This is a genomic window from Pseudoduganella sp. R-31 (assembly GCF_049913235.1).
In the GTDB taxonomy this organism is placed as follows: Bacteria; Pseudomonadota; Gammaproteobacteria; order Burkholderiales; family Burkholderiaceae_D; genus Rugamonas.
In genome coordinates, this window is sequence record NZ_CP183986.1 from 1637271 (window position 1) to 1693058 (window position 55788).

The 55788-nt window shown below is 63.3% G+C and carries 55 protein-coding genes and 1 other RNA gene (2 of these 56 running past the window's edge); 32 read left to right on the forward strand and 24 right to left on the reverse strand.

Annotated features, from left to right (window positions below; translation table 11 throughout):
* The 5 genes in view from ctaD to ACN9MY_RS07590 are tightly spaced (at most 44 nt apart) and all read left to right on the forward strand, a layout consistent with a single transcriptional unit that may run on beyond the window.
* Window positions 1-1261: the 3' portion of a cytochrome c oxidase subunit I gene (ctaD, locus tag ACN9MY_RS07570; RefSeq protein WP_426169200.1), read on the forward strand. The gene continues 338 nt to the left of window position 1, outside the view; the window shows 1261 of its 1599 coding nt (coding positions 339-1599); the start codon falls outside the window, past its left edge; the stop codon is at window positions 1259-1261.
* Between the two features lie 44 nt (window positions 1262-1305).
* A complete protein-coding gene (locus tag ACN9MY_RS07575) occupies window positions 1306-1422 on the forward strand; it encodes a cytochrome oxidase small assembly protein (protein ID WP_229209989.1) in 117 nt (38 codons plus the stop codon).
* Between the two features lies 1 nt (window position 1423).
* A complete protein-coding gene (locus tag ACN9MY_RS07580; RefSeq protein WP_426337077.1) occupies window positions 1424-1963 on the forward strand; it encodes a cytochrome c oxidase assembly protein in 540 nt (179 codons plus the stop codon).
* Between the two features lie 9 nt (window positions 1964-1972).
* On the forward strand, window positions 1973-2158 hold the full coding sequence (locus tag ACN9MY_RS07585) for a DUF2970 domain-containing protein (RefSeq protein WP_426169206.1): 186 nt from the start codon (window positions 1973-1975) through the stop codon (window positions 2156-2158).
* 28 nt (window positions 2159-2186) lie between these two features.
* Window positions 2187-3050 carry a cytochrome c oxidase subunit 3 gene (locus ACN9MY_RS07590; protein WP_426169209.1) on the forward strand — a complete coding sequence of 288 codons (864 nt, stop codon included), beginning with the start codon at window positions 2187-2189 and terminating at the stop codon, window positions 3048-3050.
* An 86-nt stretch (window positions 3051-3136) separates the two neighbouring features.
* Here the strand turns inward: ACN9MY_RS07590 and ACN9MY_RS07595 are convergent, their stop codons facing one another.
* A complete protein-coding gene (locus ACN9MY_RS07595) occupies window positions 3137-3337 on the reverse strand; it encodes a DUF2909 domain-containing protein (protein ID WP_155455435.1) in 201 nt (66 codons plus the stop codon).
* 33 nt (window positions 3338-3370) lie between these two features.
* Here ACN9MY_RS07595 and ACN9MY_RS07600 point away from each other — a divergent pair, with 33 nt between their 5' ends.
* From ACN9MY_RS07600 to ACN9MY_RS07625, 6 genes are read left to right on the forward strand one after another with little or no spacing between them, the layout of a single operon-like run.
* Entirely contained in the window at window positions 3371-4096 is a 726-nt protein-coding gene (locus ACN9MY_RS07600) for an SURF1 family protein (protein ID WP_426337078.1), read from the forward strand.
* A 37-nt stretch (window positions 4097-4133) separates the two neighbouring features.
* Window positions 4134-4685 (forward strand): SCO family protein, encoded by a 552-nt coding sequence (locus ACN9MY_RS07605; protein ID WP_426337628.1) that lies wholly within the window; start codon window positions 4134-4136, stop codon window positions 4683-4685.
* Between the two features lie 10 nt (window positions 4686-4695).
* Entirely contained in the window at window positions 4696-5835 is a 1140-nt protein-coding gene (locus ACN9MY_RS07610) for a COX15/CtaA family protein (protein ID WP_426337079.1), read from the forward strand.
* A 2-nt stretch (window positions 5836-5837) separates the two neighbouring features.
* Window positions 5838-6713 carry a heme o synthase gene (cyoE, locus tag ACN9MY_RS07615; protein ID WP_426169218.1) on the forward strand — a complete coding sequence of 292 codons (876 nt, stop codon included), beginning with the start codon at window positions 5838-5840 and terminating at the stop codon, window positions 6711-6713.
* Window positions 6714-6718: 5 nt separating this feature from the next.
* The gene (locus tag ACN9MY_RS07620; protein WP_426337080.1) at window positions 6719-7297 is read left to right on the forward strand and encodes an SCO family protein; all 579 of its coding nucleotides are present in this window, start codon (window positions 6719-6721) and stop codon (window positions 7295-7297) included.
* Window positions 7298-7316: 19 nt separating this feature from the next.
* Entirely contained in the window at window positions 7317-8360 is a 1044-nt protein-coding gene (locus tag ACN9MY_RS07625) for an AI-2E family transporter (RefSeq protein ID WP_426337081.1), read from the forward strand.
* A 3-nt stretch (window positions 8361-8363) separates the two neighbouring features.
* Here ACN9MY_RS07625 and ACN9MY_RS07630 read toward each other — a convergent pair whose 3' ends face one another.
* The 7 genes from ACN9MY_RS07630 to ACN9MY_RS07660 all read right to left on the reverse strand — a co-directional run bounded on the left by ACN9MY_RS07630 (window position 8364) and on the right by ACN9MY_RS07660 (window position 17074).
* Entirely contained in the window at window positions 8364-9149 is a 786-nt protein-coding gene (locus ACN9MY_RS07630; RefSeq protein WP_426337082.1) for a substrate-binding periplasmic protein, read from the reverse strand.
* A gap of 1 nt (window position 9150) precedes the next feature.
* Window positions 9151-10488, reverse strand: coding sequence for a hemolysin family protein (locus ACN9MY_RS07635; RefSeq protein WP_426169228.1), 1338 nt, complete (start codon window positions 10486-10488; stop codon window positions 9151-9153).
* Between the two features lie 88 nt (window positions 10489-10576).
* Window positions 10577-12034: an efflux transporter outer membrane subunit gene (locus ACN9MY_RS07640; RefSeq protein WP_426169231.1), complete on the reverse strand. Its 1458-nt coding sequence runs from the start codon at window positions 12032-12034 to the stop codon at window positions 10577-10579.
* A 12-nt stretch (window positions 12035-12046) separates the two neighbouring features.
* On the reverse strand, window positions 12047-13165 hold the full coding sequence (locus tag ACN9MY_RS07645) for an ABC transporter permease (protein WP_426337083.1): 1119 nt from the start codon (window positions 13163-13165) through the stop codon (window positions 12047-12049).
* Between the two features lie 2 nt (window positions 13166-13167).
* Entirely contained in the window at window positions 13168-14310 is a 1143-nt protein-coding gene (locus tag ACN9MY_RS07650; protein ID WP_426169235.1) for an ABC transporter permease, read from the reverse strand.
* Window positions 14307-16076, reverse strand: a complete 1770-nt coding sequence (locus ACN9MY_RS07655) for an ATP-binding cassette domain-containing protein (protein WP_426337084.1) — start codon at window positions 16074-16076, stop codon at window positions 14307-14309. Before ACN9MY_RS07655 ends, ACN9MY_RS07650 begins: the two co-directional genes overlap by 4 nt.
* Window positions 16077-16078: 2 nt before the next feature.
* Window positions 16079-17074: an HlyD family efflux transporter periplasmic adaptor subunit gene (locus tag ACN9MY_RS07660; RefSeq protein ID WP_426337085.1), complete on the reverse strand. Its 996-nt coding sequence runs from the start codon at window positions 17072-17074 to the stop codon at window positions 16079-16081.
* Between the two features lie 77 nt (window positions 17075-17151).
* On the opposite strand from ACN9MY_RS07660, the gene ACN9MY_RS07665 reads away from it, so the two are divergent.
* Window positions 17152-17829: a CerR family C-terminal domain-containing protein gene (locus tag ACN9MY_RS07665; protein ID WP_426169243.1), complete on the forward strand. Its 678-nt coding sequence runs from the start codon at window positions 17152-17154 to the stop codon at window positions 17827-17829.
* On the opposite strand, the gene nhaR is transcribed toward ACN9MY_RS07665, so the two are convergent.
* Window positions 17783-18673: a transcriptional activator NhaR gene (gene nhaR / locus ACN9MY_RS07670; protein ID WP_426169246.1), complete on the reverse strand. Its 891-nt coding sequence runs from the start codon at window positions 18671-18673 to the stop codon at window positions 17783-17785. The two genes, ACN9MY_RS07665 and nhaR, sit on opposite strands and share 47 nt — an antisense overlap.
* A gap of 100 nt (window positions 18674-18773) precedes the next feature.
* Here nhaR and ACN9MY_RS07675 point away from each other — a divergent pair, with 100 nt between their 5' ends.
* Window positions 18774-19814: a DUF475 domain-containing protein gene (locus ACN9MY_RS07675; RefSeq protein ID WP_426337086.1), complete on the forward strand. Its 1041-nt coding sequence runs from the start codon at window positions 18774-18776 to the stop codon at window positions 19812-19814.
* A 4-nt stretch (window positions 19815-19818) separates the two neighbouring features.
* Window positions 19819-20517 (forward strand): TIGR00266 family protein, encoded by a 699-nt coding sequence (locus ACN9MY_RS07680; protein WP_426169250.1) that lies wholly within the window; start codon window positions 19819-19821, stop codon window positions 20515-20517.
* 75 nt (window positions 20518-20592) lie between these two features.
* On the opposite strand, the gene ACN9MY_RS07685 is transcribed toward ACN9MY_RS07680, so the two are convergent.
* Genes ACN9MY_RS07685 through ACN9MY_RS07700 form a run of 4 tightly spaced genes read right to left on the reverse strand, consistent with a single transcriptional unit; the run spans window position 20593 to window position 25049 of the window.
* Window positions 20593-22923, reverse strand: a complete 2331-nt coding sequence (locus ACN9MY_RS07685) for a CPBP family intramembrane glutamic endopeptidase (protein WP_426337087.1) — start codon at window positions 22921-22923, stop codon at window positions 20593-20595.
* Window positions 22920-23654 carry an ABC transporter ATP-binding protein gene (locus ACN9MY_RS07690; RefSeq protein ID WP_426337088.1) on the reverse strand — a complete coding sequence of 245 codons (735 nt, stop codon included), beginning with the start codon at window positions 23652-23654 and terminating at the stop codon, window positions 22920-22922. Before ACN9MY_RS07690 ends, ACN9MY_RS07685 begins: the two co-directional genes overlap by 4 nt.
* Window positions 23651-24322, reverse strand: coding sequence for a signal peptidase I (gene lepB, locus ACN9MY_RS07695; protein ID WP_426169258.1), 672 nt, complete (start codon window positions 24320-24322; stop codon window positions 23651-23653). Before lepB ends, ACN9MY_RS07690 begins: the two co-directional genes overlap by 4 nt.
* Before the next feature lie 49 nt (window positions 24323-24371).
* A complete protein-coding gene (locus ACN9MY_RS07700) occupies window positions 24372-25049 on the reverse strand; it encodes an ArsR/SmtB family transcription factor (protein ID WP_426337089.1) in 678 nt (225 codons plus the stop codon).
* A gap of 76 nt (window positions 25050-25125) precedes the next feature.
* Here ACN9MY_RS07700 and ACN9MY_RS07705 point away from each other — a divergent pair, with 76 nt between their 5' ends.
* Together ACN9MY_RS07705 and ACN9MY_RS07710 are read left to right on the forward strand one after the other, a co-directional pair.
* Complete coding sequence (locus ACN9MY_RS07705) at window positions 25126-26106, forward strand: cytochrome P450 (protein WP_426337090.1); 981 nt, start codon at window positions 25126-25128, stop codon at window positions 26104-26106.
* Window positions 26103-26447 carry an antibiotic biosynthesis monooxygenase family protein gene (locus ACN9MY_RS07710; protein ID WP_426169265.1) on the forward strand — a complete coding sequence of 115 codons (345 nt, stop codon included), beginning with the start codon at window positions 26103-26105 and terminating at the stop codon, window positions 26445-26447. The genes ACN9MY_RS07705 and ACN9MY_RS07710 overlap by 4 nt, the downstream gene beginning before the upstream one ends.
* Here ACN9MY_RS07710 and ggt read toward each other — a convergent pair whose 3' ends face one another.
* The 8 genes from ggt to ACN9MY_RS07750 form a co-directional block, all read right to left on the reverse strand.
* Window positions 26448-28214: a gamma-glutamyltransferase gene (gene ggt / locus ACN9MY_RS07715; protein WP_426337091.1), complete on the reverse strand. Its 1767-nt coding sequence runs from the start codon at window positions 28212-28214 to the stop codon at window positions 26448-26450.
* Between the two features lie 6 nt (window positions 28215-28220).
* Window positions 28221-28667 carry a hypothetical protein gene (locus tag ACN9MY_RS07720; RefSeq protein WP_426169269.1) on the reverse strand — a complete coding sequence of 149 codons (447 nt, stop codon included), beginning with the start codon at window positions 28665-28667 and terminating at the stop codon, window positions 28221-28223.
* A gap of 138 nt (window positions 28668-28805) precedes the next feature.
* Complete coding sequence (locus ACN9MY_RS07725; protein ID WP_426337092.1) at window positions 28806-29381, reverse strand: PEP-CTERM sorting domain-containing protein; 576 nt, start codon at window positions 29379-29381, stop codon at window positions 28806-28808.
* A gap of 192 nt (window positions 29382-29573) precedes the next feature.
* The gene (rpoH, locus tag ACN9MY_RS07730; RefSeq protein ID WP_426337093.1) at window positions 29574-30464 is read right to left on the reverse strand and encodes an RNA polymerase sigma factor RpoH; all 891 of its coding nucleotides are present in this window, start codon (window positions 30462-30464) and stop codon (window positions 29574-29576) included.
* Between the two features lie 245 nt (window positions 30465-30709).
* On the reverse strand, window positions 30710-31624 hold the full coding sequence (gene ftsX / locus ACN9MY_RS07735; RefSeq protein ID WP_426169275.1) for a permease-like cell division protein FtsX: 915 nt from the start codon (window positions 31622-31624) through the stop codon (window positions 30710-30712).
* Window positions 31621-32280: a cell division ATP-binding protein FtsE gene (locus ACN9MY_RS07740; RefSeq protein ID WP_426169278.1), complete on the reverse strand. Its 660-nt coding sequence runs from the start codon at window positions 32278-32280 to the stop codon at window positions 31621-31623. Before ACN9MY_RS07740 ends, ftsX begins: the two co-directional genes overlap by 4 nt.
* 9 nt (window positions 32281-32289) lie before the next feature.
* The gene (ftsY, locus tag ACN9MY_RS07745; protein ID WP_426169280.1) at window positions 32290-33333 is read right to left on the reverse strand and encodes a signal recognition particle-docking protein FtsY; all 1044 of its coding nucleotides are present in this window, start codon (window positions 33331-33333) and stop codon (window positions 32290-32292) included.
* Between the two features lie 50 nt (window positions 33334-33383).
* Window positions 33384-34334 carry a MerR family transcriptional regulator gene (locus tag ACN9MY_RS07750; RefSeq protein WP_426337094.1) on the reverse strand — a complete coding sequence of 317 codons (951 nt, stop codon included), beginning with the start codon at window positions 34332-34334 and terminating at the stop codon, window positions 33384-33386.
* Between the two features lie 356 nt (window positions 34335-34690).
* On the opposite strand from ACN9MY_RS07750, the gene ACN9MY_RS07755 reads away from it, so the two are divergent.
* On the forward strand, window positions 34691-35764 hold the full coding sequence (locus ACN9MY_RS07755; RefSeq protein WP_426169284.1) for a porin: 1074 nt from the start codon (window positions 34691-34693) through the stop codon (window positions 35762-35764).
* A 62-nt stretch (window positions 35765-35826) separates the two neighbouring features.
* A complete protein-coding gene (locus ACN9MY_RS07760; RefSeq protein WP_426169287.1) occupies window positions 35827-36294 on the forward strand; it encodes a hypothetical protein in 468 nt (155 codons plus the stop codon).
* A gap of 6 nt (window positions 36295-36300) precedes the next feature.
* Here ACN9MY_RS07760 and ACN9MY_RS07765 read toward each other — a convergent pair whose 3' ends face one another.
* The 3 genes from ACN9MY_RS07765 to ACN9MY_RS07775 all read right to left on the reverse strand — a co-directional run bounded on the left by ACN9MY_RS07765 (window position 36301) and on the right by ACN9MY_RS07775 (window position 38893).
* Window positions 36301-36681, reverse strand: a complete 381-nt coding sequence (locus ACN9MY_RS07765) for a hypothetical protein (RefSeq protein ID WP_426337095.1) — start codon at window positions 36679-36681, stop codon at window positions 36301-36303.
* 83 nt (window positions 36682-36764) lie between these two features.
* A complete protein-coding gene (locus tag ACN9MY_RS07770) occupies window positions 36765-37076 on the reverse strand; it encodes a hypothetical protein (RefSeq protein WP_426337096.1) in 312 nt (103 codons plus the stop codon).
* A 119-nt stretch (window positions 37077-37195) separates the two neighbouring features.
* Window positions 37196-38893 carry a thiamine pyrophosphate-binding protein gene (locus ACN9MY_RS07775; RefSeq protein ID WP_426169294.1) on the reverse strand — a complete coding sequence of 566 codons (1698 nt, stop codon included), beginning with the start codon at window positions 38891-38893 and terminating at the stop codon, window positions 37196-37198.
* Between the two features lie 313 nt (window positions 38894-39206).
* Here ACN9MY_RS07775 and rnpB point away from each other — a divergent pair.
* The 14 genes from rnpB to murG form a co-directional block, all read left to right on the forward strand.
* Window positions 39207-39538, forward strand: an RNA gene (gene rnpB, locus ACN9MY_RS07780) — RNase P RNA component class A.
* Window positions 39539-39550: 12 nt separating this feature from the next.
* A complete protein-coding gene (glpK, locus tag ACN9MY_RS07785; RefSeq protein WP_426337097.1) occupies window positions 39551-41035 on the forward strand; it encodes a glycerol kinase GlpK in 1485 nt (494 codons plus the stop codon).
* Entirely contained in the window at window positions 41032-41805 is a 774-nt protein-coding gene (locus ACN9MY_RS07790) for a PAS domain-containing protein (protein WP_426337098.1), read from the forward strand. Before glpK ends, ACN9MY_RS07790 begins: the two co-directional genes overlap by 4 nt.
* A 98-nt stretch (window positions 41806-41903) precedes the next feature.
* Complete coding sequence (locus ACN9MY_RS07795) at window positions 41904-44126, forward strand: collagenase (protein WP_426337099.1); 2223 nt, start codon at window positions 41904-41906, stop codon at window positions 44124-44126.
* Window positions 44127-44604: 478 nt separating this feature from the next.
* Window positions 44605-45033 carry a division/cell wall cluster transcriptional repressor MraZ gene (gene mraZ, locus ACN9MY_RS07800; protein WP_057261932.1) on the forward strand — a complete coding sequence of 143 codons (429 nt, stop codon included), beginning with the start codon at window positions 44605-44607 and terminating at the stop codon, window positions 45031-45033.
* 13 nt (window positions 45034-45046) lie between these two features.
* Window positions 45047-46012 (forward strand): 16S rRNA (cytosine(1402)-N(4))-methyltransferase RsmH, encoded by a 966-nt coding sequence (gene rsmH / locus ACN9MY_RS07805; protein ID WP_426337100.1) that lies wholly within the window; start codon window positions 45047-45049, stop codon window positions 46010-46012.
* Window positions 46009-46281 carry a cell division protein FtsL gene (gene ftsL / locus ACN9MY_RS07810; protein WP_130315381.1) on the forward strand — a complete coding sequence of 91 codons (273 nt, stop codon included), beginning with the start codon at window positions 46009-46011 and terminating at the stop codon, window positions 46279-46281. The genes rsmH and ftsL overlap by 4 nt, the downstream gene beginning before the upstream one ends.
* The gene (locus ACN9MY_RS07815; protein WP_426172138.1) at window positions 46281-48068 is read left to right on the forward strand and encodes a peptidoglycan D,D-transpeptidase FtsI family protein; all 1788 of its coding nucleotides are present in this window, start codon (window positions 46281-46283) and stop codon (window positions 48066-48068) included. The genes ftsL and ACN9MY_RS07815 overlap by 1 nt, the downstream gene beginning before the upstream one ends.
* Window positions 48069-49625, forward strand: coding sequence for a UDP-N-acetylmuramoyl-L-alanyl-D-glutamate--2,6-diaminopimelate ligase (locus ACN9MY_RS07820; protein WP_426169307.1), 1557 nt, complete (start codon window positions 48069-48071; stop codon window positions 49623-49625).
* A complete protein-coding gene (locus ACN9MY_RS07825) occupies window positions 49625-51079 on the forward strand; it encodes a UDP-N-acetylmuramoyl-tripeptide--D-alanyl-D-alanine ligase (RefSeq protein ID WP_426337101.1) in 1455 nt (484 codons plus the stop codon). Before ACN9MY_RS07820 ends, ACN9MY_RS07825 begins: the two co-directional genes overlap by 1 nt.
* Window positions 51080-51081: 2 nt before the next feature.
* Entirely contained in the window at window positions 51082-52251 is a 1170-nt protein-coding gene (gene mraY, locus ACN9MY_RS07830) for a phospho-N-acetylmuramoyl-pentapeptide-transferase (RefSeq protein WP_426169312.1), read from the forward strand.
* On the forward strand, window positions 52251-53753 hold the full coding sequence (gene murD / locus ACN9MY_RS07835) for a UDP-N-acetylmuramoyl-L-alanine--D-glutamate ligase (protein WP_426337102.1): 1503 nt from the start codon (window positions 52251-52253) through the stop codon (window positions 53751-53753). The genes mraY and murD overlap by 1 nt, the downstream gene beginning before the upstream one ends.
* A complete protein-coding gene (gene ftsW, locus ACN9MY_RS07840; protein ID WP_426169316.1) occupies window positions 53753-54964 on the forward strand; it encodes a putative lipid II flippase FtsW in 1212 nt (403 codons plus the stop codon). The genes murD and ftsW overlap by 1 nt, the downstream gene beginning before the upstream one ends.
* On the forward strand, window positions 54961-55788 hold the 5' portion of the coding sequence (murG, locus tag ACN9MY_RS07845; RefSeq protein ID WP_426337103.1) for an undecaprenyldiphospho-muramoylpentapeptide beta-N-acetylglucosaminyltransferase. Its footprint extends 243 nt past the window's final position; the window shows 828 of its 1071 coding nt (coding positions 1-828); it begins with the start codon at window positions 54961-54963; its stop codon lies beyond the right edge, outside the window. The genes ftsW and murG overlap by 4 nt, the downstream gene beginning before the upstream one ends.

Below are 55788 nucleotides of genomic sequence, written 5' to 3' on the forward strand. Positions count from 1 at the left end.
GGCGTTCGCCCGCATGAACAACTTCTCGTTCTGGTTGCTGCCTCCTGCGGCGATCCTGCTGGCCGGCTCGTTCTTCGTGCCTGGCGGCGCGACCGCTGCCGGCTGGACCCTGTACGCTCCGCTGTCGACCCAGATGGGCATCGGCATGGACATGGGTATCTTCGCCATGCACATCATGGGCGCGTCGTCGATCATGGGTTCCATCAACATCATCGTCACCATCCTGAACATGCGCGCTCCTGGCATGACCCTGATGAAGATGCCGATGTTCTGCTGGACCTGGCTGATCACCGCCTACCTGCTGATCGCCGTGATGCCGGTCCTGGCAGGCGCCATCACCATGACCCTGACCGACCGTCACTTCGGCACCTCCTTCTTCAACGCCGCCGGCGGCGGTGACCCGGTCATGTACCAGCACATCTTCTGGTTCTTCGGTCACCCAGAGGTGTACATCATGATCCTGCCGGCCTTCGGCATCGTGTCGCAGATCATCCCGGCCTTCGCCCGCAAGCAGCTGTTCGGCTACGCTTCGATGGTGTACGCCACCGCGTCCATCGCGATCCTGTCGTTCATCGTCTGGGCCCACCACATGTTCACCACCGGCATGCCGGTGACCTCGCAGCTGTTCTTCATGTACGCCACCATGCTGATCTCCGTGCCGACCGGCGTGAAGGTCTTCAACTGGATCGCGACCATGTGGAAAGGCTCGATGACCTTTGAAACCCCGATGCTGTTCTCGGTCGGCTTCATCTTCGTGTTCACCATGGGCGGCTTCACCGGCCTGATGCTGGCAGTGACCCCGGTCGACATCCAGCTGCAGGATACCTACTACGTGGTGGCGCACTTCCACTACGTGCTGGTGGCAGGTTCGCTGTTTGCGCTGTTCGCAGGCTTCTACTACTGGGTACCGAAGTGGACCGGCCACATGTACAACGAGACGATGGGCAAGGCCCACTTCTGGCTGTCGCTGATCACCTTCAACGTGACCTTCTTCCCGATGCACTTCCTGGGCCTGGCCGGCATGCCACGCCGCTACGCCGACTATCAGGCGCAGTTCACCGACTTCAACTCGATCGCTTCGATCGGTGCTTTCGGTTTCGGCCTGAGCCAGGTGTTCTTCCTGTTCTTCGTGGTGCTGCCGACCATCCGTGGCGGCAAGCAGGCGGAAGCCAAGCCATGGGATGGCGCTGAAGGCCTGGAGTGGACCGTGCCGTCGCCGGCGCCGTTCCACACCTTCGAAGTACCGCCGACTGTCAAGTAATCGCTTTTCGGGGACGGGCCAGCCCGTCCCCTATAGGAAGTACCATGTCTGACCCGAAGAAGCCGAATAGCAACCTGCGCCTGGCCCTGATTCTGTTGTCGGTCGCCGTAGTGTTCTTTGTTTCCGTCATCGGCAAGCAATGGATGCTGGGGCACCACTGAAATGAGCGGCGGCGAGAACAAGAAGCTGCTTGGCAAGTTGCTGGTCATTGCCGTCATGATGTTCGGCTTTGGCTATGCGCTGATCCCGGTGTACAAGCACCTGTGCGAGGTGCTGGGACTGAACCTGATCGATGGCAAGCCGCAGGAAGTTGCCAGGAACAGCCAGGTCGACATGAGCCGTGAAATCACGGTGGAGCTGGTCAGCAATGTGCAGGGCACCTTGCGTTTCCGCGCCACCCAGAACAGCGTGACCGTGCACCCTGGCGAAATGACGACGGTGGTATACGAGGTAGTCAACAGCGTGGACCGCACGGTGAAGGCGCAAGCCGTCCCGAGCTACACGCCGATGGAAGTGACGCCGCACTTCAAGAAGGTGGAATGCTTCTGCTTCAAGGAGCAGACGCTGAAACCGAAGGAGGCGCGGCAGATGCCGGTGGTGTTCTTCATCGATCCGGCGGTGCCGAAGAGCGTGAAGACCGTCACCCTGTCGTACACCTTTATCGAGGCGGGCGGCCTGGGCAACCAGACCGCAGCCAATTAAGGAAGGCAGATGGGATCGTTTTTGTATTCGATGAAAGCAGTGATCTGGTCGTTCTTCGGCCTGCGCCGCAAAAGCGATTTTGACCAGGACCAGGAGAAGATCAAGCCGGTCCACGTCATCGTCGCCGGATTGCTGGGCGCGGCCCTGTTCATCGGCTTGCTGGTTTCGATCGTAAAACTCGTGGTTTCAAAGTAAATTATTGCAGGATTTTAGGGAGAACAAGATGAGCTCTAATAACGCCGCGGCACCGTACTACTTCGTGCCTGGTCCTTCCAAGTGGCCGATGCTGGCAGGTATTTCCCTGCTGGTGACCATGATTGGCGCATCCGCATGGGTCAACGACGCACCATGGGGCATGATCGTCAATAACATCGGCATCGTCATGACCCTGGCCGTGCTGTACTTCTGGTTCGGCGACGCCATCTCAGAGTCCGAGAAGGGCCTGTACTCCAAGCGCATCGACGTGTCCTACCGCTGGTCGATGGGCTGGTTCATCTTCTCCGAAGTGATGTTCTTCGGCGCCTTCTTCGGCGCGCTGTACTACGCACGCCAGATCACCATGCCTTGGCTGGCCGACCTGGACCACAAGCTGATCTGGCCTGACTTCTCGGCCAACTGGAATGGCGGCGTGGGTCCGGCAGGCACCGTGGACAACTACACCCCGATGGGCCCGTTCCCGATCCCGACCATCAACACCGCGCTGCTGCTGGCTTCGGGCATGACCCTGACCATTTCGCACCACGCGCTGCAGGCTGCCAACCGCTCCAAGGCGATCTTCTGGCTGGCTGCCACCGTGCTGCTGGGCGCAACCTTCATGGGCTTCCAGGCTTATGAATACATGCACGCTTACAGCGAACTGAACCTGAAGCTGACCTCGGGCATCTACGGCTCGACCTTCTTCATGCTGACCGGCTTCCACGGCTTCCACGTGACCATGGGCGCGATCATGCTGTCCGTCGTGCTGTACCGCCTGATCCGCGGCGACATGAGCGCTGAACACCACTTCGCCTTCGAAGGCGCGGCCTGGTACTGGCACTTTGTTGACGTTGTCTGGCTGGGCCTGTACGTCGTCGTGTACTGGATGTAAGACGCGGTTATAATCTAACCGCAAAAAAGCCGCATCGGCCAGAACGCGCCCCAGGTCGCGCTCTGTGCAGATGCGGCTTTTTGCATTTAGCGGATACCGGTCGGTTTAATATAGCCGAGCTTTGCCAGCACCAGGATGGTGATGAACAGCGCGATCGAGAAACCGACGCGCAGCGCAAAAGCGCGCACCATTTTCGGGTTGGCCGATTTGCTGCGCATCATGCTGATGAAGGCTGAAGCCAGGCTGCCAATGATCAGCACGAAGGCGACGGCGACAAAGTATTTCATGGTAATAGAGCGGTTTCTGAGGAACCTTATTGTATGGCATTCCGCTTTCGGTTGATCCCTTTCCTGGCCACGGTGGTCCTGGTGGCGATCGGCGTTTCCGCCGGGCGCTGGCAGGATGGCCGCGCCGCCCAGAAGCTTGCGCTCGAAGCGCGCCTGGCGGCCGGCAATGCCGCCGCGCCTTTGGACCTGGGCGCCGCTCCGGTGGCTGCCGCCGACGTGGAATTCCGCCGCGTGCGGCTGCAAGGCGAGTGGGTGAGCGGCTGGCCGGTCTACCTCGACAACCGCCCGCACGCAGGGCGTCCCGGCTTCTACCTGTTGATGCCGTTGCGGCTGGCCGGCAGCGATATGCACGTGCTGGTGGCGCGCGGCTGGCTGCCGCGCGATATGGCCGACCGCAGCAAGCTGCCTTCGTATGCAACGCCGGCGGGCCCGGTGGTGGTCGAAGGCATCGCCCGGCTGGCGCCAGGGCATGTGATGCAACTGGGCGAAGCGCCCAGACTTGCGCCGGGAGCGATCGTGCAGAATGCCGATGCGGCGGCGCTGGCCGCAGCGACGGGCTGGAGATTCCAGCCGCTGGTGGTCGAGCAATCGTCGCCGGATGGCGCGACCGGCACCGCCGAAGCGCTGCAGCGCGACTGGCCCGCACCGGCGATGGGCGCGGACAAGCATAAAGGTTACGCCTTCCAGTGGTACGCACTGGCGGCAATGGCAGGTCTTTTCTTTGTATTCACCGGATTGAGAAAAAGTGGAAAACGCTAAACAAGACGAGAACCAGCGCCGCCGTGGCCGCTGGAGCATGTTCGCGGTGCTGCTGGTGTGCGCCGCACCGATCCTTGCTTCCTATGTCACCTATTACTTCATCAAGCCCGAAGGGCGCACCAACTACGGCGACCTGCTCGACCCGCGCCAGCACCCGATCCCGGCCATGGCCAGCACCACGGTCGATGGCAAGCCGCAAACGTTGGAAGACTTCAAGGGCAAGTGGCTGATGGTCAAGGTGGGCGGCTCTGCCTGCGACCAGAAATGCCAGGACATGCTGTTCATGATGCGCCAGCTGCGGACCATGCAGGGCAAGGAAGCGGACCGCATCGAGCGCGTGTGGCTGATCACCGATAGCGAGCCGCTGGAAACCTTCATGCTGCGCGTGAACGACGGCACCCGCTTCCTGCGTGCGCCGGCCGACGCGGTGGCCAAGTGGCTGCCGCTGGAAAAGGGCGGCAAGGTGGAAGAGCACATCTACCTGATCGACCCGATGGGCCACCTGATGATGCGCTTCCCGAAGAACGCCGATCCGGCCAAGGTGAAGAAGGACCTGGCCAAGGTACTCAAGGCTTCGGCCATCGGCTAAGGCGGGCGCAATGGACCACAATTCCTTTGCCCATATGGCGATTACGGCGCTGGTCGTCGCCTCGCTGCCGCTGTCCATCGTCTGGATTTCGAAGGACACCAATAAATACCGCAAGCTGGTCTGGATCGCGGTCTTCCTGACCTTCGACCTGATCGTGTTCGGCGCCTTCACGCGCCTGACCGATTCGGGCCTGGGCTGCCCGGACTGGCCGGGCTGCTACGGCGAAGCCAATCCTTTCATCGCGCATGAACAGATCCGTGCCGCCGAAGCGCTGATGCCGACCGGCCCGGTCACCATGATGAAGGCCTGGATCGAGATGATCCATCGCTACCTGGCCATGGGCATCGGCGTCCTGATCGTGGCCATGATGGGCGTGGCGTGGTGGCGCTCGACGGGCAGGGGCCGCGCCGGCGCCGGTGCCGGCATGGCGCGCCGCATTCCGCCGGGCTACCCGACTTTCCTGTTCTTCTTCATCCTGCTGCAAGGCGCGTTCGGCGCCTGGACCGTGACGCAGAAGCTGCAGCCGATCTTCGTGACCGGCCACCTGGTGCTGGGCATGTCGCTGCTGGCCCTGCTGGCCTGGTTCGGCGGCCGCGAGGACCAGCTGCATGCGCCGCTGCCGCGCGCGGCTGGTTCGCAGGCGGCGCGCCTGGGCCGCATCCGCCTGCTGGCTGCGCTATCCGGCGTGGTGCTGCTGGCGCAGCTGGCGCTGGGCGCCTGGGTCAGTTCCAACTACGCCACGCTGGCCTGCACCGAATTCCCGACTTGCGCCGGGGCCTGGGTGCCGCCGATGGACTTCGAGCACGGATTCCACCTGTGGCGTGAGCTGGGCAAGACTGCCGCCGGCCACTACCTGCCATTCGAGGCGCTGACCGCGATCCACTGGGTGCATCGCAACTTCGCCGCCGTGGTGGTGCTGGTGCTCGGCGTGACCGCCTGGCAGGCATGGCGCGTCGAGGGCCTGGGCAAGCATGCGCGCTGGATGGCGGCGGTGCTGGTCCTGCAGGCATTTACCGGGGTCGCGACCATCTATTTCAACTTCCCGCTGGCCATTGCCGTGATCCATAACGCCGGTGCGGCAGCCCTGGTGCTGTTGCTGACCATGATAAACTACAGGGCTAAGTACCTGGCTGCCCCCGCCTACCAATAACAATGAAATCCTCGACCTCCCGCATGGGCCAGTACTGGGCCCTGACCAAGCCGCGCGTGACGCAGCTGGCGGTGTTTTGCGCCGTCATCGGCATGTTCCTGGCCTCCGAAGGCATGCCTGACTGGCGCGTGGTGATTGCGGCGACTGCCGGCATCTGGCTGCTGTCCGGTGCTGCGTTCGCCGTCAACTGCCTGGCCGAGCGCGAAATCGATGCCCGCATGGCGCGCACCGCACGCCGTCCGATGGCGATGGGCGAGATTACCGTCATGCAGACCGTGGTGTTTGCCGCCGTCATCGGCGGCGCCGGCATGTGGATCCTGCACCAGTTGGTCAACCCGCTGACCATGTGGCTGACCTTTGTCACCTTTGTCGGCTACGCCGTGATCTACACCATGATCCTGAAGCCGGCCACGCCGCAGAACATCGTGATCGGCGGCCTGTCCGGCGCGATGCCTCCGGCCCTCGGCTGGGCCGCCATTGCCAACGACGTGCCAATGCAAGCCTGGCTGCTGGTGCTGATCATCTTCGTCTGGACCCCGCCGCACTTCTGGGCGCTGGCGATGTACCGCAAGGCCGACTACGAGCGTTCCGGCCTGCCGATGCTGCCGGTCACCCACGGCATGGGCTTCACTGCTTTCCACGTCTGGCTGTATTCGATCATCCTGGCCGCCACCACGCTGCTGCCGTTTGCCGTGAAAATGAGCGGCCTGATTTACCTGTTCAGCGCAATTGCACTGAACGCGGTATTCTTGTACTACGGCTGGCGCATCTACAAACACTACAGCGATATCGTGGCGCGCAAGGCATTCACCTGGTCCATCATCTACCTGTCGTTGCTGTTCGCGGCACTGCTGGTCGACCACTACTTCAAGTTCTGAGTCCTATGAAAAAACTGTTTGCGGCGCTGTTCATGCTGCTGGCGCTGGCTGCCTGCGGCGAGAAGCAGCTCAAATTCGAAAACACCGACTTGACCGGCCTCGACTACGGCAAGGGCTTTTCGCTGAACGACCACACCGGCAAGCCGGTGACGCTGGACTCCTACAAGGGCAAGGTGGTGGTGCTGTTCTTCGGCTTTACCCATTGCCCGGACGTGTGCCCGACCACCATGGCTGAAATGTCGGCCGTGATGAAGGAGCTGGGCCCGGACGCCGACAAGGTGCAGGTGCTGTTCGCCACCCTCGACCCTGAACGCGACACCAAGGAACTGCTGTCGCAATACGTACCGGGCTTCGACTCGCGCTTCGTGGGCCTGTACGGCACGCCGGAGCAGGTCGCCGCCACGGCCAAGGAGTTCAAGGTGTTCTACCAGAAGGTGCCTGGCAAGACGCCGGACAGCTACACCATCGACCACACGGCCGGCAGCTATGTTTTCGACAAGAGCGGCAAGCTGCGCCTGTTCCTGCGCCATGGCGGCGGGCCGGCGCCTATCGTGCACGACCTGAAGCTTCTCGCCGCCAACTGATTCCTGCTAAGCTAAGGGCATGGAACAACGATTTCAGCCCTATAGCCGCCTGGCAGCCATTGTCTTCCTCGTCATTGGCTGCCTTTACGTCCTTCGCCCCTTCCTGGCCGGCATCCTGTTTGCCGCCGCCATTGCGATTTCTTCCTGGCCTCTTTACCAACGCCTGCTGGCCCGCCTGAAGGGCCGGCGCACGCTTGCGGCTGCAGTAATGACGGTGTCGCTGGTATTGATCATCGTCCTGCCGCTGTCGCTGGTGACATGGAATATCGCCGACAGCGTCACCCACTTCTACCGCGGTGCGCGCGATGCGCTCGATGCTGGCGGCTTCGAGCCGCCAGCGTGGCTGCGCCAGCTGCCCCTGGTGGGCGAGTCGGTCGATTCCTACCTGCGCCAGATCCTGAGCAGCAAGGAGGAGCTGCTGGCCGTGGCCAAGAAGTACGTGGAACCGGCCCGCAACATCCTGCTCAATAGCGGCATTGTGCTGGGCGCCGGCGTGGCGCAGGTCAGCCTGGCCGCCTTTGTCTCGTTCTTCCTGTACCGCGACGGCCATAACATCGTGGCCGCGCTGGAAGTGGGCATGGACAAGATCATGGGCGAACATGCGGTCGAAGTCGCGGAGACTGTCGGCCGTACCGTCACCGGCGTGATGTACGGCATGCTTGGCACCGCGCTGGCGCAGGCAGCCGTAGCGGCGGTGGGTTTCCTGATTGCGAGGGTGCCCGCGGTGGCCCTGCTGTCGGTAGCCACCTTCGTCTTCTCGCTGGTGCCGGTGGGCCCGCCGCTGATCTGGGGCGGTGCGGCGATCTGGCTGTTCTCGCAGGGAATGACTGGCTGGGGCATCTTCATGCTGATTTACGGCACGGTCGTCATCAGCGGCGTGGACAACGTGGTCAAGCCGATCCTGATCTCGCGCGGTTCCAGCCTGCCGTTCGCGCTGGTGCTGCTTGGCGTGATGGGGGGCGTGCTCGCCTTCGGCTTCGTCGGCTTGTTCATCGGCCCGACCCTGCTGGCCGTGGCGCTTGGCCTGCTCAGGAACTGGACCAAGATCAAGCCAGTCGTTTGAGCGCTAGCGCACCAGCATGGCCAGCGCCCGTTCGGGGCTGGTATGCCGTTCCATGATCGTCTTGACGGTGCCGTCTTCGCGCATGGCGCGCAGCGCCTGTTCGATCCTGCTGGCCGAGGTATCGGCAACCAGGCGGGAAATGACCAGCGAACCCTGTACGTTCTCGCGCGGCACCAGGTCCAGTACGCGGAACTGTCCGCGCAACTGGGGATCGCGATGCAAGGCGTCGACATTGCTGCTCAGCTGGAGGATCGCGTGCACGCGGCCATACTGGAAGAGCCGCAGCAGCGTGGTGTAGTCGGGCGTGTCATACACGCGGCCCTGCTTGCGCAGGCGGTCCAGCCAGGCGTCATAGGTGGCGCCGTGCCGAAATCCCTTGATCACGGCGATCTTCAGTTCCGGCTGCGCGGCGAATTGGTCGAGCGTGGCGGCATGCCGCGCCACCTCGTTGCGCAGCAGGAGCATATTGCGCGATTGCAGATAGGGCGTGAAGCGCGCAAAGCCTTCGCGTTCGGGCGTGGAAATGCCGGACATGGTCATGTCCAGCGTGCCGTCTTTCAGCATGGTCCAGATGCGAATGCGCGAATCGCGCGTCATGCGCAGTTCGCAGCCGGTACGGCGCGCCAGTTCGTCGACGATGTCCTTGTCGATGCCGGCCCACTGCTCGCCGCTGCGGTAGTACAGGGCGCCGTGTTCGTACGTGGCGACCGTGTAGGGACCACAGGATGCCGCCGCGGCGCTGCCGGCAAGGCAGGCCGCGACGGCCAGCAGCATACTGCGCACAAGCATATCAATCCTGTTCGTCGGAATCGGGCGGCAAGTTGCGCGGGATTACCTTTACCAACAGTATACGCGGGCCGTTCATCTTTTTCACGACCAGGTCGAAGGCATCGAATTCGACGCGCTGGCCCTGTTTCGGAATGTCGCCGAGCTTCAGCATGATCAGGCCACCGACCGATTCCACTTCATCCAGGCCCATTTCTTCGTTCTCGATGTCGACGCCGAGGATGCGCTCCAGGGAGAAGATGGGCAGGCTTGCCTTGCCGATCAGGGAGCCGTCCGGCTGCGACAGCCAGTCGTTTTCGTTGAGGCGGAACTCGTCGTGGATCTCGCCGACCATGGCGCCCAGCAGGTTATCCAGCGTGAGGAAGCCCACCGGGCGCTTGCCCTTTTCGCCGATCAGGGCGAAGTGCGGCGCGCCATCCTTGAAGCGGCGGAACAGTTCCAGCGCCGGGGTACGGGCGGAGATGGTCTCCGCCGGACGCAGGAAGCCTGCCAGGTTTTTCAGTTCCTTGCGCGACTGCAGGGCGAAGAACAGGTCTTTCAGGTGCACCACGCCCAGCACCGCGTCGCCTTCTTCGTCGAAGTAAGGGTAGCGGCTGAAACGGTTGCGCACAACGGTGTCGAGGTTCTCGTCGATCGAACGGTCGGCGTGCAGCGCAATCACCTCATTGATCGGGCGCATCAGGTCGGCCACGCTCAGTTGCGAGAAGTCCAGCGAGTTGGCCAGGATGTTGCGTTCGTCCTTGTTGAAGGATTCGCCGGGCTGGCTGGTGCGCAGGATCAGCTTCAGTTCGTCGGTCGAGTAGTGCGACTCGTGGCCGCCGGCATTGCCAAGCCCGGCCAGGCGCAGCACCGCGTTGGCGCTCTGGTTGAGCAGCCAGATGGCCGGGTACATGGTCCAGTAGAAGGCGTACAGCGGAATGGCGCTCCACAGCGCGACCGCTTCGGGAATGCGGATCGCCAGCGATTTCGGCGCCAGCTCGCCCACCACGATGTGCAGGAAGGAGATGGTGACGAAGGCGAACACGAAGGAAATGCCGTGCACGATTTCCGGCGAGGTGATGCCGATGAAAGTGAGCAGGGGTTCCAGCAGGCGGGCAAAGGCTGGCTCGCCGATCCATCCCAGGCCGAGCGAGGCAAGGGTGATGCCCAATTGGCAGGCGGACAGGTAGGCATCGAGCTGGCCGTGGACCTTGGCAAGGATGCGGCCACGCAGGCCCTGGGTCTTTTCGATGGCACGCACGCGGGTGCGGCGCAGGGTGACGATGCTGAATTCGGCGGCGACGTAAAAGCCGTTCAGTGCTACGAGGAAGAGTGCGAAAATGACTAGTAAAAGGTTGTCCATATGCGCCCTAAGGCGGAGAGTCGAAAACCTCTATCTTATCCGACCCGGGGCATAGCTCGCGCAATTGTGATAATTTCTTGACGGAAAGCTAAGGCTGCGGAGCCAGGCCGCTGGCCTTGCAAATGGCCAGCAGGCGCATGGCCAGCTCGCTGTCGTTGGCGGCGCGCTCGCGCTGGATGGCCAGCAGGGCGCGCTGCGCTTGCAGTACCGGCTGCTCGTCGCTCATGCCGCGCCGCGCGCGCGTTGCCGCCAGTTCCAGCGCGGAGCGGGCGCTGGCTTCCCGGACGGCGAGAGCTTGCCGGCGCTGGCGCGCGGCGGCGTAGGCGGACAGGGCGTCATCCATTTCATGCCAGGCTTTCAGGACGGTTTTCTGGAAACTGATGGCGGCTTCCTGCTCTTCCAGCTTGCGCAGCTCGACGGTCGCGCGGCGCCGCCCATTCTCGAAGACCGGCAGTTGCAGGCTCGGTCCGAGCGACCATTGGCGGCTGCCCCAGTCGCCGAACTTGCCGGCATCGACTGATTCGAAGCCGAGTGAGAGGCCAAGCGTGATGCGCGGATAAAGGTCGGCGACTGCCACGCCGATCCTCGCCGTTGCCGCCTGCAGGCGGGCCTCTGCCGCCTGGATGTCCGGGCGATGCCGCATGACCTCTCCCGGCACGCCAAGTGCAAGGTCAGGGCCGTCTGGCGCCGGCGCGCCCTGCTGCGCTGCAAACTGCTCCTGAAGCGCGCCGGGCGGCTTGGCAAGCAACATGGTCAGCCTGTTGGCGCCTGCCGCTTCCTGCTCGAGCAGGGCCGGCGCGTGGCTTTCCAGTTCGGCGAGCGCCAGGCGCTGTTGCTCGACTTCGAGATCGGTGGCGAGCCCGCCGCGCTGGCGGGCCGCTGCCAGCGCAGCCAGGTCGCGCGCTGCGGCCAGGTCGGCCTGGAGCAATTCCTGCTGGCGCTGGGCTGCGCGCAGCTCGTAGTAATTGCGGGCCACTTCCAGCTGCACCGCCAGTTGCACGTCGCGCAGGATCGAGCTGGCTTCCGCCATCCCGGCATCCGCCGCCTGCACGCTGCGCCGCACGCGCCCCCACAAGTCCAGCTCCCAGGCGGCATCGAAGCCGGCCTGGTACAGCGCGAAGGGATCGCTGAGTTTTTCGATCAGCACCTCGCGATTGGCAGGGGCGATCGCGTCGACCATGCGCGTACCTGCGCCGGATTCCGACTGGCGCTGCCGGGCGGCGCCGGCATGGGCGGTAAGCTGCGGCCCCTGGGCGCCGGCGGCGACGTTGCGTGCCATCCTGCTTTGGGCGAAGCGCAACGCGGCCGACTGCACGTCGAAGCTTGCGGCCAGTGCTTGCTGCTGCAGGCTGCGCAATACGGGATCGTCGAAGCGGGCAAACGATTGCGCCGTGCCGGCTGCCAGGCCTGTCTCGCGCAGGGCAGGAGCCCCGCCGTGCCAGTCTCCATAGGCAGCAGGCGCTTGCACGGCCGGTTCGTGGTAGTCCGGCCCAACCGTACAAGCAGCCAGCGCCAGGCAAAGCAGGGAGACGGTAATCTGTTTCATGATGGTTCCAGTTCAGGCAAGGCGATGGCGGAACAGCCATGCCGCCAAGGGCAGCGTTATGAGGGCAATCAGCACGAGCGGCACCATATTCGGCCACAAGGTGCCGAGCCCGACGCCTTCGAGATAAATCCGCTGCACCATGTCGATGGCAAAGCGCAGGGGATTTGCCATCGTCGCGACTTGCAGCACTTGCGGCATGTTGCGTACCGGCGTGGTGAGGCCTGACAGCAGCATCATCGGCATCACCAGGACAAAGGTGTACAGCATTGCTTGCTGCATGTTCAGTGATACGGCAGATATCGACAGGCCGATGCCGACGCTGGCAACCGTGAACAGCGTCAGTCCTGCGTAGATCGAAAGCAGCGAGCCCGCCATCGGCACACCGAACCAAAGCCGCGTGACCAGCAGGATCAGGGTCGACTGCACCAGCCCGATCATGATGGGAGGCAGGGCCTTGCCGATCATGATGTCGATCGGCGTCAGCGGTGTCACCAGCAACTGGTCGAAGGTGCCTTGCTCGCGCTCGCGCGCTACGGAAAGGGCGGTCAGCAGCAGGGTTTGCAGCATGCTCAGGGCCGCGATCATGCCCGGCATCAGATACCAGCGGGTTTCCAGGTTCGGATTGAACCAGGCGCGCGCCTCGATGCGCAATGCCGGCGGGGCGCCGCCATGCCGCTCCCGCCACTGGCGATTGAAGTCAGCGACTACGGCGCCGACATAGGCTGCGGCCGAACCGGCCGTATTGGAATTGCGGCCGTCCAGTACGATTTGCAGCGGTGCTGCATCGCCAGCATACAGGCGGCGTTCAAAGTCGACGGGGATGCTGATGGCAAGCAGGGCCTTCTCGCTGTCGATAGCGTCGCGCAGCGCTTCCTGCGTTTCGACAGTCAGCGCGCGGCGAAAGGTACCGCTGGCATCTAGCCTGGCCAGCAGATCGGCAGAGGCGGCGCTGTGGCTGGCGTCATTCAGCGCATACGGCACGTACGTCAGGTCATAGGTCGCGGCGTAGCCGAACAGCAGGCTTTGCACGATGGCGGGCACCAGCAGGATGAAGCGGCTCTTGGGATCTTTGAGCACGGCCAGGAATTCCTTGCGGACGATGACGGCAATGCGGCGGAAAAATGCGATCATGGCTAGTCCAATTGCTTTCGGGTGACCGCACGGGCGATGCCCAGCAACAGCACGGCGTAGGCGGCGAGGATGGCGCAGTTGCGCAGTATCAGCGGCCAGACATTCCCGGCCAGGAACAGGGTCTTTACCAGTTCCATGAAATAGGTCGCGGGCAGGATGCGGCCGACCACCTGCACCGCAATCGGCACGTTGCGCAGGTCGAACAGGAAGCCGGACAGCATCAGCGAAGGCATGAAGCTGCTGACCAGGGCGAGCTGGCTGGCGAGGAACTGGTTCCTGGTCGCGGAAGATATCAGCAACCCCATGCCCACCGCGACGACCAGGTACAGCATGGAGGCGAAAATGATGACCAGCAGCGATCCCTGCATCGGCACCTTGAACAGGAAGCGTGCGGCGGCCAGGCACAGGAAAAGCCCCATCATCCCGACGCAGAAGTAGGGGATGACCTTGGCCAGCAGGATTTCGACTGGCCGCACCGGCGTGACGAACAGCGCTTCCAGCGTGCCGCGTTCCCATTCGCGCGCCATCACCAGGGCGGTGAGGAAGGCTCCCACCAGCGTCATGATCAGCACAATCAGGCCGGGTACCAGGTACCAGGTGCTGGTGTTGGCGCTGTTGTACCAGATGCGCTGCTCGATGCGTACCGCGCCGTTGGCTGGAAGGGCGTCGGGGCGGGCGGCGCTGCCCAGGCGTTCTGCGCGGCGGGCACTCCATTGCTGCAATGCTCCGCTTGCGTAGTTCAGGATGATGCTGGCGCGGTTGGCTTCCGCGCCGTGCACGATGATTTGCACGGCTGCGCTGCCTGCTGCCGCATCGCGCGTGAAGGTGGCGGGAATTCGAACGATGGCGTCCACGCGGCGGTCGCGCATCAAGGCCTCGGCATCATGCATAGACGTGACGGGCAGCGGCGCGAAGGATGGCGACAGGCTGAAGCCGGCGGCAGCTTCCTGCGCGGTTGGCGAACTGTCTTCCATGACGATGGCGACCGGAGCATTTTTTACGTCCAGCGACAGCCCGTAGCCGAAAATCAGGATCAGCACGATTGGCAGGGCGATGCCGATTGCCAGGTTCGAAGCGTCGCGCAGGAGCTGGCGGAATTCCTTGCGCACCAATGCCGCGAGGCGGGAGCGGAAGCCGCTGTTCATCGTGCGCCTCCGTTACGGTTCTTTTCGACGATCTTGATGAAGGCGTCTTCCATATTGCTTGCATCGCCCGCCTGCGTCCTGACCTCGCGCGGCGTGCCGATGGCGAGCACCTTGCCTGCATCCTGGATCAAGATGCGGTCGCAGTACTCGGCTTCTTCCATGAAGTGGGTGGTCACCACGACGGTGACGCCTTGTTCGGAGAGAGTGGTGATCCGGCGCCAGAATTCGCGCCGGGCGAGTGGGTCGGCGCCGCTGGTTGGCTCGTCCAGGAACAGTACTTCAGGCTCGTGCAGCAGGCCGGTGGCCATGGCGAGACGCTGCTTGAAGCCGCCCGGCAGCTGGCCGCTGGGCATGTGTTCCTGTCCCCGCAGCTGGAATTCTTCCAGCACCTGGCTGGTGCGCTTTTCCAGGCGCTGGCCGTACAGGCCGTAGGCGCCGCCAAAGAAATCGAGGTTTTCCCGAACGGTCAGGTTGCCGTACAGGGCAAATCTTTGCGATACGTACCCGACCTTGGCGCGTGCTTGTGCGCGGGCGTGGCGCAGGTTGACGCCTGCCACCTGCAGGAAGCCGGAGCTGGCAGGAAGCAGTCCACACAACATGCGGAAGGTGGTGGTCTTGCCGGCGCCGTTAGGGCCCAGCAAACCAAAGATCTCGCCGCGCGCGACGCTGAAGCTGGTGCTCGCCACGGCGGTGAAGTCGCCAAACTTCCGCACCAGGTCGCGCACCTCGATCATCGAATCCGCGCCGCCCTCCGGGCCGGCGGCTGGCGCGGGCTTGCTTGCTGCAGGGGGCGTGAGGGCGGGCGAGGCCGGCGAGTCGGGCGGTGGCGGGGCCGCGCGCAGCAGCATCATGAATCCATCTTCCAGCCGTGCGGGAACGGGGTTGACTGGCAAGCCGTCAAGCAGTTGCGCGACCGCGCCATCCGAAGCCTCCGCCCGCCGGATGAACCTCACGTGCCCACCCTCCGGCACGGCATCGACCACGACATCGCACGCATCGAGCAAACGCGCCTGCAACGCCCGCGCCGAATCGCCAGTACGCGGCACGGCCGTAAAACTCAAGCCCTCGGCACGCGAACGCAGGTCCGCCGGCGCACCGGCCGCGAGCAATCGACCCTCATGCATGACAAACACCTGTTGGCAACGCTCCGCCTCGTCCATGTAGGAAGTGCTGACGAAGACGGAAAGCCGTTCTTGCTCCACCAGCTGCCGCACGATTTCCCACAGTTCGCGCCGCGACAAGGGATCGACGCCGACAGTCGGCTCATCGAGCAGCAGCAACTCCGGCGAGCGCACCAGCGTGCAAGCCAGGCCAAGTTTCTGCTTCATCCCACCGGACAGCTTGCCCGCCGGCCGCGAGGTGAAGCGCGCCAGGTCGGTCATGTGCAGCAGCTGCTCGAATCGCTCGCGCCGCACGTCAGCCGGCACGCCATGCAGGTCCGCATACAGGTCCATGTTCTCCTGCACGCTCAAGTCTTCGTACAAGCCGAAGCGCTGCGGCATGTAACTGATACGGTCCTGCACTGCCTGCGGATGCGCCGCAACATCGACGCCCAGTACCGACAGGCTGCCAGCGCTGGGCGCCAGCAGGCCCGCCACCATGCGCAGCAAGGTAGTCTTCCCGGCGCCATCCGGCCCGACCAGCGCAGTCAAGGCGCCAGGCGCCACCTCCAGCGTCACGTCGCGCACCGCCTCGACAGGCGCTGCTGCGCCTTTGACGTTGAAGTGGCGGGACAGGCTGCGTCCGCTGAGGACTGCCGAATCCATGATCAGTGCCCGGTTGCGATCCGCACGGTTGCAGGCATCCCCATGCGCAGCACATCGGCCTTGTCGTCGGCCAGCACGCGCACCTCATAGACCAGCGCCGTGCGCAGCTCCTCCGTCTGCACGCTCTTCGGCGTGAACTCGGCGACCGAGGAAATGTAGCCAACCTTGCCGGCCAGTGGCTTGCCTGGCTGGCTGTCGATGGCAATGCTGGCGGCTACGCCGGGCCTGATACGGCCCAGGTCAGCCTCGCGTACATAGGTTCGGACCCATTTGGGGTCGGCAATTGCCAGTGTATAGACAGGACGCTGCGGCGAAGCCATGTCGCCAGCCTCCATCAGCCGGGCGCGCACGACCGCGTCGACAGGCGCCTTCAATGATGCCTCGCCAAGCTGGTATTGCAACAGCGCGACCGCTGCATTGGCGGCATCGAGTTGCGCCTGCGCTTGCGCGATATCTTCGCGGCGCGGGCCGTGCTGGGCCAGCTCCTGCGCCTGGCGCGCCTGTTCCAGCGCCGCTTGCGCCGATTTGGCGCGGGCGCGCGCGGCGTCGACGTCCTGCTGGCTGACGGCGCGGCCATTGCTGTCCCGTTGCACGGCCAATACACGCTCGAGCTGCTGGCGCGCGAGATCGGTATCCGCTTGTGCGGCGCTGGTGCGGGCACGCGCCTGCGCCAGCTCTTCGGAGCGTGTGCCGGCCTTGAGGCGAGCCAGCGCCTGCTGCTGGGCCGCCGCCTGGGCTTCGGCCTCCGCCAGGCGCAAACGCAGGCCGCGCGTATCGAGCTCCGCCAGGACCTGGCCCGGCCGCACCTTCTGGCCTTCTTCCGCCAGCACGCGGGCAATCCGTTCGCTGGAGGGGAAGGCGAGTGCCACCTGGCGCAGGTCGACATTCCCGTACAGGACCAGCTCCTTGTCATTTGGCGCAGGACGGCTCCAGTACCAGGCGCCCGCCGCGATGGTCGCTGCGGCGACAATGGTAAATCCAACAAGCTTTTTGTTCATGGCAGAACCTCCTGCGGAAAATTCTACATCAAATTCAAATTTGGATTTGAAATTGTTTTGGACGTAAAATGCGAGCCATGCAAAAAAAGACAGCAATCCGTGCCAGCCGCCAAGACGGCGACGCCACCCGCCAGGCCCTGTTGGACGTGGCAGGGCAGGTGTTCGCGGAACGCGGCTTTGCCGACGCCACCAGCAAGGAAATCTGCGCCCGCGCCGGCACCAATATCGCCGCCGTCAATTATCACTTCGGCAGCCGCGGCGCGCTATACGAAGCGGTGCTGGTGGAAGCGCACCATCATTTGCTCAAGCTTGAGGACATGCAGGAAATCGCGTCGCGCGACATGGCGCCGCGCGACAAGCTGCGCCTGATCTTGCGCAGCATCGTGCTGCGCGCCACCGGACCGGAAGCACATTGGGGCGCGCGCGTCGTGATCCGCGAACTGATGTCGCCCACCGAGCACGCCCCGGCGCTGGTGCATCAGGCCATCGCGCCCAAGGCCATGGTCATGTTGGCGCTGGTGTGTGACATCCTCGGCCTGCCGCCCGCCACGCCGGGCCTGCAGCGCGCGCTGTTCCTCCTGATGTCGCCCTGCCTGGCGCTGCTGGTGGCCCCGCGCGACATGCGTACGAAACTATTCCCCGCGCTGGGCGACGATGCCGAAGGCCTGGTCGACGACATGATGACCTACGCCAGCGCCGGCCTTGACGCTATCGCTGCGAAATATTCAGCATCGCCTCGACCACGGGGTGGCTGATGCGGCGTTCGTTGGAGATGGCGTAGAACTGCTCGCGCAGTTCGGAGGCCGGCCCCACCGGAACGGCGCCAAACTGCTCCAGCATGTCGCCCGCCAGCGCCGCCGGTGCAAAGAACAGGCCCATGCCGCTGCGGCCGAAAGTATTCAGCATGGCGCTATCCTCGAATTCCCCCACCACGTCGGGCCGCACGTCCTGTTCCAGCAGCCAGGCGTCGATCCGGCCGCGCAGCGCGGTATTCCGGGTCGGCAGCAGGATCGGGGCGCCGTTCAGGCTCTCCGGGAAGTCCCTGCCGTACTTGCGCGCCAGCGCGCGCACGCCGAACAACTGCATTTCGCTTTCACCGAGCAGGTGGCTGAATACCTTGAGCGATGCGCTGGCGCGCACCGGGCGGTCGGTCAGCACCACATCCAGCTTATGCAGCGCCAGTTCGGCCAGCAGGGCGTCAAATTCGCCCTCGGTGCAGACCAGGCGCACCGGCGTGTCCGGCGGCAGCGCCGCCTGCAGGTAGTGGGCCGCGATCAGCTTGGGCATGGAGTCGGAAATGCCGACCGTCAGCCGGATCTTGCCGGCATCCACTTCTTCCAGCGCCTCTTGCATCCGGTCGCCGAGCTGGAAAATCTGCTCGGCGTAGGTCAGCGCCACCCGGCCCGCTTCGGTCGGCACCAGGCGCCGGCCCTGCTGGGTCAGCAGCGACTTGCCGATCGATTGTTCCAGCGCCGCGATTTGCGTGCTGACCGTCTGGATGGCCAGGCCGAGCCGGTCGGCAGCCCGGGTCACGCTGCCTTCGGCGGCAACCATGCGGAAAAAGTAGAGGTGGCGGAAGTTCAGCCCAGTGGTCTTCATGCTTCTGTTTTTACGAAGTAATACTTCGATTATCTTCTATTTTTTAAAAGTCGTCCCGGGCTTAGACTTGCCAGACTTATCAACGAGAAAGGGTCAACCGATGAAGCACTTCAGGATCTCATTCCTGGTCTCCTTCATCTGTCTTGCTGTGGCAGGGTGGTGGGGGTACCAACAAACCGGCGTCAGTGGCGCCCTGGCGGCCTTGTGGATCGCCTTTATCCTGAGCGTGATGGAAGTCTCGCTCTCCTTCGACAACGCGGTTGTCAATGCCTCCGTCCTGAAAAACTGGGACGAATTCTGGCAAAAGCTGTTCCTTGGCGTCGGCATCATCATCGCGGTATTCGGCATGCGCCTGGTATTCCCGCTGGTGATCGTGGCGGTGGCGGCAGACCTCAGCATTCCCGATGTATGGAACCTGGCGCTGAACGACCCGAAAGCCTTCTCGACCCATCTGACCAACCACCATGCCGAGGTGGCGGCTTTCGGCGGTATCTTCCTGCTGATGGTGTTCCTGAATTTCATCTTCGATCATGAAAAACAGATGCACTGGCTGGGCAATGTGGAACGCAAGCTCGGGGCGCTGGGCAAGGTGTCTTCGATCGCCACCATGATCTCGATGGGCGTTCTGCTGGGCAGCCTCGGCATCGTCGAGGAATCGCAGAAATTCATCGTGCTGGTGGCCGGCATGTGGGGCCTGCTGACCTACATTGGCGTGGATGCGCTGTCGTCGTGGATGGAGAAGAGCGAAGAAGGCGGCGTGAATGCCGGTGAACTGGTCAAGCGCGGTGGCGTGGGCGGCTTCCTGTACCTGGAAGTGCTGGATGCCTCGTTCTCCTTCGACGGCGTGATCGGCGCGTTTGCGATCACCAGCGACGTCGTGATCATCATGCTGGGCCTGGCCATTGGCGCGATGTTCGTACGCTCGATGACGGTCTACCTGGTGCACAAGGGCACGCTCGAAGAGTATGTCTACCTGGAGCACGGCGCGCACTACGCGATCGGCATCCTGGCAGTGATCATGTTGGCGAGCATGAAGTTCCATATTCCGGAAGTGATTACCGGCCTGATTGGGGTGGCGTTCATCGTGGCATCGCTGTGGTCCTCGATCCGCCATAAGAGACTTGAAATGAAGGGAGCCTGAAACCATGACGATTTTTAAAGTGACCGGGGATATCGATCCCTTCCTGCAGGTGTCGATGAAGCAGGGCGAGCGCATCTTCTGCGAATCGAACGCGATGGTGATGATGGATTCCACGCTCGAGCTGAAAGGCAAGATGCGCGGTGGCCTGGGCGGCGCCCTGATGCGCTCCCTGGCGAACGGCGAGTCCTTCTTCCAGCAGAACATCGAAGCCACCGGCGGCGACGGCAACTGCCTGCTCTCGCCCAACCTGCCGGGCGCCATGCGCGTGCTGGACGTCGGCGAGCGCCAGTACCTGATCAGCGACGGCGCCTTTGTAGCAGCCAGCAGCGGCATCGACCTGCGGGTGCGTACCCAGAACGTGGGCAATGCGCTATTCGGCCAGAGCGGCGGCTTCTTCGTCACTGAATCGACCGGTTCCGGCCAACTGGTGGTGTCGGGCTTCGGTGCGCTGCATGAAGTCGACGTGGAGCCGGGCAAGGAAGTCGTGATCGACAATGCCCACGTCGTGGCCTGGGATAGCGCCCTGCGCTACGAGATGGCCGTGGCGACGCGCTCCGGCGGCGGCTTGTTCGGCAACCTGGTCAACTCGGTGACCAGCGGCGAAGGCATGGTGCTGCGCTTCTCCGGCCGCGGCAAGGTGCTGATCTGCTCGCGCAACCGCGAAGCTTTCGTGGCCTGGATGATGTCGCACCAGTCCCGCTAATACGGTTTACCTCCGTTAAACGCCCCCCATGGCGTTCTTCCTTGCGGTGGTCCTGGAAACAGGCCACCGCTTTTTTTACTGGAGGACGAGCATGCCGGCGTTATACAGGGCATGCGCCAGCATGGGCGCCAGCAGCGATTTGCTGCGTTCCGCGGCAATTGCCGTGCACAGGCCCAGCACGAAGACCGGCGCCATGGCCAACGGCGGATGGATCACCGCGAACAGCGCCGCGCTGGCCGCCATTGCCTGCCAGGCTGGCAGCGAGCGGCGCAGGCCGCCGAAAACCTGGCCACGGAAGATGAATTCTTCAAAGACCGGTGCGGCCAGCACGGCAAGGGGCGCCATCCACACCAGGGCGACCGGTTGTGGCGCGCCTGGCATGGCGCCGGCATGGCGCAGGATGGCCAGCCACAGGAAGCCAGCGGCCAGCGCGGGCAGTGCCATCAAAAACCCCCAGCCCACTGCGCTGGGCCATGCGGCGCGCCACGGTCCATGCCACAGGCGCGGCACGCCGCTGGTTCCGCTGCGCCAATACACCAGGCGCGCCAGCCCGTAGACCAGGGCGCCGGAAACGGCGAAGGACAGCGTCACCGTCGGCAGCGAAACCGGCTTGCCGGCAAGGTATAGCGCGCCTGCGACCAGCAGTTGCAGCAGGAAGAACAGGATGGCGGCAATGATGCCGTCCGATGCGGAAACCCGCGGCGGCGGCGAGGCGGCAGGGTCCAGCAGGTAAGGCAGCGAGTCGCGGGCCCGCTGCCACAGCGACATTGCAAGGGACGCCAGCAGCACGATCGCCGCGAGGCGCACATGCCATTCGCGCGTATTCAGCGAGTAGGTGTATAGCGACGACAGGATCAGGTAGGCGTAGGCAAAGGTGGGGCGCACGCGGGCGTGCATGTCCTGCGCCAGCGGATCGCAAGCCCAGACGCCCAGAGCCACGGCGATCGTCGCGAAAATGGGAATGCCGGCCGTGACCAGCACGAGTTGCGAGAGCAGTTGTCCATCGGCCGGCACGCCGAACCATAGGCCCATCGCGAAAACGGCCAATGGGTAGATCAATGCCAGCACCGACCATAGCTGCGCTTTCTCGGCCAGCATGCTGCCAATGCTCTTTGGATAGGTGTAGAGCAGCCACAGGGCGTGGCCCTCGGTGTTGATGGTCTGGAAGGCCGACAGCATCAGCACGTAGGCGCCGAGGCCGAAGGCAACGGAGGACAGCAGGGCCGGGTCGCTGATGAACTGGTGCATGTTCTTCACCTGGCCGTTCAGCACCAGCTGGCTGCCGAAGATGATCAGGGGGATCAGCAGGCTTTGCACCAGGAAGTTGCGGTCGCGGCCGAGCAACCGCAGCTCGCGCCGCTGCAGCGGCGTGCCGGGCGCCCAGCCGGCGAAAGCTGGGCGCACGACGCTCCCGCGGCCGCTTTCGCGCGAACCGGTGGCAACCACGCCCTCGGCAAGCAGGGTTTGCAGCAGGCGCAGGCCAAGCCAAAGCACGAACGCGGTTTGCGCTGCCAGCAGGGCAGCGTAACCCATGGCATGCGCCGCATCGCGCGCATTCAGCGCCTGCAGCGCAAGAGCCGGCGGCGTCCACAAGGTCCAGGCTGGAAATTGAGCGGCCCAGCCGAGGGTCAGCGTGGCGGTCGGCATGGCAAGCGACATGGCAAGGTACATCAGCGGCATGCTGGCCACGGAGGCGATGGCCTGCAGGTTGCGCAGCTGGGACGGCGCCAGGCGCAGGCGCAGGCCGGTATCGGCCACCGTGCGCATCGTCGCGGCACAGGCCAGCAGGGGCAGGGTGCATGCGGCCCCCAGCAATGGCGTGCTCCAGCGGTAGCCGGAATGCCAGGCCACCGCCATGCACATCGGCCATAACGCCAGGATGCCTGAAGGATTGGCCAGCGTGCGCTCGGCGATGCGCGCCAACAGCAAGGTGCGCCGTTCCAGCGGCAGCGTGACCAGCCACTCCAGGTCCCAGTCCGGCTGCGCCAGTTCCTTGCTTCCCAGTGGCAGCAGGAAGGCGATGCCGAACAGCAGGCTGGCCTGCATGGCTGCCGCCTGCATCAGTACCGGATGGAAGGGCGCCGACTGCAATTCCTTGCCCGCCTTGCGCATGGCGGCGCGCGGGGCGGCGTCCGATTCGGCGGCGGCGCACTGGCTGCCGGTCGGCAGCCTGCACTGCATGTTCAGCAGCGACGTGCTGGCGGTGTTGATGAAGGCGAACAGCATGAAAGCCGACAGCACGAAGGTGATCAGCCAGCGTGCATTCCTTTTACCGCGCGTGGCTGCGCGGCTGGGGCCGGGCCGGCCCTTGCGCAAGCGCAGGGCGTTGCCGATGTTCAGTAACCGCAACAGCCGCAGGCGTGCAAGCAGCCAGAATGCACGCGGCGCGCTGGGCAGGTCCATCATGCGGCCAGGCTGTCTTCGTCGGTGAATTTGAGGAACAGCTCCTCCAGGGTGCTGTTGGCGCTGCTGGCGCCGCGCAGTTCTTCCAGCGAACCGGTGGCCACCAGGGCGCCGCGGTTGATGATGCCGACCCGGTTGCACATGCGCTGCGCCATGTCGAGCAGGTGGGTGGAGACGAAGATGGTCTTGCCGGCGGCCGCACTGGCGATCAGGCGGTCCTGCACTTCGCGCGCGGCACGCGGATCAAGGCCGTTGATCGGTTCGTCCAGGATCAGCACTGCGGGGTCGTGCACCAGCGCGCAGGTCAGGCCCAGCTTCTTCTTCATGCCCATCGAGTAGTTGACGGCGAATTCCTCGCTCACGTCCTGCAGGCCGAATTCCTGCAGCAGCTGGACGGCGCGTTCGACGGCAGCCTTGCGCGGCATGCCGTGCATCTCCGCCACGAATTGCAGGATTTCCCGCCCGCGCAGGAAATCGTAGAAGATGGGGTTGTCGGGCAGGTAGCCAACGTGGCGTTTGACTTCGGCGGCGTCGGCCTGGCAATCGAGACCGTCGACCAGCACGCGGCCGGCGCTTGGCACCAGGATGCCCATCATCATGCGGATGGTGGTGGTCTTGCCCGCGCCATTCGGTCCAAGGAAGCCAAACACTTCGCCGCGCTGCACCGCCAGCGTCAGCGGCTGCACGGCGGGAAAGTCGCCGTAAAGCTTGGCCAGTCCCTGGAATTCGATCATGGCCGCAAGCTCATGCCGATACGTTCCGTGCGTGGCGCCCAGTTGCCCAGGATGTCGGCGGAAACCAGCACGCGTTCGGCGCGGCCGATCAGCAGCTTGCGCGGCACGAAGCCGATAAAGCGCGAATCGCGGCTGTTGTTGCGGTTATCGCCCAGCATCAGATAGCTGTCGGCCGGCACGGTGACCGGACCGAAATCGCGCTTGGCGTCGACTTGCGGCAGCACCTGGATGCTGTAGCTGGCGCTGGCATTGTGTTCCTGCAGCTGCAAAGCCTGCAGGTCGCCGACCTTGTCGATATGTTCGGTGGCATTGCCCAGCACTGCGTATTCAGAGGTCTTGCCATTGATGATCAGGTGCTCGCCGCGGATTTCGACGCGGTCGCCGGGCAGCGCTGCAATGCGCTTGATCAGGCGGGTGCGGTCCTCCGGCGAGAAGAAGGTGACCACGTCTCCGCGCTGCGGCTCGCCAAGGTGGCTGACGGAGATGTCGGTCAGCGGTACTTTCAGGTCGTAGGCGATGCGGTTGACGAAAACCACGTCGCCTTCCAGCAGGTTGGGATGCATGGAGGCGGACGGAATCGGATTCCAGTCGGCGATGGCGGTGCGGAATACACCCAGCGTCAGTAGGAAGACGATGAAGCCTTTGTTTTCACGAATGAGTTTTTTCACGTCCGGAGTCTCCGACAAGTTCAGGAAACTGCATCATCTTATCAAAATCTTAAACGCTGCTTAGACCGAAGGCTGCCAGCATCTGGCGCTGTCCCCTGGGCGGTACTTGCAGCGCGCGGCTGTCGAGATCCTGCTCGACCCAGCCGCGTTTCAGGGCCAGTTGCAGCAGGGCTGCGCCGAGCGCTCCGCCAAGATGTGGTTTGCGTTCGCTCCAGTCCAGGCAAGGGCAGGCAAAGCGGCGGCGCAATTTGCGCAGGGCAGCCAGGTCCAGGCCCAGTTGCGCGAATTGCTGCTCGCCTGCCGTGCTCAGGTCGTAGCCATCGCTTGCCTCCGCCAGCCAGCCCTGCGCGGCGAAATGGTCATGCAGCCTGACCGCTACCGTACCCGCCATGTGATCGTAGCAGGTGCGTGCATGGCGCAGGCGGTCGGGCGTATTGGGCTTGAATTCATCGCGTGGCAGGCCTGCAACGACCAGCAAGGCTTCCAGTGCGCTGGCCACTTCCGGGCTGGCGAGCTGGTAGTAGCGGTGTTTGCCTTGCGCGAGCTGCACCAGCAGTTGCTCGTCCTTCAAGCGTGCAAGGTGGGCGCTGGCGGTGGACGGGCTGACTTCCGCCACCACGGACAGTTCGGTTGCGGTGCGTGCATGTCCGTCCAGCAGGGAGCACAGCATGCGGGCGCGGGCCGGTTCGGCGATGGCGCCGGCGATGTTGGCAAGTTTGGAATCCATATTTCGGCCGTGGGCGAATTGTCGTTGTGCTTTTTTCAGCATACTGCAATTTCTTGAACGTTGCCGGAGGAATGAAATGCAGAACCTGGAATGGGATGCGGGGCGCGGCTTGTGGGTCGCGGCCGGCGCCGCGCTGGTGGAAGAGGTGCTCAGCCACACCATGCTGCGCGTGCGGCCGCCGGCCGAACCTGTGCCGGCCGCGATAGCCGGCGGCAGCGCCGGCGAGGTGTTCGGCGCACTGGTGCGCATGAACGATGGCGAACGCCACGCCGCGCCCAAGTTGGCGCTGCAGCGCGCGCTGGCCCTGGCCGCGAGCGGGGAGCTGGCGCGGCAGCGCGCGCAGTCGGTGGCGGAGCGCCTGCTGGCCGAGGGCCGCCCGATCGGCGACTGGGCATTCGAAGCGCCTGTCAGCACAGTCGCCAGCCTGCTTGGCTTCGCCGCCGCCCAGTTGCCTGCGGTGGCGCGCTGGATGGGCGACTTCGTGGCCTGCCTGTCGCCATTGAGTAGTGCGGAGCAGGTCGAACAGGCGCACGCGGCGAGCCTGCGCCTGCTGGCCGCCATGCGCGAGTTGCTGCAAGCGGCGCCGGAAGGATCGCTGGCCGCAACCGTCGCACAGGAAGCCGCCGCTGCCGGCTGGCGGGATGACCACGCCATCATCGCCAACCTGGTTGGCCTGCTTTCGCAAACCTATGAAGCGACGGCAGGGCTGCTGGGCAACAGCATGGTTGCGCTCCAGCAGGGCGCGCCAGGCGACGACGCCGACGCGCTGCTGGCGCAAGTGATGCAAAGCGATCCGCCCATTGTCAACACGCGGCGTTTCGCCGCGGAGCGCTGCCAGGTCGGCGGCGTGACAGTCGAGGCGGGGCAGGCGATACTGGTCTTGCTCGGCGACGCAGGGCGCGGCTTTGGCCATGGCCGCCACGCCTGCCCCGGCCAGCAACTGGCGCAGCAAATCGCTGCCGGCTGTATCGAAGCGCTGCGCAGCAAGCCGCTGCCGCAGCTAAGCTGGACTTACCGCGCATCGCTCAACGCGCGCATACCGGAATTCCACCAATGATTGCAGTGATTTTTGAAGTCACCCCGGCCGAAGGCCGCAAGGACGCTTACCTGGACATCGCAGCGCGGCTGAAGCCAACGCTGGAGCAGATCGACGGCTTCATCAGCGTCGAGCGCTTCCAAAGCCTGGCCAACCCGGGGAAGATGCTGTCGCTCTCCTTCTTCCGCGATGAGGAAGCGGTGCAGGAATGGCGCCGCGTGGAAGCGCATCGCGCTGCCCAGCAGGCGGGGCGCGAAAGGCTGTTTGCCGATTACCGCCTGCGCATCGCCCACGTGGTGCGCGACTACGGCCTCAATGAGCGCGCGGAAGCGCCGGCCGACAGCCGCGAACGGCACGGTTGATCAGTGCCCGCGTTTCTGCACCAGCGCACTGCCGGCACCGTGGCGCTTGCCTTCGCTGACTGCGGTCACCGTGCCATCGGGATTGAAGACGATGGCGTTGGCGGCGCCGATCTCCTCGGCCGAGGCATCCCAGCGCTGGCCGAAACGCTCCAGCGCCCGGGCTTGCGCGCTGCCGGCAAATCCCGGCTCGACGGACGTGGCCTGGCCGTTGCGCTCGGAGATGCGCGGCGCGTTCAGTGCGGCGGGCATGTCCATGCCCAGGTCGATATGGTTGAACATGGTCTGCAGCACCGTGGTCACGATGGTGGCGCCGCCCGGGCTGCCGATGGTGAACGCCGGCTTGCCGTTGCGGAAGGCGATGGTGGGCGACATGCTGCTGCGCGGGCGCTTGCCGGCTTCCGGCACGTTCGGATGCGGGCCGGTGAAATCGAAGTCCGTCATCTCGTTGTTCAGGATGAAGCCATAGCCCGGCACCGTGATGCCGCTGCCGCCCCATGATTCGATGGTGAAGGTGTAGGCGACGATATTGCCGTCCTTGTCCGACACGGCCAGGTGGGTGGTGTGCGCGCTTTCCGACAGCAGCCTGGCCTTGGCCGCAGCGGCCGGCCGCAGCGGCACGCTTGGGTCCTGCTGGAACAGGTAGGGATCGCCAGGCTGCGCGTGGTATCGGGCCTGGGCAGGGTCGATCAGCTCACGGCGGCGTGCCGCATATTCCTTGCTGACCAGGCCCGCCACCGGCGTGTCCACATATTCGGGATCGGCCAGGTAGGCATTGCGGTCGGCGAAGGCCAGGCGCGCCGCTTCCATGTACAGGTGTTCGGCTTTTTCGCGCGGCATGGATTTCAGGTCGAAGCCTTCCAGGATATTGAGCGCTTCGGCAATCGTCACGCCGCCGCTGCTTGGCAGGGGCATGCCGACCAACTCATAGCCGCGGTAAGTGCTGCGCACCGGCTGGCGCCAGCGCGCTTCGTAATTGGCCAGGTCGGCCAGCGACATCCGGCCCGCGCGCACCGAAACGCCGGCGGCGACCGGCGGACGGTTGACCGTGTCGACAATCGCCTGCGCCAGCTTGCCCGAATAGAAGGCTTTCACGCCGCCGGCGGACAGCAGGCGGTAGGTCTTGGCCAGGTCGGGATTGCGCAGCAGGGTGCCGGCCGGCAGTGCCTTGCCGTCCCGCATATAGCGCGCCGCGGTGTCAGGGAACAGCGCGAACTTCTTCTCATTTTCCGTGACCAGCGCCACGAAATTGGCGTTCAGCCGGAAGCCATCCTGGGCCACCTTGATGGCCGGGGCCAGCACCTGTTTGAACGACATGGTGCCGTAGCGGTCCAGCGCATCATGCCAGCCGCGCACCGTGCCCGGCACGCCAACGGCCATGCCGCTGGCGACCGCGGTCTCGAAATCCATCGCCTTGCCATCCGGCGCGAAAGCGTTGGACTGGAACGATGCCGGCGCCACCTCGCGATGGTCGAGCGTGATGACGCGGTTTTCCCTGGCCAGGTAAATCACCATGAAGCCGCCGCCGCCCACGCCACAGCTGAACGGGTCGGTCACGCCCAGCGTGGCCGCCGCCGCCACTGCCGCATCGACCGCGTTGCCGCCTTTGTCGAGGATCGCCAGCGCGGCCTGCGAGGCCGGCTCGCTGATGGTCGCCACGGCGCCGCCGGTGCCGCTGGCAACCGGGGTCTTGGCCCAGGCCGGGGCGCTGAACGCCAGCGCAAGGATGATGGTGGACGTCAGTCGTCGGGGCAGGGCATGTGGCGTCATGGGCAGCTATGTTGGCTGGGAAATATTTACCCGCAAGCTTACCCGATAATCCGGCGCCGGTGCCTTCAGCGACGGCGGTTCTGCCGGCTCCATCCCCAGCAGCGTGAAGGTCAGCCCATTAAGCGTCACGGTCTTGCTGGCCCCCGGCATGGCGTCCGCCAGCACGAAGCTGGAGCTGCCTTGCTGGTCGCTCAGCACGAAGCTGTAGCTGATGTATCCAGCCCAGACGCAGACTGCGCCTTTTTTACAGCGGCTGTCATTGACACGCTCGAGCTTGAGCGTGACTGCAGGGGCCAGCTTGACGATTTCCCCTTGTGCCAGGACGTAGCTGGCGCTGGTGCGTGGTGCCGGGCGGCTGGCTGCATCCTCGGCAGTGCTGCGGGTCGAGCCGCAGGCGGCGGCAATGGCGAGGACCAGGCCCGCCATGCCCAGACAGATCAGTCTAGCTTGCATGATGTTCTCCTCTGGCCTGGGAACAGCTTAGCAAATTACAAACTATCGTGTTGCACTGTTGAGTCCACTCAACAGTATGGTCGTGCCGAAAAAAAAGCGCCCCGGAGGGCGCCAGTTTTTATAGTTGGTTTTCACAACTTATTGTGTGCGGCGGCGGCGGGCTACCCCCAAGCCCATCAGGCCGACGCCAAGCAGTGCCAAGGAAGCGGGTTCCGGAACCTCTTGCGGGGGAAGGCCCGGGTCGGTCGGCGCATTGGCGCTGTTGGCCATGACTTTGAATTCGACATTGGTATTGTTGTCGTGCACGTTCAGCGAATTGAGCTTGAAGGTGTGGACGACGCCCGCCGTCAGGGAAACTTCGTCCCAGTAAGCGGAATAGCTGCTGGGCTTGGGGAGGGTCTTGGCCACCCCAACGTTGTCGAGGAAGAGGTCGAAGTCGAAATCCTGGACGCTGCCGCCATTTGGCGGCGTAATGCCAAAGTCGAAGGTGGTGTCGACGCTCACCGTCACGTACAGGACCTCCAGGTCTTTTACGTGAATCCAGTCGGCAAAGGTCCAAACCGATTCACCGTCAGGATTCCAGCCAGCACTGATTACCGAATCAACCGTCAATGCCAGTGGATTGCCGTAGGTTTGTCCGTCTTTGGTCGGGCCTGCAACGGCCAAGCTGGCTGTCAGGGCGCAAATTGCGGTCAATGCAAGCTTCTTGAACATGGGTAACTCCTCAGTGAGTGTGCTTGAGAGTTACTAAGCAATCGCTATGCCAGGAATTCAAACTCAGCCATATCAAGGGCTTAGCGATAGTTGCGATGTGGAATGTAAAAATTCCCGACATTAAGAAGCTTGCCCAAAAGTAAAAAAGCACCGACCCTTGCGGAATCGGTGCTTTTGCCGGAGGGTGCAGGCTTACATGTAGGCGGCCAGCGCACCCTTCATTTTCTTCAGCGCAGCCGCTTCGATCTGGCGGATGCGCTCGGCCGACACGCCGAACTCTTCCGCCAGCGTATGCAGCGTGGCGCCCGAACCATCGTCGTTGGCCAGCCAGCGTGCCTCGACGATGCGGCGCGAACGGGCGTCGAGCTTGGACAGGGCGGTTTCCAGGCCTTCGGACTGCAGGCGCACCACCTGTTCCGCTTCCAGCACCTTGGTCGGCTCCATATTGTCGGAGGACAGGTAGGCGATGGGCGAAAACTTGTCGTCTTCGTCGTCGGACGGCGCTTCCAGCGCGATGTCACGGCCGCTCAGGCGGGTTTCCATCTCGATCACGTCCTCGCGCTTCACGTCCAGGGTCCTGGCCAGTTCGTCGATTTGCGCCGGCGACATGGCGTCGAGCCCCTGCTTGTGGCTGCGCAGGTTGAAGAACAGCTTGCGCTGGGCCTTGGTGGTGGCCACTTTGACAAGGCGCCAGTTCTTCAAGATGTATTCGTGGATTTCAGCCTTGATCCAGTGCATGGCATAGGACACCAGGCGCACGCCCTGGTCGGGGTCGAAGCGCTTGACTGCCTTCATCAGGCCGATATTGCCTTCCTGGATCAGGTCGCCGTGCGGCAGGCCATAGCCCAGGTAGCCGCGCGCGATCGACACCACCAGGCGCAGGTGAGAAGTCACCAGCGTTTCCGCGGCCTTGATATCGTTCTTTTCCTTCAGGCTCTTGCCCAGCGCCACTTCTTCCTCATGGGTCAGCATGGGCAGGCGATTGACAGCCGAGATATAAGCGTCCAGGTTGCCCAGGCTCCCGCTGAAGCCAAGGGTCAGCGCGTTGCTGCCGGCAGGTGCCAGTGCGTTTGTTGCGGTCATCTTGTCTATCCTCGCTTGAAGGGAATGCTTTTCAGAGTTACCAGCATGCACGACAGAACTTAAATGATTCTTAACCTCTATCATGCCGTTCTGAACATATATTAGCACTCTCCCTTGGTGAGTGCCAATTGCTGGGATTTTATGGCTCTGATAGCAAAAACACTATCGGCAAAGCGCTATTCCTTGCGTTGGATCAAAGTCAGGATAAGGCGGGCAGGGGCGCGGCTCCGTGCGGGTACGCACTTTCAATTTAGCCTGGAAAGATGACGCTGGACGCAAAGCAGGGCGCCGATCAGGCCGAGGCCGGCGGACAGGGCCAGCAGGCCGGCCGTGCCCAGGGGATCGAGCGGAGCCAGCTGGAATTCGGAGGCGTACAGTCTTGCAAACTCTGCAATGGCCCGGTTGAGGGGCTGCAGGGCCAGCGCCACGCCGCCCAGGGCCACGCCGCCGGCACACAGGCCGAGCAGGGCGCCGGTGTAATAGAAGGGGCGGTGGATGAAACTGTCGCTGGCGCCGATCAGCTTGGACACCAGGATTTCTTCGCGCTGGGTCATCACTTGCAGGCGTATGGTATTGAACACTACCGCCACCACCACTGTGGCCAGCGTGGCGGCCAGCAGGAGCAGGGCCAGGCGCAGCACGCCCAGCAGGGCAGCCAGCCGTTTTACCCAGGCCGAATCGACTTGCACCGATTCCACGCCCGGCAGGGCGCGCATCTGGTCGGCGATGCTGTCGATCTTGCTGCCTTCGGCCGCGTCCTGGAAGGCGTTCAGCTTCACCACGTAGCTGTCCGGCAGCGGATTCTCGCCCAGGGTGGCGACCACGTCGGACAAGCCGCTCTTGGCATTGAGCTGTTCCAGCGCTTTTTCGCGCGAAGTGAAGATGATCTTGGCCGTCGGTGCAATGTTGCGCAGCGAGGAGGCCAGCCCGGTGGCCTGTTCGCGCGGCGTGTCGGCCTTGATGAAGACGCTGAGTTCAGGCTCGACCGCCATCTGCTCCGACATCGGCCGTACATTGTCGAGCAAGGTCACGCCCATGAAGGGCAGGGCCAGCGCAATCGCGACCACCAGGATATTGAACAGGAAAGAACCTGGCGCCCGGCGCACGTGCACCAGTGCAGAGCCGAGGGCGAACAGGTGGTGGCGCAGCCAGGTGCTCATGCGGCTTCCCTCATCAGTTCGCCACGTTCGAGATGGATCACGCGTGCCGCGGCGTCCAGGATCTGTTCATCGTGCGAGGAAATCAGGCAAGTCACGCCGACCGAGTGGAAGGCATGCAGCGCATCGATCACCCGGTTGGCGCTGGCGCGGTCCAGGTTGGCGGTCGGCTCGTCGGCCAGGATGATTTGCGGGCGGTTGACGATGGCGCGTGCGATCGACACGCGCTGCTGCTCGCCGCCGGACAGGGCCAGCGGCTGGCCGTCGGCGCGGTCCAGCAAGCCTACCTTGTCGAGGGCGGCCCGGGCACGCTGCTCGGCGGCGGCGCGCGGCGAACCGGTCACCAGCAGCGGCATCATGACATTGGCCAGCACCGAACGGTCGTTCAGCAGGCGTTGCTCCTGGAAGATCAGGCCCAGGTTGCGGCGCAGGAAGGGAATGCCGGCGCGCTTCAGGGCGCCGATGTCCTGGCCGTTCACCAGCACCTTGCCCGAGGTCGGGCGCTCCATGGCGGCAATCATCTTCAGCAGGGTCGACTTGCCGGCGCCGGAAGGGCCGGCAAGGTAGACCAGCTCGCCCTTGGCAATGGTGAAGGAAATGTCGCGCAGCGCGACACCGTCGGGAGAATACTGTTTGCTGACGTGCTGGAATTCGATCATGTAGGCCGCTTATGCGAGCAGTGCTTCAACAAATTCAGCCGCATTGAACGGCTGCAGGTCTTCAATCTTTTCGCCGATGCCGATGAAGTACACCGGAACCGGGCGTACGCGGGCGATGGCGGCCAGGATGCCGCCTTTCGCAGTGCCGTCGAGCTTGGTAATGATCAAGCCCGACAATTGCAGCGCATCGTCGAAAGCCTTCACCTGGGCCAGGGCATTCTGGCCGGTATTGCCGTCGATGACCAGCAGGGTTTCGTGCGGCGCCCCTTCCATGCCTTTGCCGATCACTCGCTTGACCTTCTTCAGCTCTTCCATCAGGTGGAGCTGGGTCGGCAGGCGGCCGGCCGTGTCGATCATCACGACGTTGGTGCCGCGCGCCTTGCCGGACTGCACCGCGTCGAAGGACACGGCCGCCGGGTCGCCCGATTCCTGGGAAATCACGGTCACATTGTTGCGTTGGCCCCACACCATCAGCTGTTCGCGCGCTGCGGCACGGAAAGTGTCGCCGGCAGCCAACAGTACCGATTGGCCGTGGGCTTGCATATGCTTGGCCAGCTTGCCGATGGTGGTGGTCTTGCCGGCGCCGTTGACGCCGGAAATCATCATCACCAGCGGCTGGTGGCGGCCCAGTTCGAATGGCTTTTGCAGCGGCTGGAGCAGGCTGGTCATCAGCTGCTTGAGCGCCTCCTTGACCTGGGCGGCGTCCAGCAGCTTCTCTTCCTTGACTTTGCGCTTGAGCGCGTCAAGCAGGTATTGGGTGGCTTCGACGCCGGCATCGGACATCAGCAGCGCCGCTTCCAGCTCGTCATACAGGTCTTCGTCGATCTTGGCGCCGACGAACAGGATGGACAGGTTGGCGGAGGTCTTCGACAAGCCAGCCTTCAGGCGGCTCATCCAGCCTTGCCTGGGCTCCGGCTTGGCGGCAGTGTCGACTTCGAACGCCAGCGGCGCCGCAGTCTCGGCGCTGGCTGGCGCGGCAGGAGCAGGGGCCGCAGGCGTGGCGGCCGGCGCGGCTTCCGGCGCGACCGGTTTCTTCTTGAAAAAACTGAACATGGACAGGTTGGCAGAGGGTCCTTCAATCGAACCGCGTATTCTACCAGAGGCTAGCTGAGGGCCTGCCGTTGGCGCTGCCGCCATTCCGCGACCGCCGGGCCGATATCGCCCAGTCCACATACCGTCACATGGCTTGGCGGGCGTTTGCGCAAGGCCGGGTTGGTGCCGCCGGCCCAGATCTCCGCCTGTTCCGGCATGCGGGCCCGCAATTCGCGCAGGCTGTCGTTGACGTGCCGCGGGTTCATGGTGGCGGAAAAGGACAGGGCCACGATGTCGGCTTGCATGGCGCGCGCGCCTTCAACGATGTCCGGCAGCGGGGTCTGAACGCCTAGCGGAATGCAATGCGCTCCCTCGGCGGCGAACATGGCCTCGGCCATCAGCAAGCCCAGGCCGTGGCGCTCCTGGGGCAGGGTGGTCAGCAGGACGCGCGGGCGCGGCGCTCCGCTGCTGTGGTTGACTTGCGGCACCGAGAAGACGGCGCTGCGCAGCACGATCTGCACCGATTCTGCATATAAATGCTCTTCAAATACTGCAAACTGCCCGCAAGCCCAGGCTTCGCCCACCAAGGTGGACAGCGGCGCAACCAGGTTGACGACAAAATTCTTCAAGCCCATGACGAGCATCGCCTGCGTCAGTTTGCGGCGGAATGCTTCCATTTGATGGGTTTTGCAGAGCTCCAGGTAGGATTGCAGCTCGGGATGGGGCAAGCTGGTCTCATCGCGCAGGCTGGAGGCGCTTTTTTGTGCCAGGGCCTGCAATTCATCGGCCGAATAGCCGATGACCTTGCCCGGACGATAGCCAAGATCAATCAATCTCTTGATCAATCTCAATTTAATTACCTGTTCGCTTGGATAGACTCGCTCCCCGAACGTATCGCGTTCAGGGCGGGGGAAATCGTAACGGCGTTCCCAGACGCGCAAAGTTTCCTTTGCCAGACCGGTGTCCCGTTCCACGTCACTGATCGTGGATGGAATTGTTACAGAAACCGCACTCGTTTTCATTCGCCGACAGCGCCCCCAGATTGATACGCGACCTGCATTCTAACGCCGAAGTCTGGCACAAAGTTGCATGCGGTGCAGGCTAGTTTCACTATGAAACTGGGGTTCAAACCGCTTGTCCATGACACAACCATGATGCTCTCAGTTTAGCCTCGAAAAGCATCGGAATTGTGAAATATGTCCTGAACAAAAATGTTGAAGCTTGCATAAATTTTGTTCGGTTGCTGTGGCAAAAGGCGCCATCTTGCAATACGTATTACTACGTGAATAGCAGGAAATATTGAGATCATATAAAATGGCGGGCGATCAGCGCCGAAGAGCCCTGGTGATTGATAACAAAGAAAAGGAAGAAGCACATCATGAAGAAGACCCTGATTTCCCTCGCAATCCTCGCAGTATCGGGCAGCGCCTACGCCCAGTCGAACGTAACCATCTTCGGTATCATGGATGCCGGCATCGTGTCCGAACACGGTGGCAAGAACGGTAACGTGACCAAAGTGTCCTCCGGCGTCGCCAATGCATCGCGCATCGGCTTCAAAGGCACCGAAGACCTGGGTGGCGGCCTGTCCGCAGTGTTCCTGCTGGAAGGCGGCATCAAAGGCGACACCGGTGAATCCGACGTGTCCGGTTCCGTATTCCAGCGCCAGGCATACGTAGGCCTGGTGTCGAAATCGGCTGGTACCCTGACCCTGGGCCGCCAGTACACCCCTTGGTACAACGCCTTCGTACAAGTTGGCGATCCGTTCCAGGCTGGCCTGTCCGGTTCGGCCAAGAACATCTTCCCAGCAAACGGCATCAACGTACGTAACAGCAACTCGGTGTACTACAAGTCCCCAGACATGATGGGCATCACCGCTGAAGTGTTCTACGCTGCCGGCGAACAGAAGGAATCCTCGACCGGCCGTCAACTGGGCGCGTCGATCGGCTACAAGAACGGCGACTTCGAAGGCCGCCTGGCTTACAACAACCGCAACAACGACACCGTTGCCAACAACGTCGTGACCGGTCGTGACATTGGCCACAACACCCTGCTGGCGGTGAACTACGACTTCAAAGTTGTGAAAGCCTTCGCCATGTTCAACGCCAACAAGGGCCTGAACAGCGTTGCATACCCGAACGGCACTGCTTACACCGCAGCTGCAGTGGCTCCTTCGACCGACAGCCGCAACTACCTGCTGGGCGCGACCGTTCCTGTGTCGGCAGCCGGCTCCCTGGTGGCTTCCGTGGCCCGCGCGGATGACCGTGAAGTTGCCAACCGCGATGCTAACCAGTACGCAATCGGCTACCTGCACAAGCTGTCCCCACGCACCACCACCTACATGTCGTACGGCAAGATCAAGAACAAGAACGGCGCTTCCTTCACCGTTGGTAACAACGCTGAATCCGGCTCCGGTGACTCCGCTTACAACGTAGGCATCCGTCACACCTTCTAATCCAGCCTGTTCCTGGTCAAAAACGGCTGCCTCGCGCAGCCGTTTTTTTTTACAATGCTGACATGAAAACTTCCCATCGTATCGGCAGCGCACTGCTGCTCGCTTCAGTGACTGTCTTGCCGGCTGCGCTGGCGGCCAACAAGGCTGGCGGCCTGCCGCGCTACGGCATGGTGGTCTATTCCGACCTGTGCGTGCATGAAGGCAGCGGTGAATATGGCGGCCAGCGCATCACGCTGCAGCGCTTTGCCGAGGTCGATACTGTGATCTACGAGTACACGGCAGGGGGCTTGAGCTGGCCCCTGGTGGCGACCGACGTGAATGTCGACCCGCGCGGCAAGATGATGTACTTCACCGTGCAGGAAGGGGAAGAAGAACGCACTATCAGCGGCAAGTTCTCGCCCAATGGCGAAACCCTGACCCTCGATGGCGGCTATTGCGACGACCAGTCGCAGCCAATGGTGCTGTCAAAAGTGCGCGACTTCAGCCGCACTGCCAAGGCCTGCAAGGCCTGCCCCGCGCCAAAGCGTTAAGGGGAACTAAAACGGGTAGCTTTCTGTGTTGCGCTGCGCGTCCCACTTTGCAATGAATGTGCCGACGATCATGCCCACTATCGCTGCAACAATAAAGCTGGGCCAGGAGTCTGGGGCAATTATTGCCGATACGCCGGAGAAGAACACGCCAATACCGGTAGCAAATATAGTTTGCAGGACTAACGGGGGGGAGTGCGGGGTTTCAGGTAAGTATCGCGACTGAATGACTGGTTGCAGAAGTACTTTGCGGCCAGCGGTGAGTGCACTTTCCACGAGCTCCATTTGTGAATCCTGCTTGCGAAGCATGGCCGGATCGATTTCGAGCACCAAAACATCATTCTGTTGACCAATCTTGCTGGATGGGTCATTGCATGATTTGCTTATCATATCGTTCCTCTCGCGAAATATCCCATAACAAGCGTGAGTGCCGCCAATATCCCTGCAAAAGATTTCAATGCCATTGTCGGCGTCTAGCCAGTTTTGCTCCCACGGAGATGCATTGCGGAGGTTAGTAACACGCAGCAAAACACTGCTGTAGCGATGCAGCCTGCTGTCAAGGCAGGATGAATATCGCTTGTGCTCATCAACCGAACGATGGATTGAATGTCAATCACGATAGCCCCGTAAAGCCAACCCAGCGGGTCAAAAGCTTCGCGCCAAGCGAACGGATTAGTGCTTCCGGCGATCTTGAAACATAGGCCTACGAGCAGGTAGAGCCCGCCTGCTCCAAACAGGGCGGCGATTCCTTCAATTAGCAACCAGCGAATTGGTTCGTTCATCATACGCCTTCGCGTGCGTGGATGTAGCGAACGTACTGCCGAATGGCTCGAAGCGATAGGCGAAAAATCAAAGGGCTGGCCGCGCGATTGCGGGCCAGCCCTTTAGCCGGGTGCAGCGGGGATTATTTGCCGGCGGCGACGGCTTGCTTGCGGATGGTGTCGAGGGTGGCGCCTGGCGTGATCAGGTTGCCGTCGTAGCGCAACTCGATGATGGCCGGGAGGCTTTGCTCGCGGGTGAAGGCGAGGGCGCGTTGCAAGGCCGGGGCGAAGTCTTCGGTGGCCGCAACGGTTTCGCCATGGCCGCCGAAGGCGCGCGCCACTGCGGCGAAGTCCGGGTTGTGCAGCGTGGTGCCGGAGACGCGGCCAGGATACTCGCGCTCCTGGTGCATGCGGATGGTGCCGAACATCTGGTTGTTGAAGACGATGATGATCAAGCCCGCCTTGTACTGCACGGCGGTGGCCAGCTCCTGGCCGTTCATCAGGTATTCGCCGTCGCCTGCAAACGTCACCACGGTGCGGGATGGACCGATGATCTTTGCAGCCACGCCGGACGGCACGGAGTAACCCATGGCGCCGCTGGTGGGCGCGAGCTGGGTGCGCATCTGGCCATACGGCCAGTAGCGGTGCGCCCACGTGGCGTAGTTGCCGGCGCCATTGGTGATGATGGTGTCGGCAGGGCACTGGGCCTTCAGTTCCTGCACTACTTGCCACAGGTTCAGCGGGGCGTTGTTGTCCTTGAAGATCGAGGGCTGCTGCTGCCAGGCGTTATACTCGGCGCGCGCCTGTTCGACGCTGTCGCGCCATGCGCTCGCATCGACCGGCTCCATTGCCGCCAGCATGGCCGCAGCCTGCGGCATGCCGGAAGCGATCATCAACTCGCCCTGGTAGACGCTGCCCAGTTCTTCGGGACTGGCGTGGATGTGCACCAGGCGCTGTTGCGGCACCGGCGAGGCGATGATGGAGTAGCCGCTGGTGGTCATTTCACCGAGGCGCGGGCCGATGGCGATCAGCACGTCGGCTTCTTTCACGCGTGCAGCCAGCTTCGGATTGATGCCGATGCCGACGTCGCCGATGTAGTTCGGGTGGGTGTTGTCCAGCAGGTCCTGGAAACGGAAGGCGCAGCCGACCGGCAGGTGGTTCGCTTCGGCGAACTTGCGGATGTCGGCCGTGGCTTGTTCATTCCAGCCGCCGCCGCCCAGCAGCAGCATCGGGCGCTTGGCTTCGGACAGCATCTGGCGCAGTTGCGCCACCTGCGGTGCGGAAGGCGCGCCCTGGGTCGGCACGTAGGCGCGGGTGTCGGCCACGGTGGCTTTGGCGGTCAGCATGTCTTCCGGCAGGGCCAGCACCACGGGGCCTGGACGGCCGCTGGTGGCGACCTGGAAGGCGCGTGCAATGTATTCGGGGATGCGGTCGGCGCGGTCGATCTGGGCTACCCATTTCGCCATCTGGCCGAACATGCGGCGGTAATCGACTTCCTGGAAGGCTTCGCGGTCCATGAAATCGCTGCCGACCTGGCCGATGAACAGGATCATCGGGGTCGAATCCTGGAAGGCTGTATGCACGCCGATCGAGGCATTGGTGGCGCCCGGGCCGCGGGTCACGAAGCAGATGCCTGGCTTGCCGGTCATCTTGCCGTAGGCGTCGGCCATGAAGGCAGCGCCGCCTTCCTGGCGGTTGATGATGAAGCGGATGCCGGATTCGTGCAGGGCGTCCAGCACGTCCAGGTAGCTTTCGCCTGGCACGCCGAAGGCGGTATCGGTGCCGTGGACTTTCAGCGCATCGACCAGGATCTGGCCGCCGGAACGAGGAGTTTGCGTCATGGTACTTGCCTTCTTATACATGGATTTGGCATTCTATGCCTGTGCTAGGGAAATGGCTTTCGGTTTTGCGACACCAAATTATATGGACGGCGTCAGGGCCCAACACCCAACACGGCTGCGCCGTGTCAGGTATCGGGACCTGACCCCGGGTAAATAATGTTGGAGTCAGGGCCCAACACCCAACACGGCTGCGCCGTGTCAGGTATCGGGACCTGACCCCGGGTAAATAATGTTGGTGTCAGGGCCTAACACCCAACACGGCTTCGCCGTGTCAGGTATCAGGACCTGACCCCAATGATGTAAAATATCGCCCGAAGCAAGCCAGACAGCCGCTGGCCGAGGTAGCAATACCGAGGCGGGAGGAAGGTCCGGACTCCATAGAGCGGGGTGACGGTTAACGGCCGTCCGCTGAAAGCCAGCAATGGTATAAGGCGAGGAATAGGGCCACAGAGACGAGCGTATTAAGTTACGGTGAAACGCGGTAACCTCCACCTGGTGCAATTTCAAATAGGCACGCGATGATGTTGCTCGCGGAGCGTGCGGGTAGAAAGCTTGAGCGGCGGAGTAATCCGTCGCCTAGAGGAATGGCTGTCATAGCACCTTCGGGTGCCGTAACAAAATCCGGCCTATCGGCTTGCTTCAACTAATTCTTGAGAGATGACTCAATACATCCTCGCCCTGGACCAGGGCACAACCAGTTCGCGCGCCATCCTGTTCGACCACGAGGGCAAAATCGCAGGATGCGCGGCGCAGGAATTTCCCCAGCACTTCCCCCAGCCCGGCTGGGTTGAACACGACGCCAACGAGATCTGGAACAGCCAGATCACCGTGGCCCGCAAGGTCCTGCAGGACTTCGATATCAAAAAGGTGCGTGCCATCGGCATCACCAACCAGCGTGAAACCACCGTGGTGTGGGACCGCAAGTCCGGCGAGCCGATTGCGCCGGCCATCGTGTGGCAGGACCGCCGCACTGCCGATTACTGCGAAGAGCTGCGCGCCGCGGGCAAGGCGAAGATGATCTGCGACGCGACCGGCCTTGAGCTGGACGCCTACTTCTCCGCCACCAAGGTCAAATGGATCCTGGACCACGTGCCGGGCGCGCGCGAACGTGCGCGCAAGGGCGCGCTGTGCTTCGGCACCATCGACTCCTGGCTGGCCTGGAAGCTGTGCGGCGTGCACGTCACCGACGTATCGAATGCCTCGCGCACCATGCTGTTCAACATCCACCTGATGCGCTGGGACTCGGACCTGCTGCACCTGTTCGACATCCCCGAAGAAATGCTGCCGCAGGTGGTCTCCTCCAGCGAGGAAGTGGGCGCCACGCGCGACGCGCTGTTCGGCCATGCGATTCCGGTGGCTGGCATCGCCGGCGACCAGCAGGCCGCCACGTTCGGCCAGGCCTGCCACAAGCCGGGAATGGTGAAGAATACCTACGGCACCGGATGCTTCATGCTGATGCACGCAGGCCGCCATCCGCGCACCTCGCACAACCGCCTGCTGTCTACCGTGGGCTGGCGCGTCGACGGCGCCACCGACTACATGCTGGAAGGCTCGGTGTTCATGGGCGGCGCCACCGTGCAATGGCTGCGCGATGGGCTGGGCATCATCCAGCAATCGAGCGACGTGGAGGCGCTGGCCAACAGCGTGCCAGACAGCGGCGGCGTGTTCCTGGTGCCGGCCTTCGTCGGCCTTGGCGCGCCGCACTGGGACCCTTATGCGCGCGGCACCATCGTCGGCCTGACGCGAGGCAGCAACAAGGCCCATATCGCGCGCGCCGCCGTGGAATCGATCGCCTACCAGAGCGCCGAGCTGCTGGCCGCCATGCAGAAGGATGCTTCCATGCCAGTGACGGAAGTGCGCGCCGACGGCGGCGCCGCCCGCAATGACATGCTGATGCAGTTCCAGTCCGACTTGCTGGGCGTGCCCGTGCTGCGCCCGAAAGTCACCGAAACGACAGCGTTGGGCGCGGCCTACCTGGCCGGCCTGGCTGTCGGCTTCTGGGAGTCGCAGGAAGAAATCGCCACGCAATGGGCCTGCGAGCGCCGCTTCACGCCAAACATGGGGGATGACCAGCGGGCCGAGTTGCTGGCAAAATGGAATCGCGCCACAGAGCGCGCCAAAGCTTGGGAGACACCTTTATGATGGACCGTCCTTGGAACGTGGAGCTGGACGCGATCGAGAAACTGTTCGACGCGATGACTGAAGTAGCCTTCTTCGTGAAGGATCGCGATGGCCGCTATGTGGCCGTCAACAACACGCTGGCCCGCCGCTGCGGCCTGCGCAACAAGTCCGATATCCTCGGCAAGACCGTGATGGAAGTGCATCCGCGCCCGCTCGCCGCCGCCTATGAGGCGCAGGACCGGCAGGTGATCGACATGGGCGCCACCATCGAAAAGCACCTGGAGCTGCACCTGTACCCGAACCGCCGCCGCGGCTGGTGCCTGACCCATAAAGCCCCGCTGCGCAACGAGCAGGGCGATATCGTGGGCCTGGTCGGCACCTCGCACGACCTCGGCCTGGTCGATGAACAGCACCCGGTGTACCGCCAGGTGGCGCGCATTGCGCAGCGCATCCGCGAGAACTTCCACATGCAGCTGAACCTGGCCGACCTGGCGCGCGAAGAAGGCCTGTCGCTGGCGCGCGTGGAGCGCCTGTTCCAGAAGGTCTTCCATTACAGCCCGCGCCAGCTGCTGCTGCAATCGCGGCTGGAAGGCGCGCTGGCGCTGATTGAAGCCTACCCTGGCCGCAGCATCGCCGAGATCGCGCGCGAATGCGGCTATACCGACCACAGCGCCTTCAGCCGCCAGTTCAAGGCGATGACGGGTTATACGCCAAGCCAGTTCCGAACCGGCTCCGGCGCGCGTCCGCCTGTGGCTTTTTCGCCCATCGCCTGTGCAGTTCACGTTGCCTGACGCAGCGAAATCACCATAACGGCGCGCACGATTGAAGCCGCGCCGCCTCTCCTCGATAGCATGGGCGCTCCCAATACTATAAAGAAGAGGTGGAGATCATGATGTTGAAAGCAATCGGCGCAGCAGCCCTGCTGCTCGCCGCGCAAGCCCACGCGGACAGCGGCGACAAGCTGCACCAGCCGCCCGCACCGCACCAGCGGCAAACCCTGCCGCCGACGGTGGAGCAAAGCAAATACGACCTGGCGCCGACGCGCAAGCCGCGCAACGACCTGATGCCGCGCAACCTGAAGACCAGCATGACGCTCATGTCCGCAACGCCGCAGTGCAAGGACATGAACACCCTGGCCAGCTACAGCGGCGCCGCGCTGGCCGAATACGTGGCCACGCTGCCAGACTACGAGTGCACCTATCCCTTGTTCTCCGCCGCGCCGGCGCTGGCCACCAGCATCTATTCCAGCGCCAACGTGAGCGCCGTCGCCAGCCGCCTGGCCAGCGAAGCGGCCAGCTACAACGGCACCAACATGAAACTGGTGAACCTGGTGCTCTACCTGCGCGCCGGCTATTACCAGGCCAGCGGCGGCACCATTCCTGCGCTGACCGAATCGGTGCGCGCCCCGCTGCGCACGGCCATCCACGGCCTGGTGCAGGGCAACGGCCTGTACGCCAACAACACCGTGGCGCCGACCACCGCTGGCGAAACATGGAAGCTGGTCACCAATATGCACGACGAAGTGCAGTTCCTGCCGGACGCGAAAGCGACCGTCGCGCGCTTCACCAATACCTCAGCCAGGCCGACTGCGGCAGAAGCGCTGAAGCAGGACAGCGCCGGCGGCGGCATGACCGGCGCGCTGACCGTGCTGTTCCGCGGCCATACATCGCCGGATGTCGGCACCACGCTGTCGAACGACATCTCCTACGCCAACACGCTGTACGCCTTCATCACCAACAACAAATCGGCGCTGCTGAACTCCAATGCCGGCTACCAGTTGACCGATGCCTCGAACGAGACTTTCCGCTTCATGCAGTACGCCGGCCTGAAGCCGCAAGTGAAACCGATGGTACAGAACACGCTGAACACCAGCACCATGCTGGGCGCCGACAGCGGCATGTGGCTGGCGGCGGCGCAAGCGGTCAAGTACTACGACAACAGCAATTGCGCGCAGTACGGCGTGTGCAACTACGAAGCCCAGCTGGCCAATGCCGTGCTGAAGACCAGCTACAACTGCAGCCCGACCCTGCGCCTGCGCGCACAGGACGTGACCCAGGCGCAGGTGCAGGAAATCTGCTCCGCACTGGCGACGGAAGAGGGTTATGCCCACACCATGCTGCAGACCAACCGCACCCCGGTGGCACACGACAACAACACCGCGCTGGAACTGGTGGTGTTCGATGACTACGCCAACTACAGCAAATACGCCGGCGTGATCTACGGTATCGACACCAACAACGGCGGCATGTACCTGGAAGGCGATCCTTCCGTGCTCGGCAACCAGGCGCGCTTCATTGCCCACGAGGCGTCGTGGCTGCGCCCGACCTTCAAGGTGTGGAACCTGGAGCACGAGTTCGTTCATTACATCGACGGCCGCTTCGACATGTACGGCGACTTCGGCCAAGGCACGTCCGTGCCGACCGTGTGGTGGATCGAAGGCATCGCGGAATACCTGTCGCTGAAGAATAACAACCAGCCCGCCATCGACATGGCGCGCAGCCGCAAATACCGCCTGAGCGACATCTTCGGCAATACCTACTCGATGTCCGACTACCAGGACCGCGCCTACCGCTGGGGCTATATGGCGGCGCGCTTCATGGTCGAGCGTCACCGTTCCGACGTGGACCAGGTGCTGGCCAAGTTCCGTGTCGGCGACTACGCGCGCTACAACGACTTCATGCGCGACATCGGCACCCGCTACGACAGCGAGTTCACCGCCTGGGCCGACGCGGCCACCACGGCCGGCGAACCACCGCTGCCTGACAGCGTATCCAACCTGCCGACCTGCAGCGGCCAGGCTTCGCCAACTTACCTTGGCAAGAACTGCGCCATCCGCAACCTGTCTTCCAGTTCGCGCACCTACCTGCACCTGATCGTGCCGGCCGGGGCGAAAAACCTGAAGATCATGAGCGCGGGCGGCAGTGGCAATATGGACATGTACGTGGCCCTGAACCGCTACCCGAGCACCACGTCCTATGATGTCGCCTCGACCAACTCGGGCAATGCGGAAAATATCAGCATCCCAAGCCCGGTCGCCAACCAGTGGTATTACATCACGCTGGAAGCGAAGCAGCCGTTCAGCGGCGTCACGGTAGGCGTCACTTACGAGTGAGAAGTATCGCAAGCCGTATAATGTAGGCAAGCGGCGACCACGCCATTTGTCTATACAAGTTGCCGCCCAGTCCACGCTGGGCGGCATTGTTCTTTTGAGGGTAGAAATCGCGCGCAAAGCGCGGCAGGCAGTCATTCCCCCGGTTATCGGGTCTACGGCACTTGTTGTTAAATTGATAAAGTGTCGTTGTCTTCAGGCAACCAATCGCTGATTTGCAAATTTATTTTTAGTCATTTTTACAGCGTTTGGCCAGCCCTGCACGTGAAGTAGCACTTTCAGTATCTTTCATAAGTCCCTAATTTCTCAATGGTTTTTACTTCGGCCATTTCTCAAGGAATGCCGCTAAGTCCTTAATTTCATTGGACAAATCGCTGTTTTCGCTTGGGAAAATCGCTTGACCACCTTGTGAGCATCCTCTAAAGTGGGCGATAGTGTGAAAAAGTGTAGTTTTGTGGGATTTTTTAGATAAGGTTAAGTCGTGTTCCAAGGCGCGTCCGCGATCACATTAGATGCGAAAGGCAGGATGTCCATCCCGGCCAAGCATCGTGACGCACTGATGATCCAGTGTGAAGGACGCCTCACGCTTACCAAACACCCGGACGGTTGCCTGTTGATGTACCCGCGCCACGTCTGGGAAGCCAAGCGCGACCAGATCGCCTCGTGGCCGATGTCGGCCCGCGGCTGGCAGCGCATCCTGCTGGGCAATGCCGCCGACGTCGAGATGGATTCGGCCGGCCGCATCCTCGTTGCCCCTGAACTGCGCGACGCTGTCGGCCTTGGCCGCGAAGTCGTGCTGTCCGGCATGCTGACCCACTTCGAGATCTGGGATCCGGTCAAGCGCGCCGAAAACGAGCAAGCCACCATCGAGGTGGGCATGCCCGATACCCTGTCCGATTTCTCCTTCTGAGGCCTGGTTCAATATGACGACGACCTCGGTGCCAGAATTCCAGCATCGTACGGTGCTGTTAGATGAAGCGGTGGATGCGCTCGACCTGGAGGGCGCGCGCGCCAACGGCATCTATGTAGATGGCACCTTCGGCCGCGGCGGCCATAGCCGCCTGATCCTGTCCCGACTGGGCCCGGAAGCCCGCCTGATCGCCTTCGATAAAGACCTGCAAGCTATCGCCAACGCCGAAACCATCGGCGACAAGCGTTTCACCATCGTGCATGACAGCTTCGCCACCATGGCGGATGCGCTGGCCGAACGCGGCATTCCCGCCGTCGACGGCATTTTGCTGGACCTCGGCATCTCGTCACCACAAGTGGACGATGCTGCGCGCGGCTTCAGCTTCCGCAACGATGGCCCGCTCGACATGCGCATGGATACCACGCGCGGTATCTCCGCTGCCGAGTGGCTGGCCACGGAATCAGAAAAAACACTGGAAAAGGTGATAAGGGATTATGGGGAAGAACGGTTTGCTTTTCAGATTGCAAAGGCGATTGTTGCTCGCCGGGCAGTCGAGCCAATTTCAAGCACACGACAGCTTGCCGGTATCGTGGCAGGCGCGGTCAAGACTCGCGAGAAGGGCAAAGATCCGGCCACCCGCACCTTTCAGGCTATCCGGATTTTCGTCAATAAAGAGCTTGAGGACCTCGAATCGGCCCTGAGCCAGGCCTTCGACGCCCTGAAGCCGGGCGGCATCCTGGCCATCATCAGCTTCCATTCGCTGGAAGACCGCATGGTCAAGCAGTTCCTCGCCTCCAAGGCCAAGGTGGAGCAGCCGGACCGGCGCCTGCCGATCAAGGCGGCCGACCTGCCGCAGCCGGAGCTGAAACTGCTGGCCCGTATCAAGCCCTCCGACAAAGAGGTGGATGAAAACCCGCGCGCCCGTTCGGCCGTGATGCGGGTTGCCATGCGCCTGCCTTCCACCGGGGGCGTACCTTGAGCAACAAGGTCAATATCGTGTTGACGGCATTGCTGGTCGCATGCGGCCTTTCGGCCGTTAACGCGCAATACCAGGCGCGCCACCTGTTCGTGGACAAGGAGCGCGCCGAAGCGCAGGCGCGCCAGCTCGATACCGAGTGGGCCCAGCTCCAGCTCGACCAGTCGACGCTGGGCAAGCACGCCCGTATCGAGGAAATCGCACGCCGCGAACTGAACATGACCCAGCTCACGCCGAACCGCACCCAATACCTGACGGAGGGCGAAAAATGATGCGCTCCAGCGGTGGAACCGGATCGGCACGCGTGGCACGCTCGCAGGGCGTGGCCTTCTCGAAGAGCCCTGTATTGGCGGTGCGCCTGCCAAGCTGGCGCTCGCGCGTCGTGCTGTTCGGGATGTTCATCGCCTTCGGCGCGCTGGCAGCGCGGGCGGTCTGGCTGCAGGGTACTTCCAGCCAGCAGCAGTTCCTGCAGAAGGAAGGCGCCAACCGCTACCAGCGCACGCAGGAATTGCCGGCCGTGCGCGGCAAGATCACCGACCGCAACGGCCAGGTGCTGGCTTCGTCCATTCCCGTGCGCGCCATCTGGGCCGCGCCGGAAGAACTGCTGGCCGCGCCAAAAGAAAAAATCCGCGCCCTGGCCGGCCTGCTGGAAATGAGCGAAGCCGAACTGCGCAAGAAGCTCGATTCCGACCGCAACCTGGTCTACCTGAAGCGCCAGGTCGAGGTGGAAACCGCCGACAAGATCAAGGCGCTCGACCTGGACGGCATGGATATCCGCCCTGAATACAAGCGCTTCTACCCGCAAGGCGAGGTGATGACCCACCTGGTCGGCTTCACCAACGTCGACGACAAGGGGCAGGAATCGATGGAGCTGGCGCAGCAGGCCAACCTGGTCGGCAAGCCCGGCTCGCGCCGCGTCATCAAGGATGGCCGCGGCCACATCGTGGAAGATATCGGCGGCAAGGTCGAGCCGCATAACGGCAAGGACGTGGTGCTGTCGGTGGACAGCAAGATCCAGTACATCGCCTACACCCAGTTGAAGGCGGCCGTGGAGCACTTCGGCGCCAAGGCTGGCGGCGCCGTGGTGCTGGACGTGCATACCGGCGAAGTGCTGGCGCTGGCCAACTTCCCGAGTTACGACCCGAACGACCGCCGCAAACTCACAGGCGCGCAGCTGCGCAACCGAGTGATGACCGACACCTTCGAGCCGGGTTCCACGCTGAAGCCGATCACGGTGGCGCTTGCCCTGGACAGTGGGCGCGTCAAGCCGGGCACCTTCATCGATACCGGCGGCGGCAAGCTGACCATCGCCGACCGAACGATTTCCGATACCAAGGCGCACGGCGTGATCAATGTGGGGCAGATCATCGAAATGTCCTCGAATATCGGCACGTCGAAGATCGCACTGAGCATGCCGGCCCAGGATATGTGGGAGATGTTCACCAAGGTCGGCTTCGGCCAGCAGCCCAAGTGGGGATTCCCCGGGGCTGTGGCGGGAAGGGTGCGGCCCTATAAATCCTGGCGGCCGATTGAGCAGGCGACCATGAGTTACGGTAACGGTATCTCGGTGTCGCTGATACAGCTGGCGCGCTCTTACATGATGTTTGCACGGAATGGTGACACCATTCCTTTGTCGTTTGAGAAGGTCGACAAAGAGCCGCTGGGCCAGCAGATCATCAAGCCCCAGACTGCCGCGCAGATGCGCGAGATGCTGGAGTCCGTGGTGTCGGGCAAGGACGGTACCGCCAAGAAGGCGCAGATTCCGGGCTACCGCGTGGGCGGCAAGACCGGCACCGCCTACAAGGTGGAGAACGGCCGCTATGCGATGCCGCGCAAGTACATCGGTTCCTTCGTCGGCATGGTGCCGATGTCGGCGCCGCGCTTCATCATTGCAGTCATGATCGACGAACCGACCCAGAACGGCCACTTTGGCGGCTCGGTCGCAGCACCAACTTTCGCGGCTGTCGCAATCAACGCATTGCGCGCCTCCAATGTGCCTCCAGACTCCAACGTCACCGAAATCGTGGTGCCGGCGGATACCGGACCGGAGGCCATGTAAATGACGACGATGAACCATCAAGAAATTATCAGCTGGATGCGCGAAGCTGCACCAGACGCGCAACTGGCATCCGATTCGCGCCGCATCAAGCCCGGCGACGTGTTCTTTGCCTATCCGGGCGACGCCAAGGATGGCCGCACTTTCATTTCCGCAGCCATCGCCAACGGCGCCGCTGCCGTGGTGTACGACGACACCGATTACGCCTGGGATGCCGCGCCGGATTTACCACATGAGGTGCCGCACCTCGCTGTGCCGGGCCTGAAAAAACAGGCCGGCCCGATCGCGCACGCCTGGTACGGCCAGCCCGATGCGAGCATGTTCACGGTGGCCGTCACCGGCACCAATGGCAAGACTTCCTGCGCGGTGTGGACCGGACAGGCGCTGGCGAAGGTCGGCGAAACGACCGCCGTGATAGGCACGCTGGGCGTCGGCATGTTCCGCGCCCGCGGCGAAGTGGAATTCGACGAAACCGGCTACACCACGCCGGATGCGGTACTTCTGGCACGCAAGCTGAAGGACGTGCATGCCGACGGCGCCAATGCGCTCGCCATCGAAGCTTCATCCATCGGCCTGCACCAGGGCCGCACCGAAGGCATGCACTTCGACGTCGCGATCTTCACCAACCTGACGCGCGACCACCTGGACTACCACGGCGACGAAGCCAACTACGAAGCAGCCAAGACCATCCTGTTCGACTGGCCCGGCCTGAAGCACGCCGTGGTGAACCTGGACGACCCGATGGGCCATCGCCTGGTCGCGCACATCAAGGCGTCCAAGGCGGCACGCAAGCCGGCCATCATTGGCTACACGCTGAAAGACATCAAGGCCCAGCCGAACGTGCCGGGTATTTCGATGCTGCGAGCCAGCTCGCTGCGCAGCCGCAACCTGGGTACCGAATTCAACCTCGATTCCACCTTCGGCCACGCCCATGTGCGCACCCAGCTGGTTGGGCCGTTCAACGTGAGCAATGCGCTCGCGGTGCTGGCCGCGCTGCTGGCGAAAGGCATTGCCTTCCGTACCGCCATTGACGGCATCGAATCGCTGCAGCCGGCCCCAGGCCGCATGCAGCAGATTGGCGGCCAGGAGGCGCCGATGGTCGTGATCGACTACGCCCATACGCCGGATGCGCTGGAAAAAACGCTGGAAGCCCTGCGCTCCGTGGCGTCCGACCGTGGCGGCCACCTGTGGTGCGTGTTCGGTTGCGGCGGCGACCGCGATCCGGGCAAGCGCCCGCAGATGGGCAGGATTTCGCAGATGGCCGAGCATGTGCTGGTCACCAGCGACAACCCGCGCAGTGAAGATCCGGCCGACATCATTCGCCAGATCGTGGCGGGCATGGACGCCAACCATCCGAATTCCGAATTCATGGCGGTGGAAGATCGCGCCGCCGCAATCCTGTCCGCTGTGCGCAACGCCGGCAAGGCGGATGTGATCCTGCTGGCAGGGAAGGGCCATGAGCCCTACCAGGAAATCAAGGGCCGCAAGATGCCGTTCTCGGATGCCGAGCACGCGCAGCTTGCCTTGTCTGCACGCCTGACCATGATGAGGCCGCACTGATGCGCAGCACGCTTGCCCACATCCTGCCGGCATTGACCGGCGCGCACCTGCACCATGGCGTCCTGTCCAATGAGGCTGCACTGGCGCTCGACTTCGACGGCGTGTCGACCGACACCCGCACGGTCGGCGCTGGCCAGTTGTTTGTTGCGCTGCGCGGCGAGGTATTCGACGCCCACGACTTCCTGCAGCAGGTGGTCGACAAGGGCGTGGTCGCCGTCGTCGTGGAAAAGCTGCCGGAGGGGTGGACCCTGCCTGCCATCGTGGTGCCGGACACCCTGGTGGCGCTGGGCCAGGTCGCCAACTACTGGCGCAGGCAGTTTGCGTTGCCACTGGTATGCGTGACCGGTTCGAACGGCAAGACCACCGTCAAGGAGATGATCGCCTCGATCCTGGCCGCCGCCCATGGCGAAGAGGGCCGGCTGGCGACGCGCGGCAACCTGAATAACGAAATCGGCGTGCCGTTGACGCTGTTCCGCCTCAATGCTTCGCACCGTTCCGCCGTGGTGGAACTGGGCATGAACCATCCGGGCGAGATTGGCCGCCTCAGCGCGATTGCCGCACCGACGATCGGCATGGTGAACAACGCCCAGCGCGAGCACCAGGAATTCATGCACACGGTCGAAGCGGTGGCGCGCGAGAATGGCAGCGTGCTGGCGGCATTGCCGGGCGACGGCGTGGCCGTGTTCCCGCATGGCGACGAGTTCACACCGGTCTGGCATGAGTTGTCCGCCGGCCGCCGCGTGCTGACCTTCGGCCTCGACGCCGCTGCCAACGTGAGCTGCACCTTCACCGCCAACGACTTCGGCGCCGAGCTGGAAGTGACGCTGCGCCCTGCGGCAACCGAGCAGCCTGCCGGCCATGGCGCCGCCGCATCCTTCGCTGCGCCGGATGCCGTGCCGCGCCACTTCAGCGTGTCGCTGCAGGCCGCTGGCGAGCACAACGTGCGCAACGCGCTGGCCGCGATTGCCTGCACCTATGCCGCCGGCATCGACACTTCCACCATTCGCACTGGGCTGGAAGCTTTCGCACCAGTGAACGGACGCCTGCAGAAAAAGCAGGCCGCCAACGGTGCATTGCTGATCGACGACACGTATAACGCCAACCCGGACTCCGTGCGCGCCGCCATCGACGTGCTGGCCAAGGCAAAAGCGCCACGCGTGCTGGTGCTCGGCGATATGGGGGAAGTCGGCACGCAGGGCAAGGAATTCCACGAAGAGGTGGCAGCCTATGCCGCCAGCAAAGGCATCGAGAACGTGCTGGCGACAGGCGAACTGGCGGCGCATATGGCGCCGCACGCAAAGCACTATAAAGAATTCGACGCGCTGCTGCAGGCCGTAAGTGCTGCAGTAACGCCGGATACAACCGTATTGATCAAGGGCTCCCGCTTCATGAAGATGGAACGGGTCGTGCAGCATTTGATTGGATCGCAACACGCTACAAAGGAAACACACTAATCATGCTGCTCTGGCTTGCACAAATCCTGCAGGACGATATCGGGGCTTTCCGCCTCTTTAACTACATTACTTTCCGTGCCGTGATGGCTACCATCACGGCCCTGCTGATCGGCCTGATCGCCGGTCCCGCCGTGATTCGCAAACTGACCGTCATGAAATACGGCCAGGCGGTGCGCACGGACGGTCCGCAGACCCACCTGAAGAAGCACGGCACCCCGACCATGGGCGGTGTGCTGCTGCTGATCGCCGTCGGCATCGCCACCGTGCTGTGGTGCGACTGGTCGAACCGCCTGATCTGGCCGGTGATGGTCGTGACCATGGGCTTCGGCGCCGTGGGCTGGGTCGACGACTACCGCAAGGTGGTGCGCCAGGACCCGGAAGGCATGCGTTCGGCTGAAAAATACTTCTGGCAGTCGCTGGTCGGCATCGCCGCCGCGCTGTACCTGGCGTTTTCCGTGTCGGCGCCGACACCGGCCAAGGTATTCGAGCTGTTCTTCCAGTGGGTGCAGTCGGGCTTTTCGATGGACCTGCCGCCGAAGGCCGACCTGATCGTGCCCTTCGTGAAAACCATCAGCTATCCGCTGGGCGTGTGGGGCTTCATCGCGCTGACCTATTGCGTGATCGTCGGCACCTCGAACGCGGTGAACTTCACCGACGGCCTGGATGGCCTGGCCATCATGCCGACCGTGATGGTCGGTTCGGCCCTGGGCCTGTTCGCCTACCTGACCGGTTCCGCGACGTACTCGAAATACCTGTTCATCCCGCACATCCCTGGGGCGGGTGAGCTGATCATCTTCTGCGGTGCGATGGCGGGTGCCGGCCTGGCCTTCCTCTGGTACAACGCGCACCCTGCACAAGTGTTCATGGGCGACGTCGGCGCACTGGCGCTGGGCGGTGCGCTCGGCACGATCGCCGTGATCGTGCGCCAGGAAATCGTCCTGTTCATCATGGGCGGCATCTTCGTTGCGGAGACGGTCTCGGTGATCATCCAGGTGGGCTGGTTCAAGTACACCAAGAAGCGCTACGGCACTGGCCGCCGCGTGTTCCTGATGGCGCCTTTGCACCACCATTTTGAACAGAAGGGTTGGAAAGAGACCCAGGTCGTCGTGCGCTTCTGGATTATCACGATGATGCTGGTCCTGGTTGGCCTGTCTACTCTGAAGCTGCGCTGATGATCTATAACGGCAAAATTGCACTGGTTCTGGGGCTCGGCGAATCGGGCCTGGCGATGGCGCACTGGCTGGCGCGCTGCGGCGCGCTGCTGCGCGTTGCCGACACGCGCCCGGTGCCGGACCGCCTGCCGCTGCTGCGTGAGCAGCTGCCGGGCACGCAGTTCATTTCCGGACCTTTCAATGCGGCCCTGCTCGATGGCGTGGACTTCGTCTGCGCCAGCCCGGGCCTGGGTCCGAACAAGGAACTGGCCGAGATCATCCCGGCCGCGGCGGAGAAGGGCATTCCCGTCTGGGGCGAGATCGAACTGTTCGCCCAGGCGCTGAAATGGCTGAAGGAAGACCGCGCCTATGCGCCGAAAGTCATTGCCATCACCGGCACCAACGGCAAGACCACCGTCACCAGCCTGACCGGCCAGCTGTGCGAACGCGCCGGCCTGTCGGTGCGCGTGGCCGGCAATATCAGCCCGGCCGCACTGGACGTGCTGCGCGAAGTGATGGAGAACGATACCCTGCCACAAGCCTGGGTGCTCGAGCTTTCCAGCTTCCAGCTGCACACGACTTACAGCCTGAACGCCGATGCCGCGACCGTATTGAATGTGACCCAGGACCACCTGGACTGGCACGGCAGCATGCAGGCCTATGCCGACGACAAGAAGCGCATCTTCGGCGAAGACACCGTGCGCGTGCTGAATCGCGACGACAAGTGGACCATGGCGATGGCCAATCCGACCGGCGAAAACGTCACTTTCGGCACCGATGCGCCGGAACTGGCGCACAGCTTCGGCCTGGTCAACGAGCGCGGCGTGTTCTGGCTGGCGACTGCCGAGCCGGCCGACGACGCCGAACCGCCGAAGCGCCGCAAGAAAAACGATCCGCCGCCTCCGCCTGTGGAGTGCTACGCCAAGAAGCTGATGCCGGCCGATGCCCTTCAGATCCGCGGCACGCACAACGCGTCCAACGCGCTGGCCGCGCTGGCCCTGTGCCGCGCCATCGGCCTGCCGTTTGCGCCGCTGCTGCATGGCCTGCGCGAGTACAAAGGCCAGCCGCACCGCGTCGAGCTGGTGGCCTCGATCAATGGTGTTGACTACTACGACGATTCGAAGGGCACCAACGTGGGCGCTACCGTTGCCGCGCTGGTTGGCCTGGGCCAGTCCTTCGGCGGCGAGCAAAAGCTCATCGTGATCGCCGGCGGCGACGGCAAGGGCCAGGAATTCGACCCGCTGGCCGGACCGGTGCGCCGCTTCGTGCGCGCCGTGGTCCTGATCGGCCGCGATGCGCCGGCCATCCGTTCAGCGCTGGAGCCAACCGGCGTGAAGATGGAGGATTTCGCGACGCTGGAAGAGGCGACCAAGCGCGCGGCCGCGCTGGCCCATTCCGGCGATGCCGTGCTGCTGTCGCCGGCCTGCGCCAGCCTGGACATGTTCAAGAACTACGCGCACCGTGCGCAGGTGTTCATCGACACCGTGCGCGAGATCGCACTTGATGCGGGGCAGGAGATCTGATGGCAATCCAGCTTCCATTCCGCTTCGGTGGCGCCGAGTCCCCAGCTCCGCTGGATGGACGCGCACGCCATTCGAAGATGATGGATTACGACCAGCCGCTAGTCTGGTCGGTGTTGCTGCTCATGCTGTTCGGGATGGTGATGGTGTATTCGGCTTCGATTGCGCTGCCGGATTCGCCCAAGTTTGCCGCCTACAAGAACCACTACTTCGTGCAGCGCCAGGCGATATTCATTGCCATTGCCATCGTGGCCGCCGCCGTGTCCTTCCGCGTGCGCGTGGAAGACTGGCAGAAGGCGGCGCCATATCTGTTCATCGCGACGCTGGTGGCGCTGGTGCTGGTATTGATTCCCGGGCTGGGTGTGAACGTGAACGGTGGCCGCCGCTGGCTGTCGCTCAAGGTGTTCCAGTTCCAGCCGTCCGAACTGATGAAGCTTTTCATCGTGCTGTATGCGGCGGACTACACCGTGCGCAAGCAGGAATTCATGCACCGCCTGTCCAAGGGCTTTGCGCCGATGGCGCTGGCGGTGGCTTTCGTCGGCCTGTTGCTGCTGCTGGAACCAGATCTTGGCGCCTTTGGCGTGATCGTTTGCATCGCCATGGGCATCCTGTTCCTGGGCGGCGTCAATGCGGTCTGGTTCGGCGGCATTGCCGGCATGCTGGTGACGATTTTCGTCGCCATCATCTGGCTGTCGCCATTCCGCCGCGCGCGTTTGTTCGCCTACCTGAATCCCTGGGAAGAGGAGAACGCGCTGAACAAGTCCTACCAGCTGACCCACTCGCTGATTGCCTTCGGCCGCGGCGAGATCGGCGGCGTGGGCCTGGGCGCCAGCGTGGAAAAACTGCACTACCTGCCGGAAGCGCATACCGACTTCCTGCTGGCGGTGATCGGCGAGGAGCTGGGCATGATCGGGGTGCTGGTCACCATCGGCATGTTCTACTGGATCGTCAAGCGCGCTTTCGACATCGGCCGCCAGGCCATCGCCATGGACCAGACCTTCGCCGGACTGGCCGCCAAAGGCATTGGCATCTGGATCGGCGTACAGACATTTATCAATATGGGCGTGAACCTCGGCTTGCTGCCAACCAAAGGCCTGACCTTGCCGCTCATGAGCTATGGCGGCACCGGCATCATCATCAACTGCGTGGGCCTGGCGATTTTGCTGCGCATCGACTTCGAGAACCGCCAGATGATGCGGGGAGGGCGGGTATGACCAAGCGCCTGATGATCATGGCAGCCGGCACCGGCGGCCACATTTTCCCCGGCCTGGCGATTGCCCAGGCCATGCGCGCCCGTGGCTGGGAAGTCACCTGGCTCGGTACGTCGCATGGCATGGAAACGGAGCTGGTGCCGAAGCACGGCGTGGAAATGGACGTGGTCCACTTCAGCGGCATGCGCGGCAAGGGCCTGGCGCACAGCATCGGTGGCGCGTTCAAGATGATTGGCGCGTTCGTGGATTGCTTCCGCTTCATCGGCAAGCGCAAACCGGACGTGGTGCTGGGCATGGGCGGCTATGTCTGCGTGCCGGGCGGCGTCATGGCGAAACTGCGCGGCGTGCCCCTGGCGCTGGTGAATGCCGATGCCGGCCTGCTGCTGTCGAACAAGACATTGGCGCCGATGGCGAAAAGGGTTTTCTTCGGCTTCACGGCCGACTTCGGCGCGGTTGCCGGCAAGGCAGTCGTCACCGGCAACCCGGTGCGCAAGGAAATCCTGGCCCTGCCGGCGCCGGAGCAGCGCTTCGCGGGCCGCGATGGCGTGCTGCGCATCCTGGTGGTGGGCGGCAGCCTGGGGGCCAAGGCGCTCAACGATGCGCTGCCGGCGGCATTGGCGCTGATCGCGCCGGAACAGCGTCCGCTGGTGACCCACCAGTCGGGCAAGAAGAATATCGAAGCCCTGCGCGCGGCTTACGCGCAGGCGCATGTGGAAGCAAACGTGGTCGATTTCATCGACGACATGGCGGGCGCCTACGCGCAGGCGGACATCGTGATCTGCCGCGCCGGCGCGATCACCGTGTCGGAACTGACTGCCGCCGGGGTA

Bases quoted from the DNA above. Each gene is read 5' to 3' on its own strand.
- ACN9MY_RS07760 (WP_426169287.1), top strand. From the start codon at position 35,827: ATGAAAACTTCCCATCGTATCGGCAGCGCACTGCTGCTCGCTTCAGTG.
- ACN9MY_RS07620 (WP_426337080.1), top strand. From the start codon at position 6,719: ATGAAAAAACTGTTTGCGGCGCTGTTCATGCTGCTGGCGCTGGCTGCC.
- glpK (WP_426337097.1), top strand. From the start codon at position 39,551: ATGACTCAATACATCCTCGCCCTGGACCAGGGCACAACCAGTTCGCGC.
- ACN9MY_RS07740 (WP_426169278.1), bottom strand. From the start codon at position 32,280: ATGATCGAATTCCAGCACGTCAGCAAACAGTATTCTCCCGACGGTGTC.
- cyoE (WP_426169218.1), top strand. From the start codon at position 5,838: ATGAAATCCTCGACCTCCCGCATGGGCCAGTACTGGGCCCTGACCAAG.
- ftsW (WP_426169316.1), top strand. From the start codon at position 53,753: ATGGCAATCCAGCTTCCATTCCGCTTCGGTGGCGCCGAGTCCCCAGCT.
- ACN9MY_RS07690 (WP_426337088.1), bottom strand. From the start codon at position 23,654: ATGATCGAATTCCAGGGACTGGCCAAGCTTTACGGCGACTTTCCCGCC.
- ACN9MY_RS07655 (WP_426337084.1), bottom strand. From the start codon at position 16,076: ATGGATTCGGCAGTCCTCAGCGGACGCAGCCTGTCCCGCCACTTCAAC.
- ACN9MY_RS07755 (WP_426169284.1), top strand. From the start codon at position 34,691: ATGAAGAAGACCCTGATTTCCCTCGCAATCCTCGCAGTATCGGGCAGC.
- ACN9MY_RS07605 (WP_426337628.1), top strand. From the start codon at position 4,134: ATGTTCGCGGTGCTGCTGGTGTGCGCCGCACCGATCCTTGCTTCCTAT.
- ftsY (WP_426169280.1), bottom strand. From the start codon at position 33,333: ATGTTCAGTTTTTTCAAGAAGAAACCGGTCGCGCCGGAAGCCGCGCCG.
- ACN9MY_RS07595 (WP_155455435.1), bottom strand. From the start codon at position 3,337: ATGAAATACTTTGTCGCCGTCGCCTTCGTGCTGATCATTGGCAGCCTG.
- ACN9MY_RS07640 (WP_426169231.1), bottom strand. From the start codon at position 12,034: ATGAAACAGATTACCGTCTCCCTGCTTTGCCTGGCGCTGGCTGCTTGT.
- ACN9MY_RS07750 (WP_426337094.1), bottom strand. From the start codon at position 34,334: ATGAAAACGAGTGCGGTTTCTGTAACAATTCCATCCACGATCAGTGAC.
- ACN9MY_RS07685 (WP_426337087.1), bottom strand. From the start codon at position 22,923: ATGATGGACCTGCCCAGCGCGCCGCGTGCATTCTGGCTGCTTGCACGC.
- ACN9MY_RS07630 (WP_426337082.1), bottom strand. From the start codon at position 9,149: ATGCTTGTGCGCAGTATGCTGCTGGCCGTCGCGGCCTGCCTTGCCGGC.
- ACN9MY_RS07650 (WP_426169235.1), bottom strand. From the start codon at position 14,310: ATGAACAGCGGCTTCCGCTCCCGCCTCGCGGCATTGGTGCGCAAGGAA.
- ACN9MY_RS07725 (WP_426337092.1), bottom strand. From the start codon at position 29,381: ATGTTCAAGAAGCTTGCATTGACCGCAATTTGCGCCCTGACAGCCAGC.
- ACN9MY_RS07575 (WP_229209989.1), top strand. From the start codon at position 1,306: ATGTCTGACCCGAAGAAGCCGAATAGCAACCTGCGCCTGGCCCTGATT.
- ACN9MY_RS07720 (WP_426169269.1), bottom strand. From the start codon at position 28,667: ATGCAAGCTAGACTGATCTGTCTGGGCATGGCGGGCCTGGTCCTCGCC.
- ACN9MY_RS07610 (WP_426337079.1), top strand. From the start codon at position 4,696: ATGGACCACAATTCCTTTGCCCATATGGCGATTACGGCGCTGGTCGTC.
- ACN9MY_RS07705 (WP_426337090.1), top strand. From the start codon at position 25,126: ATGCAGAACCTGGAATGGGATGCGGGGCGCGGCTTGTGGGTCGCGGCC.
- rsmH (WP_426337100.1), top strand. From the start codon at position 45,047: ATGACGACGACCTCGGTGCCAGAATTCCAGCATCGTACGGTGCTGTTA.
- ACN9MY_RS07790 (WP_426337098.1), top strand. From the start codon at position 41,032: ATGATGGACCGTCCTTGGAACGTGGAGCTGGACGCGATCGAGAAACTG.
- ACN9MY_RS07600 (WP_426337078.1), top strand. From the start codon at position 3,371: ATGGCATTCCGCTTTCGGTTGATCCCTTTCCTGGCCACGGTGGTCCTG.
- ACN9MY_RS07625 (WP_426337081.1), top strand. From the start codon at position 7,317: ATGGAACAACGATTTCAGCCCTATAGCCGCCTGGCAGCCATTGTCTTC.
- ACN9MY_RS07775 (WP_426169294.1), bottom strand. From the start codon at position 38,893: ATGACGCAAACTCCTCGTTCCGGCGGCCAGATCCTGGTCGATGCGCTG.
- ACN9MY_RS07710 (WP_426169265.1), top strand. From the start codon at position 26,103: ATGATTGCAGTGATTTTTGAAGTCACCCCGGCCGAAGGCCGCAAGGAC.
- ACN9MY_RS07645 (WP_426337083.1), bottom strand. From the start codon at position 13,165: ATGATCGCATTTTTCCGCCGCATTGCCGTCATCGTCCGCAAGGAATTC.
- ACN9MY_RS07590 (WP_426169209.1), top strand. From the start codon at position 2,187: ATGAGCTCTAATAACGCCGCGGCACCGTACTACTTCGTGCCTGGTCCT.
- ACN9MY_RS07665 (WP_426169243.1), top strand. From the start codon at position 17,152: ATGCAAAAAAAGACAGCAATCCGTGCCAGCCGCCAAGACGGCGACGCC.
- ACN9MY_RS07770 (WP_426337096.1), bottom strand. From the start codon at position 37,076: ATGATGAACGAACCAATTCGCTGGTTGCTAATTGAAGGAATCGCCGCC.
- ACN9MY_RS07585 (WP_426169206.1), top strand. From the start codon at position 1,973: ATGGGATCGTTTTTGTATTCGATGAAAGCAGTGATCTGGTCGTTCTTC.
- ACN9MY_RS07825 (WP_426337101.1), top strand. From the start codon at position 49,625: ATGCGCAGCACGCTTGCCCACATCCTGCCGGCATTGACCGGCGCGCAC.
- ACN9MY_RS07675 (WP_426337086.1), top strand. From the start codon at position 18,774: ATGAAGCACTTCAGGATCTCATTCCTGGTCTCCTTCATCTGTCTTGCT.
- ACN9MY_RS07815 (WP_426172138.1), top strand. From the start codon at position 46,281: ATGCGCTCCAGCGGTGGAACCGGATCGGCACGCGTGGCACGCTCGCAG.
- murD (WP_426337102.1), top strand. From the start codon at position 52,251: ATGATCTATAACGGCAAAATTGCACTGGTTCTGGGGCTCGGCGAATCG.
- ACN9MY_RS07660 (WP_426337085.1), bottom strand. From the start codon at position 17,074: ATGAACAAAAAGCTTGTTGGATTTACCATTGTCGCCGCAGCGACCATC.
- ftsX (WP_426169275.1), bottom strand. From the start codon at position 31,624: ATGAGCACCTGGCTGCGCCACCACCTGTTCGCCCTCGGCTCTGCACTG.
- ACN9MY_RS07635 (WP_426169228.1), bottom strand. From the start codon at position 10,488: ATGGACAACCTTTTACTAGTCATTTTCGCACTCTTCCTCGTAGCACTG.
- mraY (WP_426169312.1), top strand. From the start codon at position 51,082: ATGCTGCTCTGGCTTGCACAAATCCTGCAGGACGATATCGGGGCTTTC.
- ACN9MY_RS07700 (WP_426337089.1), bottom strand. From the start codon at position 25,049: ATGGATTCCAAACTTGCCAACATCGCCGGCGCCATCGCCGAACCGGCC.
- nhaR (WP_426169246.1), bottom strand. From the start codon at position 18,673: ATGAAGACCACTGGGCTGAACTTCCGCCACCTCTACTTTTTCCGCATG.
- ACN9MY_RS07820 (WP_426169307.1), top strand. From the start codon at position 48,069: ATGACGACGATGAACCATCAAGAAATTATCAGCTGGATGCGCGAAGCT.
- ACN9MY_RS07680 (WP_426169250.1), top strand. From the start codon at position 19,819: ATGACGATTTTTAAAGTGACCGGGGATATCGATCCCTTCCTGCAGGTG.
- ACN9MY_RS07765 (WP_426337095.1), bottom strand. From the start codon at position 36,681: ATGATAAGCAAATCATGCAATGACCCATCCAGCAAGATTGGTCAACAG.
- rpoH (WP_426337093.1), bottom strand. From the start codon at position 30,464: ATGACCGCAACAAACGCACTGGCACCTGCCGGCAGCAACGCGCTGACC.
- ggt (WP_426337091.1), bottom strand. From the start codon at position 28,214: ATGACGCCACATGCCCTGCCCCGACGACTGACGTCCACCATCATCCTT.
- ACN9MY_RS07580 (WP_426337077.1), top strand. From the start codon at position 1,424: ATGAGCGGCGGCGAGAACAAGAAGCTGCTTGGCAAGTTGCTGGTCATT.
- ACN9MY_RS07795 (WP_426337099.1), top strand. From the start codon at position 41,904: ATGATGTTGAAAGCAATCGGCGCAGCAGCCCTGCTGCTCGCCGCGCAA.